The organism is Rheinheimera faecalis (genome assembly GCF_021290965.1).
GTDB classification, from domain to species: domain Bacteria; phylum Pseudomonadota; class Gammaproteobacteria; order Enterobacterales; family Alteromonadaceae; genus Pararheinheimera; species Pararheinheimera faecalis.
The window spans coordinates 1-57,671 of sequence record NZ_JAJOYT010000012.1; the positions used below are offsets into that span (position 1 = coordinate 1).

53 protein-coding genes and 1 riboswitch (1 of these 54 running past the window's edge) are annotated in these 57,671 nt (G+C 46.8%); of the genes, 35 read left to right on the forward strand and 18 right to left on the reverse strand.

Annotated features, from left to right (window positions below):
• Window positions 1–194 precede the first annotated feature (194 nt).
• The 6 genes from LSG34_RS16815 to LSG34_RS16840 all read right to left on the reverse strand — a co-directional run bounded on the left by LSG34_RS16815 (window position 195) and on the right by LSG34_RS16840 (window position 9,302).
• Window positions 195–2,657: a TonB-dependent receptor gene (locus tag LSG34_RS16815; protein ID WP_233010266.1), complete on the reverse strand. Its 2,463-nt coding sequence runs from the start codon at window positions 2,655–2,657 to the stop codon at window positions 195–197.
• 448 nt (window positions 2,658–3,105) lie between these two features.
• A complete protein-coding gene (locus tag LSG34_RS16820; protein WP_233010267.1) occupies window positions 3,106–6,159 on the reverse strand; it encodes a multidrug efflux RND transporter permease subunit in 3,054 nt (1,017 codons plus the stop codon).
• Between the two features lie 2 nt (window positions 6,160–6,161).
• Window positions 6,162–7,271: an efflux RND transporter periplasmic adaptor subunit gene (locus tag LSG34_RS16825; protein WP_233010268.1), complete on the reverse strand. Its 1,110-nt coding sequence runs from the start codon at window positions 7,269–7,271 to the stop codon at window positions 6,162–6,164.
• 235 nt (window positions 7,272–7,506) lie between these two features.
• A complete protein-coding gene (locus LSG34_RS16830; RefSeq protein WP_233010269.1) occupies window positions 7,507–7,986 on the reverse strand; it encodes a DUF1097 domain-containing protein in 480 nt (159 codons plus the stop codon).
• Window positions 7,987–8,026: 40 nt separating this feature from the next.
• Complete coding sequence (locus LSG34_RS16835; protein WP_233010270.1) at window positions 8,027–8,539, reverse strand: DoxX family protein; 513 nt, start codon at window positions 8,537–8,539, stop codon at window positions 8,027–8,029.
• A 25-nt stretch (window positions 8,540–8,564) separates the two neighbouring features.
• Window positions 8,565–9,302 (reverse strand): SDR family oxidoreductase, encoded by a 738-nt coding sequence (locus tag LSG34_RS16840; RefSeq protein WP_233010271.1) that lies wholly within the window; start codon window positions 9,300–9,302, stop codon window positions 8,565–8,567.
• 136 nt (window positions 9,303–9,438) lie between these two features.
• Between LSG34_RS16840 and LSG34_RS16845 the strand changes: the two genes are divergently transcribed.
• The 3 genes from LSG34_RS16845 (at window position 9,439) to LSG34_RS16855 (ending at window position 11,432) form a co-directional block, all read left to right on the forward strand.
• Window positions 9,439–10,347 (forward strand): LysR family transcriptional regulator, encoded by a 909-nt coding sequence (locus tag LSG34_RS16845; protein ID WP_233010272.1) that lies wholly within the window; start codon window positions 9,439–9,441, stop codon window positions 10,345–10,347.
• Between the two features lie 62 nt (window positions 10,348–10,409).
• Window positions 10,410–10,919 carry a hypothetical protein gene (locus LSG34_RS16850; RefSeq protein WP_233010273.1) on the forward strand — a complete coding sequence of 170 codons (510 nt, stop codon included), beginning with the start codon at window positions 10,410–10,412 and terminating at the stop codon, window positions 10,917–10,919.
• A 36-nt stretch (window positions 10,920–10,955) separates the two neighbouring features.
• The gene (locus LSG34_RS16855) at window positions 10,956–11,432 is read left to right on the forward strand and encodes a PaaI family thioesterase (RefSeq protein ID WP_233010274.1); all 477 of its coding nucleotides are present in this window, start codon (window positions 10,956–10,958) and stop codon (window positions 11,430–11,432) included.
• An 87-nt stretch (window positions 11,433–11,519) separates the two neighbouring features.
• Here LSG34_RS16855 and LSG34_RS16860 read toward each other — a convergent pair whose 3' ends face one another.
• Complete coding sequence (locus tag LSG34_RS16860; RefSeq protein WP_233010275.1) at window positions 11,520–12,533, reverse strand: aldo/keto reductase; 1,014 nt, start codon at window positions 12,531–12,533, stop codon at window positions 11,520–11,522.
• Window positions 12,534–12,726: 193 nt separating this feature from the next.
• Here LSG34_RS16860 and gmk point away from each other — a divergent pair, with 193 nt between their 5' ends.
• The 8 genes from gmk (at window position 12,727) to LSG34_RS16900 (ending at window position 20,579) form a co-directional block, all read left to right on the forward strand.
• On the forward strand, window positions 12,727–13,359 hold the full coding sequence (gene gmk / locus LSG34_RS16865; protein ID WP_233010276.1) for a guanylate kinase: 633 nt from the start codon (window positions 12,727–12,729) through the stop codon (window positions 13,357–13,359).
• 48 nt (window positions 13,360–13,407) lie between these two features.
• On the forward strand, window positions 13,408–13,683 hold the full coding sequence (gene rpoZ / locus LSG34_RS16870) for a DNA-directed RNA polymerase subunit omega (RefSeq protein ID WP_127684924.1): 276 nt from the start codon (window positions 13,408–13,410) through the stop codon (window positions 13,681–13,683).
• A gap of 108 nt (window positions 13,684–13,791) precedes the next feature.
• Entirely contained in the window at window positions 13,792–15,915 is a 2,124-nt protein-coding gene (gene spoT / locus LSG34_RS16875; RefSeq protein WP_233010277.1) for a bifunctional GTP diphosphokinase/guanosine-3',5'-bis pyrophosphate 3'-pyrophosphohydrolase, read from the forward strand.
• A 5-nt stretch (window positions 15,916–15,920) separates the two neighbouring features.
• Window positions 15,921–16,313 (forward strand): RidA family protein, encoded by a 393-nt coding sequence (locus LSG34_RS16880; RefSeq protein WP_233010278.1) that lies wholly within the window; start codon window positions 15,921–15,923, stop codon window positions 16,311–16,313.
• 39 nt (window positions 16,314–16,352) lie between these two features.
• Window positions 16,353–17,150 carry a substrate-binding periplasmic protein gene (locus LSG34_RS16885; RefSeq protein ID WP_233010279.1) on the forward strand — a complete coding sequence of 266 codons (798 nt, stop codon included), beginning with the start codon at window positions 16,353–16,355 and terminating at the stop codon, window positions 17,148–17,150.
• A gap of 99 nt (window positions 17,151–17,249) precedes the next feature.
• The gene (gene recG, locus LSG34_RS16890; protein WP_233010280.1) at window positions 17,250–19,331 is read left to right on the forward strand and encodes an ATP-dependent DNA helicase RecG; all 2,082 of its coding nucleotides are present in this window, start codon (window positions 17,250–17,252) and stop codon (window positions 19,329–19,331) included.
• 144 nt (window positions 19,332–19,475) lie between these two features.
• On the forward strand, window positions 19,476–20,153 hold the full coding sequence (locus LSG34_RS16895) for a hypothetical protein (RefSeq protein ID WP_233010281.1): 678 nt from the start codon (window positions 19,476–19,478) through the stop codon (window positions 20,151–20,153).
• Between the two features lie 12 nt (window positions 20,154–20,165).
• Window positions 20,166–20,579, forward strand: a complete 414-nt coding sequence (locus tag LSG34_RS16900; RefSeq protein WP_233010282.1) for a VOC family protein — start codon at window positions 20,166–20,168, stop codon at window positions 20,577–20,579.
• 110 nt (window positions 20,580–20,689) lie between these two features.
• Here the strand turns inward: LSG34_RS16900 and rarD are convergent, their stop codons facing one another.
• Complete coding sequence (rarD, locus tag LSG34_RS16905; protein WP_233010283.1) at window positions 20,690–21,595, reverse strand: EamA family transporter RarD; 906 nt, start codon at window positions 21,593–21,595, stop codon at window positions 20,690–20,692.
• A 237-nt stretch (window positions 21,596–21,832) separates the two neighbouring features.
• Between rarD and LSG34_RS16910 the strand changes: the two genes are divergently transcribed.
• Together LSG34_RS16910 and LSG34_RS16915 are read left to right on the forward strand one after the other, a co-directional pair.
• Window positions 21,833–22,591 (forward strand): flagellar motor protein, encoded by a 759-nt coding sequence (locus LSG34_RS16910; protein ID WP_233010284.1) that lies wholly within the window; start codon window positions 21,833–21,835, stop codon window positions 22,589–22,591.
• Window positions 22,572–23,468: a MotB family protein gene (locus LSG34_RS16915; RefSeq protein ID WP_233010285.1), complete on the forward strand. Its 897-nt coding sequence runs from the start codon at window positions 22,572–22,574 to the stop codon at window positions 23,466–23,468. The genes LSG34_RS16910 and LSG34_RS16915 overlap by 20 nt, the downstream gene beginning before the upstream one ends.
• 20 nt (window positions 23,469–23,488) lie before the next feature.
• On the opposite strand, the gene LSG34_RS16920 is transcribed toward LSG34_RS16915, so the two are convergent.
• Window positions 23,489–23,941: a thioesterase family protein gene (locus LSG34_RS16920; RefSeq protein WP_233010286.1), complete on the reverse strand. Its 453-nt coding sequence runs from the start codon at window positions 23,939–23,941 to the stop codon at window positions 23,489–23,491.
• Window positions 23,942–24,055: 114 nt separating this feature from the next.
• Here LSG34_RS16920 and recQ point away from each other — a divergent pair, with 114 nt between their 5' ends.
• The gene (gene recQ / locus LSG34_RS16925; RefSeq protein ID WP_233010287.1) at window positions 24,056–25,867 is read left to right on the forward strand and encodes a DNA helicase RecQ; all 1,812 of its coding nucleotides are present in this window, start codon (window positions 24,056–24,058) and stop codon (window positions 25,865–25,867) included.
• Here the strand turns inward: recQ and LSG34_RS16930 are convergent.
• Window positions 25,849–26,166 carry a c-type cytochrome gene (locus tag LSG34_RS16930; protein WP_233010288.1) on the reverse strand — a complete coding sequence of 106 codons (318 nt, stop codon included), beginning with the start codon at window positions 26,164–26,166 and terminating at the stop codon, window positions 25,849–25,851. The two genes, recQ and LSG34_RS16930, sit on opposite strands and share 19 nt — an antisense overlap.
• Window positions 26,167–26,345: 179 nt before the next feature.
• On the opposite strand from LSG34_RS16930, the gene LSG34_RS16935 reads away from it, so the two are divergent.
• From LSG34_RS16935 to LSG34_RS16950, 4 genes are all read left to right on the forward strand, one after another.
• A complete protein-coding gene (locus LSG34_RS16935) occupies window positions 26,346–27,794 on the forward strand; it encodes a protein adenylyltransferase SelO (protein WP_233010289.1) in 1,449 nt (482 codons plus the stop codon).
• 81 nt (window positions 27,795–27,875) lie between these two features.
• Entirely contained in the window at window positions 27,876–28,187 is a 312-nt protein-coding gene (locus LSG34_RS16940) for a DUF3630 family protein (protein WP_233010290.1), read from the forward strand.
• Entirely contained in the window at window positions 28,184–31,066 is a 2,883-nt protein-coding gene (locus tag LSG34_RS16945) for an EAL domain-containing protein (protein ID WP_233010291.1), read from the forward strand. The genes LSG34_RS16940 and LSG34_RS16945 overlap by 4 nt, the downstream gene beginning before the upstream one ends.
• Window positions 31,067–31,191: 125 nt before the next feature.
• Window positions 31,192–31,779, forward strand: a complete 588-nt coding sequence (locus LSG34_RS16950; RefSeq protein ID WP_233010292.1) for a YkgJ family cysteine cluster protein — start codon at window positions 31,192–31,194, stop codon at window positions 31,777–31,779.
• 3 nt (window positions 31,780–31,782) lie between these two features.
• Here LSG34_RS16950 and LSG34_RS16955 read toward each other — a convergent pair whose 3' ends face one another.
• From LSG34_RS16955 to LSG34_RS16970, 4 genes are all read right to left on the reverse strand, one after another.
• The gene (locus LSG34_RS16955; protein ID WP_233010293.1) at window positions 31,783–32,577 is read right to left on the reverse strand and encodes a hypothetical protein; all 795 of its coding nucleotides are present in this window, start codon (window positions 32,575–32,577) and stop codon (window positions 31,783–31,785) included.
• 111 nt (window positions 32,578–32,688) lie between these two features.
• Window positions 32,689–33,078 carry a hypothetical protein gene (locus LSG34_RS16960; RefSeq protein ID WP_233010294.1) on the reverse strand — a complete coding sequence of 130 codons (390 nt, stop codon included), beginning with the start codon at window positions 33,076–33,078 and terminating at the stop codon, window positions 32,689–32,691.
• A gap of 308 nt (window positions 33,079–33,386) precedes the next feature.
• Window positions 33,387–34,790, reverse strand: coding sequence for a sigma-54-dependent transcriptional regulator (locus LSG34_RS16965; protein ID WP_233010295.1), 1,404 nt, complete (start codon window positions 34,788–34,790; stop codon window positions 33,387–33,389).
• Window positions 34,783–36,678, reverse strand: a complete 1,896-nt coding sequence (locus LSG34_RS16970; RefSeq protein ID WP_233010296.1) for a sensor histidine kinase — start codon at window positions 36,676–36,678, stop codon at window positions 34,783–34,785. Before LSG34_RS16970 ends, LSG34_RS16965 begins: the two co-directional genes overlap by 8 nt.
• A 303-nt stretch (window positions 36,679–36,981) precedes the next feature.
• Here LSG34_RS16970 and LSG34_RS16975 point away from each other — a divergent pair, with 303 nt between their 5' ends.
• From LSG34_RS16975 to LSG34_RS16995, 5 genes are all read left to right on the forward strand, one after another.
• Window positions 36,982–38,406 (forward strand): cytochrome ubiquinol oxidase subunit I, encoded by a 1,425-nt coding sequence (locus LSG34_RS16975; RefSeq protein ID WP_233010297.1) that lies wholly within the window; start codon window positions 36,982–36,984, stop codon window positions 38,404–38,406.
• Entirely contained in the window at window positions 38,406–39,449 is a 1,044-nt protein-coding gene (gene cydB, locus LSG34_RS16980; RefSeq protein WP_233010298.1) for a cytochrome d ubiquinol oxidase subunit II, read from the forward strand. Before LSG34_RS16975 ends, cydB begins: the two co-directional genes overlap by 1 nt.
• A 304-nt stretch (window positions 39,450–39,753) precedes the next feature.
• Window positions 39,754–40,071 carry a hypothetical protein gene (locus tag LSG34_RS16985; RefSeq protein ID WP_233010299.1) on the forward strand — a complete coding sequence of 106 codons (318 nt, stop codon included), beginning with the start codon at window positions 39,754–39,756 and terminating at the stop codon, window positions 40,069–40,071.
• A gap of 105 nt (window positions 40,072–40,176) precedes the next feature.
• A complete protein-coding gene (locus LSG34_RS16990) occupies window positions 40,177–40,737 on the forward strand; it encodes a CBS domain-containing protein (RefSeq protein WP_233010300.1) in 561 nt (186 codons plus the stop codon).
• A 349-nt stretch (window positions 40,738–41,086) separates the two neighbouring features.
• The gene (locus LSG34_RS16995) at window positions 41,087–42,760 is read left to right on the forward strand and encodes a serine hydrolase domain-containing protein (protein ID WP_233010301.1); all 1,674 of its coding nucleotides are present in this window, start codon (window positions 41,087–41,089) and stop codon (window positions 42,758–42,760) included.
• Window positions 42,761–42,910: 150 nt separating this feature from the next.
• Here the strand turns inward: LSG34_RS16995 and LSG34_RS17000 are convergent, their stop codons facing one another.
• Window positions 42,911–44,494, reverse strand: coding sequence for a winged helix-turn-helix domain-containing protein (locus tag LSG34_RS17000; protein WP_233010302.1), 1,584 nt, complete (start codon window positions 44,492–44,494; stop codon window positions 42,911–42,913).
• A gap of 279 nt (window positions 44,495–44,773) precedes the next feature.
• Here LSG34_RS17000 and LSG34_RS17005 point away from each other — a divergent pair, with 279 nt between their 5' ends.
• The 3 genes from LSG34_RS17005 (at window position 44,774) to LSG34_RS17015 (ending at window position 46,418) form a co-directional block, all read left to right on the forward strand.
• Window positions 44,774–45,046, forward strand: coding sequence for a hypothetical protein (locus tag LSG34_RS17005; protein ID WP_233010303.1), 273 nt, complete (start codon window positions 44,774–44,776; stop codon window positions 45,044–45,046).
• A gap of 128 nt (window positions 45,047–45,174) precedes the next feature.
• Window positions 45,175–45,612, forward strand: coding sequence for a chlorhexidine efflux transporter (locus LSG34_RS17010; RefSeq protein WP_233010304.1), 438 nt, complete (start codon window positions 45,175–45,177; stop codon window positions 45,610–45,612).
• A gap of 98 nt (window positions 45,613–45,710) precedes the next feature.
• Window positions 45,711–46,418: an AraC family transcriptional regulator gene (locus LSG34_RS17015; RefSeq protein WP_233010305.1), complete on the forward strand. Its 708-nt coding sequence runs from the start codon at window positions 45,711–45,713 to the stop codon at window positions 46,416–46,418.
• Between the two features lie 10 nt (window positions 46,419–46,428).
• Here LSG34_RS17015 and LSG34_RS17020 read toward each other — a convergent pair whose 3' ends face one another.
• Both LSG34_RS17020 and LSG34_RS17025 read right to left on the reverse strand, forming a co-directional pair.
• Complete coding sequence (locus LSG34_RS17020) at window positions 46,429–47,277, reverse strand: SMP-30/gluconolactonase/LRE family protein (protein ID WP_233010306.1); 849 nt, start codon at window positions 47,275–47,277, stop codon at window positions 46,429–46,431.
• Window positions 47,278–47,296: 19 nt separating this feature from the next.
• Entirely contained in the window at window positions 47,297–48,808 is a 1,512-nt protein-coding gene (locus LSG34_RS17025; protein WP_233010307.1) for an FAD-binding oxidoreductase, read from the reverse strand.
• Between the two features lie 221 nt (window positions 48,809–49,029).
• On the opposite strand from LSG34_RS17025, the gene LSG34_RS17030 reads away from it, so the two are divergent.
• The 8 genes from LSG34_RS17030 (at window position 49,030) to LSG34_RS17065 (ending at window position 56,476) form a co-directional block, all read left to right on the forward strand.
• Entirely contained in the window at window positions 49,030–49,353 is a 324-nt protein-coding gene (locus LSG34_RS17030) for a type II toxin-antitoxin system RelE/ParE family toxin (RefSeq protein ID WP_233010308.1), read from the forward strand.
• Complete coding sequence (locus tag LSG34_RS17035; RefSeq protein WP_127019675.1) at window positions 49,350–49,625, forward strand: helix-turn-helix domain-containing protein; 276 nt, start codon at window positions 49,350–49,352, stop codon at window positions 49,623–49,625. Before LSG34_RS17030 ends, LSG34_RS17035 begins: the two co-directional genes overlap by 4 nt.
• Window positions 49,626–49,940: 315 nt before the next feature.
• Window positions 49,941–50,056, forward strand: a riboswitch (TPP riboswitch).
• A gap of 115 nt (window positions 50,057–50,171) precedes the next feature.
• Window positions 50,172–52,109 carry a phosphomethylpyrimidine synthase ThiC gene (gene thiC / locus LSG34_RS17040; protein ID WP_233010309.1) on the forward strand — a complete coding sequence of 646 codons (1,938 nt, stop codon included), beginning with the start codon at window positions 50,172–50,174 and terminating at the stop codon, window positions 52,107–52,109.
• Entirely contained in the window at window positions 52,106–53,188 is a 1,083-nt protein-coding gene (locus LSG34_RS17045) for an FAD-dependent oxidoreductase (RefSeq protein ID WP_233010310.1), read from the forward strand. Before thiC ends, LSG34_RS17045 begins: the two co-directional genes overlap by 4 nt.
• Entirely contained in the window at window positions 53,181–53,393 is a 213-nt protein-coding gene (gene thiS, locus LSG34_RS17050; protein WP_233010311.1) for a sulfur carrier protein ThiS, read from the forward strand. The genes LSG34_RS17045 and thiS overlap by 8 nt, the downstream gene beginning before the upstream one ends.
• A gap of 2 nt (window positions 53,394–53,395) precedes the next feature.
• Window positions 53,396–54,190, forward strand: coding sequence for a thiazole synthase (locus LSG34_RS17055; RefSeq protein WP_233010312.1), 795 nt, complete (start codon window positions 53,396–53,398; stop codon window positions 54,188–54,190).
• On the forward strand, window positions 54,187–55,740 hold the full coding sequence (gene thiE, locus LSG34_RS17060) for a thiamine phosphate synthase (RefSeq protein WP_233010313.1): 1,554 nt from the start codon (window positions 54,187–54,189) through the stop codon (window positions 55,738–55,740). Before LSG34_RS17055 ends, thiE begins: the two co-directional genes overlap by 4 nt.
• The gene (locus LSG34_RS17065; protein WP_233010314.1) at window positions 55,730–56,476 is read left to right on the forward strand and encodes a HesA/MoeB/ThiF family protein; all 747 of its coding nucleotides are present in this window, start codon (window positions 55,730–55,732) and stop codon (window positions 56,474–56,476) included. The genes thiE and LSG34_RS17065 overlap by 11 nt, the downstream gene beginning before the upstream one ends.
• A gap of 72 nt (window positions 56,477–56,548) precedes the next feature.
• Here the strand turns inward: LSG34_RS17065 and LSG34_RS17070 are convergent, their stop codons facing one another.
• Entirely contained in the window at window positions 56,549–57,334 is a 786-nt protein-coding gene (locus LSG34_RS17070) for an SDR family NAD(P)-dependent oxidoreductase (RefSeq protein ID WP_233010315.1), read from the reverse strand.
• A gap of 216 nt (window positions 57,335–57,550) precedes the next feature.
• On the opposite strand from LSG34_RS17070, the gene LSG34_RS17075 reads away from it, so the two are divergent.
• On the forward strand, window positions 57,551–57,671 hold the 5' portion of the coding sequence (locus tag LSG34_RS17075; RefSeq protein ID WP_233010316.1) for a GlxA family transcriptional regulator. 839 nt of this gene lie beyond the right edge of the window; 121 of the gene's 960 nt are visible here — the first part of the coding sequence; the start codon lies at window positions 57,551–57,553; its stop codon lies beyond the right edge, outside the window.

The window sequence follows — 57,671 nt, forward strand, 5'->3', positions numbered from 1 at the left end:
AAGTACCAGCCGAAGCTGGTACTGATACCCCCAATTACCGGGAGGACCCAGACTCGCACAAGTCCGGGAGACAAGGGTAAAACTTCATGTTCGCTTCGAGTCTGGATCTGCAGCTTTGTTGATATTGCCAACAGATCCCACAATCAATTTGAATCAAAAACGGGCGACCCTAAAGGTCGCCGCTACAGCATCAATTATTCAAAAGCTACGTTAAAACGCACACCAAAAGTACGTGGTGATTGCCACATAAAGTTAGGTACTGCGTCACCGTGAGTACGGCCTTGATCGCTCTTAATATCGCGGTCAGTGACGTTATTCACGAAAGCTTCTGTGGACCAGCTGCCTTCTGAAGGTTCGAACGACAGGCTTAAATCCACTTTGGTATAGGCATCCTGACGATCGATATCAGCAGCGTATGGCAGATTTTTGAAACCTGCTGGTCTGTCACCACGGTTAGCCGGGTCAAACCATACTTCGCTGGTGTAACCCACACGAATTCTTGGCTTTAACGTAGCACCGCTTTCCAGACCAACAAAATGTTCGTAATTCACAGAAGCTGAGAATTCCGGAGCCATGACTAAATGATTACCGCTGAAATCCAGCAGGTTAGGCAAAGCAGGGTTACCTGCTGACGGGTTAAAGGCTAAACCATCACGGCCATATTTAGAATCTGTGGTCAGGAAGTCATCGTAAGTTGCATCCAGTACAGACATAGAACCACTTAACTCGCCATTTTCAATCACTAACCAACGGGCTTCTAATTCCAGACCATTGATAGTGGCTTTACCGGCGTTGGTTTTACGCAGTAAGTCAGCACCTGTGTTGGTGACTACGTTACTGGTGACCTGTAAGTCGGTGTATTCAGTACTGAACAGCGCAGCAAATAACTGCAAAGTACCGTCCATGAATAAACCTTTCATACCCAATTCGATACTGGTGTTTTCTTCCGGCGCTACATAAGCAGCAGTACCTGCAGCTTCGTTATTGTTAGCAGCAATAATGGCATCCAGAGCTTCTTGCGTGAATGGGCCAGTACCAGTGTATTTATTACCATCCTGAATAGTACCGGACTTAAAGCCAGTGGCGTAGGAGGTGTAGAACATCACGTCATCCGTCATATCCCATTCAACACGAGCCATACCTGTGGTTTTGCTCCACTCCGGGCTAGTATCGTTGTAGGTATCGACCCAACATTGGCCAGGTTGCACCAGGTTCTTGTTCGGGCCCAGACCATTCAGGATACCTTCCGGATCCATGTAGCCGACATGATCCTGATTAGGGTCCATCACTTCAGTACGTTTTACGTCAGGACACATGATGTTACGACCACCTTTGTCCCAACGTTTATCGTTGGTGTAACGTAAGCCGGCACTCAGGCGCCAGTCGTCAGTCAGTTTATAAGTAGACTGAGCATAGATACTGTTCGACTCTAAACCACGGTCAGGCTGACGGTAAGTAGACCATAAGTTTTTGTTTGGCGTAGTGCCTCCTTCGTAATCAACGTCAGGGTGCACTATGTCAAAAATAGTCTTGTTGTTTTCTTTGAAGTAGAAGTAACCCACCATCCACTGTAAACGTTCAGCATCATCATTCTTGAACTGTAATTCGTGTTGCGTGGCTTCGTGATCACATTCGACACAGCCGCCCCATTCGTATTTTTCCAGGCTCCAGGTTCTGTCCCATACCGAAACACGGGATGTATCTGTGTAGCCACCTATGTACGCCAGTTGCAAACCTGAGTCGAAGTTATAGTTTGCTCTGGTACGGAAGCTGTCGCTGGTTGCATCGTTAAAACCAGGTTCCTGTACATAAGAGCTGCGGTCCGAACCACCGGTAATAGTCGGGATATTACCCGTACCATTGTCAGTAAAGTTCTCGTAGGAGAAAGTTAAATCAAACTTGTCTGACGGCTGGTAAAAAGCACTGAAACGCGCAGCAGCCAGATCGGTAGAACCGTATTTTTCGCCCATGGCTGAACCTGGCAGGAAATCAACCACACCTTCAGATTGGTCCATCGCAGCTGCAACACGCACAGCTAAAGTGTCGCTTAATGGAATATTGACCATAGCGCGGGTAGCGCGGCGGTCGTAGTTGCCTAAAGTGATTTCAGCATTGGCATCAAAACCATCCAGACGGGCTTTGGCAGTGTGTAAGTTCACTACACCACCAGTGGCATTACGGCCAAATAAAGTCCCTTGTGGACCACGTAAAATTTCAGCACCTTCTAAGTCAAACATCAAAGCTGAAGCGCCTTGAGAGCGGGCTGAATACACACCATCAATGTGGAAAGCGACTGCTGGGTCACCACTTTCGGTTTGATCAGAAGAACCAATACCACGCACATACACCATAGGCGTATTTTGAGTACCGTTTTGCGCAATTTGTAAGCTAGGAACTATGCCCTGTAAATCATCCAGCTGAGCCACATGGTTTTCGTCCAGAGTTTTCTGGTCAAAAGCTGTTACCGCCAGTGGTGTTTCACGTAAGGTAGTGACCCTTTTGGTCGCGCTGATCTGAATCACTTCAATAGCACGGCCTTCATCATCTTTGCCATCGCTGGTTTTTGCAGTTTCAGCGACTTGTGCAGCTACACCAAAAGCGCTACAGAGCGCCAATGTGGTCAGTAAGTAAGACGGTTTTAATTTTAAGACTTTCACTTTGATTCCCCTATCCTGTCTGGATGTTTTTGTCAGCATGACAGCGCTAACACCTGTTGATTCTTTTTATTTGGTATCGGTTCAAGCTATAGGAAATCCAAGGCATCTCCTTTCGGGATTGCTATTTGAATTGATTTCTTCCGCTTGTTTTTCATACCAAGGCTAAGCCTGGACGATAAATTAGCCTCAGATAAATGATTGCGCAACCATTATTTAGATCTTTTTTGTGAAAATAAGCTGAGATCCGGATCTTTCACGATAGGATACGACTAAAGGATAAGCTGAATTAATGGGCAGTTTTTGTATTTGTTTTAATCAGAATAATAAATGAAATGCAGTAATTGTAAAAATGATAGCGCTACCAACTGTTGTTTTTCAATAAGTAAGTGGATTGGGGGTCAGAGTAAAATTAAGCACGCGGCTTTCATTTTACTCTGACCCCTATTCGTTATTTCTTCTGTAGGAAGGCTTCATCTAATGCGAGGAAGACAACAGGAGTTGTCAGCAGTGTTAAGACCTGACTAAAAGCCAGCCCCCCCACCACTGCCACACCTAAAGGTACACGTAGCTCTGCGCCTGTACCAAAGCCCATCATTAAAGGCACAGCCCCTAAGATAGCGGCTAAGGTCGTCATCATAATAGGACGGAACCGAACCAGACAGGCCTGATGTATCGCGTCTTTTGCTGACAAACCATGTTCACGCTGAGCTTGCAACGCAAAGTCGACCATCAGAATACCGTTTTTCTTCACTATACCTATCAGCAGGATAATGCCGATAAGCGCCATGATAGAGAAATCCAGTTGCCAGGCCCACAGCAATAAAATGGCACCAATAGCAGCAGAAGGCAGAGTAGACAAAATCGTCAGAGGGTGGACAAAACTCTCGTACAACACACCTAAAATGATATAAACCGCCAATAAAGCCGTGAAAATCAGCAGAGGTTGAGTAGCCAAAGAATCCTGAAACGCCTGAGCTGCGCCCTGAAAAGAACCAACCACTGAGGCTGGCATCTGTAATTCTATACGGGCTTGCTCCAGAGCATTCACTGCATCACCCAAAGCCACGCCGGCCGACAGGTTAAACGACAAATTCGCCGCTGGTTGCATGCCATTGTGCGCAATAACCACAGGACCACTGGTGGCAGGCATTACTTTCGCAAAAGCCAATAAAGGCACCATTTCACCTGTAGTGGGTGAACGTAAGTGGAAATAGTTTAAGCTTTCCGCTGTACCACGTTGCGCCGGATCCAGCTCCAGTATCACGTTGTACTGGTTGGTTTCTGTCTGGTATTCGTTAATTTGGCGCTGACCAAAAGCATCGTACAAAGCCTGATCCAAATCAGCAGCGGCAAAACCTAAACGCGCCGCTTCCTGCCGGTCCAGCTCCAGCTTGATAATATTGGCGTCCCACTGCAAGTCGTTGGATAAATCGGTAAACATAGGGTTTTGCCGCACTTTTGCCGTTAACGCCTGAGTCCAGGTTGCCAGTTCTTCACTGCTTAAGGCTTTGAGTACATAACTGTATTGAGCCCGACCAGGCCCAGCCCCCAGGTTAATATCCTGAGCGGCGCGCAAAAACACCTGAAAACCTGGTATTTGGGCAAATTGCGGCCGTAAACGGTCGATAATTTCACTGGCGCTGGCATCGCGATCATCAGGGTCATTTAACACCACCCAAACACGGCCTGAACCTGTGGAGTTATTGCCTCCCACCAAGTGGTTAAAGCCTGTGATATCCGGATCCTTTTTCAGAATAGCTTCCATTTGTTTGTGTTTGGCTATCATATCTTCATAAGAAATATCAGAAGCGGCCTGAGTGATACCTATAACAAAACCCGTGTCCTGCAGTGGAAAAAAGCCTTTGGGTATTGCCATAAAGCTGGCGACACTGCCTGCCACCGTCAGAAAAAACACCCCAAGCATAATGCGCTGATGATCCAAAGCCCAGGTCAGTACTTTGTCATAACGTTTGACTAAGCGGTCAAAAAAGCCCGGCTTGTTTGGATCATGAGCGGGCGCTTTATCCATAAAAATCGAAGCCAAAGTCGGAGCCAGCGTTAAACACACCACCACTGAAATCAAAATGGCGGCGGTGGCAGTTAACGAAAACTCTAAAAACAGCTTGCCGATAATGCCCCCCATAAACAGTAGCGGAATAAAAGCAGCCACTAAAGAAACGCTGATAGAGACCACAGTAAAACCAATTTCCTGAGCACCTTTCAGCACTGCCACCCTTTTGGTTTCGCCAGCTTCTAAGTGGCGGTGTATGTTTTCAATCACCACTATGGCGTCATCGACAATAAAACCAACAGCTATGACAATAGCCACCAGTGTCAGGTTATTCAGACTAAAGCCTGCCAGATACATAAAAGCGCAGGTGCCAATCAAAGACACACCAAGTACAGCGGAGACTATTAACGTAGCGGACCACTGGCGTAAAAACGCCGCCATCACAGCGATAACCAGTATCACAGCGATAGCCAAAGTCAGCTCTACTTCATGCAAGGAAGAGCGGATAGTCCGGGTTCTATCGTTAAAGACCTCTACTTTTACGTCGGCAGGTAAAGCAGCTGTCAGTTGAGGTAAAGCGGCACTGATACGATCCGCTGTGGCTACTATATTGGCACCAGGCTGGCGGCGAATGATCAAGGCCACACCAGATTCGCCATTCGGCCAAATTTGTACAAAATCGTTTTCTGCACCGAGTTTTACACTAGCCACATCGCGCAAATACACAGGAGCGCCATTGTTGTAACTGACGATTAGATCAGCATATTCATCGGCAGAAAAAATCTGGTCATTCACTGTCAGAGTCGACACTCTGTTGTCACCAAACAAGGCACCTTTAGGTAAATTGACACTGGAGCGTTGCACTGCGGCACGAATATCCGCCAGGGTTAAACCTGCAGCAGCTAAGACTTCAGGTTTGGCCTGAATCCGAATGGCTGGTTTTTGTTGGCCACCAATAAATACCTCACCCACACCGTTAATTTGGGTCATTTGACGCGCCAGTACGGTTTCGGCTAAGTCGCTGATTTCAGTGCGGGATAAAGTTTCAGAGGTGACCCCAATAATTAAAATAGGACTATCAGCCGGATTGACCTTACGCCAGGTCGGTAAATTGGGCATATCAGGCAAACGACCTGCCGCCTGATTCAGTGCCGCCTGCACTTCCTGCGCTGCAGTATCGATATCTTTTTCCAGCACAAATTGCAGCGTAATTTCTACAGATCCCAGGGCGCTGCTTGAGGTCATTTCGGTAATACCAGGAACCGAACTTAATGCCACTTCCAAAGGTGTAGCAACGGAAGATGCCATAGTTTCGGCACTGGCCCCCGGCAAACGGGCATTCACCTGAATGGTAGGGAAATCCGCTTCTGGTAAAGGTGCAATAGATAAACGCGGAAAAGCCAGAATACCCAATAACACCAAGGCAAAAGTAAGTAACACTGTGCCAATAGGGTGATCCATACACCAGGCAAAAATACTGCGGCTTTTCATTTTTATTGCTCCGCAGCTGCAGTTTGAGGCCCGTCAGTCAGAATTTTCAGTTCAGCACCTTTACGCAAACGGCTCTGGCCATCCACTATTATCTGCTGACCTGCAGTGAGACCTGTCACTACCACCTGGTTTTTTTCCTGCAATACCACTTCTACAGCAGCAGTCGCCGCTTTACCTTGCTCGTCAAACCAGACAAAAGCGCCTTCAGGCCCTTGTTGCAGAGCTTTAGCCGGAATAGTTAAAGCCTTGTCTAACACTTTGCTTTGCAGAGCAATGACCACAGACTGGCTTGGCCATAAAGCCGCGTCCGGATTGGCAAAATCGGCTTTGACTCTGATAGTCCCAGTCGCTGAAGCCACTCTGTTATCCACTACTGTCAGTTGGCCTTGTGCTAAAGGATCGGCACCTTCTTTTAAATAAGCCAGCACAGGCACTGTCTGCTTTTGGCGGATTTGCTGCGCCAACAGCTGTAACTCTGGTAAACGTGACTGCGGCAGCGAGATTTCGATACTGATAGGGTCCAGCTGCACTACAGAAAACAAGCTGCTGGCATCGCTGGTTCTGACATAGTTGCCTGCATCCACATTACGTATACCCACCTGACCTGATATTGGCGACACAATTTGGGTATAAGACAACTCCACCTGCTGCGCGTTAATAGTGGCCTGTACGCTGCGCAGTTGTGCTTCTAATTGTTGCACTTTGGCTTGTTGCTGATCGGCCATCTGCGCCGACACTGCCTGATCTTTACGTAAGTTTTGGTAACGTTTTAAATCAAGTTTGGCCACGTCAAGCTGTGCCTGAACAACTGCAAGCTGAGCTTTGGCTTGTTCATAGGCGGCTTTAATATTGCGATCGTCAATCACCGCCAACAGATCACCAGCTTTCACCAACTGACCCTCTTCCACCAGAATACGTTGCAATATGCCATCGACCTGAGGGCGAATTTCAACACTTTGCTGTGCTTTCACTTGCCCTATGGCCCGGATCCACACAGGCACGCTCTGCTGTTGCACTAAAGCCGTTTTGACCGGCACAGCAGGGCCTTGTTGCGCCACCACAGCACAGCTCAGCCAAAGGCTGGATACCACAGCTAGCTTTACCAATTTCATGCAAAAAACTCCGTTTAATTTTGTAGTAAAAACAGCCTGTAGCCACCACTTAGCATACCGAATAGCAGCTAAAGTGACAGCACTGTTTCTTTTGCTGATTCAATATTTTGTAGCATTCTGACAAGCTAAACGATTTGGGTTCTCTAAAGGATCAGTCAATGCGTTCAGGCGCAAAAAAAAGCAGACCAGAGGAGGCCCCCCTGATCTGCATTATCAACGACCAGCCCGCGCCCTTTTAATGCGCTGCCACTGTTTTGTGTTGCAGCAGTCTCAGGCTGGTCGCGGCCACTATTCCAACAGTTGCAGCCAAAGCTAAAGTGAAAAATGTCTCGAAGTTTGGTGGCTGGTGCGACGCAAAAAAACTAACCAAGCCTAAAAATAACCCCAATAAATTGTTAATGACTGGCATATAACGCAAAGACAACACCACAAGAGCCACCACAAAAACCACCAGGCTCAAAGTCCCCTCTCCTGTCAGTGGTGTTAAAACACTGGTCAGTTGACCTGCGGCTATACCAATGGCTATTCCTATCCAGACCGTTAGCAAGTTAATCACACCATCTTTGGTTGTCATACCGCGGGTAAAAAACGCTATCCAGCCGATAAACATAGCCCAGACTGGCACTTGCAACACCAGCGCACATAAAGTGGCAGCTGTAGTGGCTATAGTCGCTTCCCGCACTACAGCTATTAATTTCTGATTTAAACTCGTCATGCTTCACCTCCTGATTATTAATCATTGAATAGTGCTGGGATCAAATTGAAACCCTGAGTTTACGATCTACAGAAAAACTGCCACTGCCACGCACTGCGATATACAAAGCCAGAAAAGCCATCAGCGCCGGATATTCAATACCCCGATCAATCCAGGGCCAGGTAGGGCCTAGCGCATAACAAATTCCGATCATTTGAATAGTGATGGCCAAAGCAACAAGACGTGAGCAGAGGCCGATAGCGAGCATCAATGCGCCGAGGGTTTCGAGCAGCATAACCAGAAAGGCTAACTGCGGAGCGAAAGGTAATCCCATCACATTTTGGATCAAATGGGTGGAGCCAGCCATAGGGTCAGCCATGGAACCATGGGAGATCCCCAATGCCTTGGGCAGGCCGTGAGTGAAGATCACAATACCGAAAACAAAACGCAGTAACGCATAAAAAACGGGTTCAAGTTTGCTGTAAAAGCCACCCAACGAAGGAAAAATCAAGCCTTCCCGAACGCCAGCCTTGTCGTCAACAAAGGCCGCTGTGTTGGTTTTAAATAGAGTCATTCGTTTTGCTCCTGAAGCTGTTGCTTTACACCATGCCGCCATTGACGCGGATCACTTGCGAGTTAATCCAGCCACCATCAGGGCCAGCTAACATAGACACCACAGCTGCAATATCTTCAGGCGTACCTAAGCGCTCCAGCGGAGCCAGTTTCGCCATCTGTTGGATTAATTCGTCCGACTTACCCTTTAAAAACAGCTCTGTAGCCACAGGACCAGGAGCTACTGCATTCACAGTAATCTGTAAACCACGTAACTCGTTAGCCAGCACATGAACCAAACCCTCAACAGCGGCTTTGGTGGCGATATAAGGACCGTAACTTGGCAAGGCTTTTCCTATCACGCTGGTCGATAACGCAATAATGCGACCGCCCTGGTTGATATGACGGGCTGCACTACCCAGCACACAAAAAGCACCGGTTAAGTTAGTACGAATCAGCTGTTCAAATTGGTCTGTGCTGCAATCTGCTATCGACACATTCGTCATAATGCCAGCGCTATTCACCACAACATCCACCCGGCCAAAATGTGATTTCGCAGTAGTAAATAACTGCTCTACCGCTGCAGCATCAGCCACGTCGGCCTGCACCGCTATGGCATGACCACCGGCTTGCTGAATTTGAGCCACCACCTGCTCAGCTTTTTCCTGTCCTGCGGCATAATTCACTACCACAGCAAAACCATCCTCTGCTAAACGCAAAGCAATGGCTTTACCTATGCCCCTTGAGGCGCCTGTGACTAGTGCAGTTTTGATTGAGGTCTTCATAGCTGTTCTCCCGGTTAAGTCACCCTTGCGGTGTCTGAATGAGAGTTACTTTAAATTTGCAGGATAACTGGATAAATACCCTAAAATTGATAACATAATTCAACCAGAGCGAACAATACCCCTAAAAGGCCGGAGAATGGACAAGTTCGATAGCTTAAAGCTGTACTGTAAAATCGTCGAACTGGGCAGTTTTACTCAGGCCGCAGGTGTATTACAAATCCCACGCGCTACCGCAACTTACGCTATGCAGCAGTTAGAGCAGCGTCTGAATAGCCGCCTGTTAGAACGCACCACCCGTCAGGTCAAACCTACTTTGGATGGCCAGGCTTTTTATCAGCGCTGTGTTCGCATTTTGTCTGAGTTAGACGACGCCGAAGCCAGCCTGAATACTGTGGCAGCCAACCCGGCCGGCTTATTACGTTTGGGCTTGCATGGGGTGCATGCAGCGCAAATCATTATTCCGGCTTTGCCGCAATTCAGAGCACTGTATCCGCAGCTGGATATTGCCATCAGCACAGGTGACAGACTGGTGGATTTGGTGCGCGAAAGTATTGATCTGGTGGTCCGGATAGGTGTGCCCAAAGACTCCACTTTAGTTGGCAAAAAGCTGGCTGCTTTGCCACAAGTGGTATGCGCTAGTCCGGCTTATCTGCAACAGCATGGTGTGCCTATGCAGCCGGAACAACTGAGTCAGCATCAGGCTGTGGGCTTTTTCTCCAGCGATCACAATATCAGCTACCCCTTTAGCTTTTTGATAGAAGGTGCAGAGCAGGATTTTCCGGCTAAAGGCTGGTTATCTGTTAATGACGCCGAATCTTACACTGCAGCTGCTTTAGCGGGCTGTGGCATTATTCAGGTCCCCAACTTTCGGATCAAACGCTATTTGGAGTCTGGCGATTTAGTGCAAATTCTAAGTCATCTGCAAAGTCCTGCTTTGCCTGTGCATGTGCTTTATCCGCAACATAACCAATTGTCGCCACGGGTAAAGGTCTTTGTTGAATGGGTCAGCGCCTTATATAAACAGAAATTTTCCACCGAAAAATAAGCAGCAAAGCAGACAAAACCACCTATAGTTATTTAACCATTTATTAACAGGCGGAGTTCAGGATGAAACCGCTTTTGTATTTGTTGTTTTTCTGCAGTTTTACCCTGTTGGCTCAAAACCAATGGCCAGAAGCTGATTGCGTCAAAGCAGCCAAAAAACTACAGCAGCTGGAACAAAAGATCAGCTCTGGTTACAGCTTAAAAGAAGCAGAACAGCTAAGCCTGGATCAGCGCCAGCTGGAAAAACAGCTGGACCTGTTTTGCCAAAAACCAGTCTTGGCCTCTGATCCGAAAAAACCAAAAATCAAAAAAACAGCCAAAACTAAAAATTCCCCGGATGCCTTGGCTGACATTGCCAAAGGCCCAGAGCTTTATGTCAGCTCGGTCTCAGTTAAAGCACCTTATCAGGGTAAAAAACTACAGGCATGGTTGGAGTATTACTCCGAACCTAAACAATGTTTTGGTGTACGGGACAGCAGACAAATGGTCTGGTGTGTCGAACAACGCCAGCAAGCCAAAGCGAATTTTGAGCGACAATGGCAGCAAAAATTCGCACTATCGCAACCAGAATGATAAGCTCCGACCAGTTGAATTCTGGAGCCTCTTTTTATGAACGCCTTAACTAAAGCCAACTTACAACTCTGGTGGTTTGGATTTCGTTATATTCCACTGATTGGTTTTTGTAAGCCAAAAATTCTGGAATTAACAGATGCACGCACTGTGATCCGGATGCCACACCATCGCCATACCAAAAACCATTTGGGCAGTGTTTATTTTGGTGCTCTGGCCATAGGTGCAGATTTAGCCGGTGCTTTTTTAGTCTTTTACAAAGCGCGGCAGAAAAAGCTGAATATCCACTTTGCCTTTAAAGACGTGCAAGGCGAGTTTTTAAAACGCCCTGAAGCTGCAGTGCATTTCATCAGCAACGACGGCGCTTTAATAGACCAGATGATCCAACAATCGCTGGATACAGGAGAGCGTATTAATCAATCAGTGACTATTGATGTCACCTGCCCTTCTTTGCATGGCGACGAGCTGATGGCGAAATTCACTTTAACTTTGTCAGTGAAAGCCAAAAGCCGCTGATAGATCTTTGCTCTAGCGCATAAAGTAAAAATCCACAGTTGCTCTGTGGATTTTTAGCTTTAAAGAGTGTCTTTTACTGACCCCGAATTAGTCCTTAATGGGCAGTGGCGCATCTGGATGCACCAGGCCTGCGTGACGCAGCTCACGCCAGAAGTCAGCAGGTACACTCTCTTTTAACGCCGTACTGTCTTCAATAATACGACCTGGTTTACTGGCTCCTGGTATTACAGCGGCCACTGCAGGATTTGCCAAAGCAAACTGTAAACCAGCGGCTTTCATACTTATGCCGTATCTGTCCGCCAGTGCTTTGATCTTCGCCACTTTGTTTAAGATGGCTGTTGAGGCAGGTGCATATTCAAAGTTCGGGCCTCCGACTAAAGCACCTGAGCTGTATGGACCACCTACGACTATACCCAAACCACGTTCTGTGACTTTTGGCATCACCCGCTGCAAAGCCCTTTCATGGTCCAGCAGGGTGTAACGTCCAGCCAGTAAAAAACCATCAGGACGAGGTTCCTCCAGATCCAGCAGCAGTTCTATAGGCTCGACTTTATTGACGCCTAAACCCCAGGCTTTAATCACCCCTTCATCACGCAGTTTATCCAGCACTTTAAAAGCACCTTTGCGGGCGCTTTCAAACATACTGAGCCATTCATCACCAAAAAAATCCTGTGCTACATCATGCACCCAGACAATTTCAATATGATCGGTTTTCAGCCGCTTCAGACTGTCCTCAATAGAGCGCATTGTGGCATCTGCTGAATAGTCGTTGACGATTTTATTGGGGCGGCCGTATTTAAAGACTTCGCCTTTTTCACCTAAATCACGGGCACTGACATCTTCAATTTCATCCAGCACCAGCCGGCCCACTTTGGTGCTAATCACATAGTCCTGCCGCGGCTTGTCTGCCAGCGCATCGCCCATACGGATTTCTGCCAGACCTGCGCCATAAAAAGGCGCGTTATCAAAATAACGTATGCCGTCATTCCAGGCCGCATCCACAGTAGCTCGCGCTTCCTGCTCAGGAATATCGCGGAACATATTGCCCAGCGGCGCCGTGCCAAAACCAAGTTTGCCTGGAAGAATATCTTTGAGTGCCATTTTTTGCTCCTTCATCTTCAAAGAGACGCCATCTCTTTGAACAATTAAAATTCAATACAGGCAGTATGCCAGCACAACTATGACCTATTGATGATACTCGTTGAACACTATCACAGCGAAAAAACCTATCAGCTGTTGGCAGCACAGCAGCGATGCGGCTAAAATCGCCTTTTGATTGTAGAAGGTGGCAGGCATGCAGGACTTATTAGGTAACTTATTTATTATTTCAGCGCCAAGCGGAGCGGGAAAATCCACGCTGATCAATGCGCTGTTAAAGCAACATGCCGATATGCAGCTGAGTGTATCTCACACCACCCGCTCACCACGCCCGGGCGAAAGTAATGGCGTGCAGTATCATTTCACTGATGTTCCGACTTTTAAACAACTGATTGCACAAGACCAGTTTATTGAATGGGCTGAAGTTTTTGGTAATTATTACGGCACATCCAAAGCCGCTTTGGCCGATAAACTAGCTCAGGGTATAGATGTGTTTTTAGATATAGACTGGCAAGGTGCCCGCCAGATTAAACAGCAACTGCCTTTTGTCACCAGCATTTTTATTCTGCCGCCAAGCGTTGAAGCTTTAGAGCAACGCCTGAATCAACGGGGTCAGGACAGCGCAGAAGTCATTGCAGGCCGTATGGCCAAGGCGCAGGACGAAATCAGTCATGCCGGTGAATACGATTATTGGGTAGTGAATGATGATCTGGAGCTGGCGTTGCAGCAGTTTTCCGGCATTATCCAGACTCAGCGCTTAAAACAGCAGAAGCAGGCGATACGGCAACAGAAGTTAATTTCTGGCCTGTTGGCGAACGAAACGAAATAGAGTAGACTATGCGGTCTTTATTCAGACCCAGATTAACCGGAGTGGCAGATGGCTCGCGTAACAGTTGAAGATGCAGTAAATAAAATTGGTAACCGCTTTGATTTAATTCTGGTGGCCTCACGTCGTGCCCGTCAGTTAGCTGTTGAAGGCAAAGAGCCAATGGTTGATCCTGAAAACGACAAGCCTACAGTAGTAGCTTTGCGTGAAATCGAAAAAGGTTTTATCACCAACGGTATTCTGGACCAGCAAGAACGTCGTGAACAGTTACAGCAAGAAGCATCAGAAATGGCTGCAGTAGCTGCAATTATCGGTTCTGACGAATAATCTGAGCCTGTACCCCCTGCCAACGGTATCCGGCCGTTGGCAATAGCTTGAAATCCACGTATATTCAAAGGAACACGCCAAAGCGTTGTGCGTATTGGGGAGTTTCGGATGTATCTGTTTGAAGGCCTGAAAAATCAAATCAGTGCTTACCTGCCACCTGAGCAGGTCGTTCTGGTGCAACAGGCTTATGTTGTCGCCCGCGACGCGCACGCGCCACAAATTCGCTCCAGCGGCGAACCTTATATTACTCATCCTGTAGCAGTGACCAGTATCCTCGCCGAAATGCGGATGGATTACGAAACCTTAATGGCTGCGTTACTGCATGACGTGATTGAAGACACACCGGTCAGCAAAGAAGATTTAACCCGCATGTTTGGTGAAACTGTGGCCGAACTGGTGCAGGGTGTCAGTAAACTCGATAAAGTTAAATTTAAAGATATCAAAGAGTTCGAAGTTACCAACCTGCAAAAAATGTTTATGGCAATGACGCAGGATATCCGCGTTATTTTAATTAAACTGGCCGACCGCACTCATAATATGCGCACCATAGGTGCACTCAAACCAGAAAAACGCCGTCGTATTGCCCGTGAAACTTTAGAACTCTATGCTCCTATCGCCAACCGTTTGGGTATTCATAATATTAAAAACGAGCTGGAAAACTGGGGCTTCCGCGCTTTATACCCCATGCGTTATCGCGCTTTAGAAACAGCAGTCAAACAGGCTCGTGGTAACCGCAAAGAAATTATTGAACGTATTCAGTCAGAAATAGAACAGCGTATTAAAGCTGCCGGTATTGAAGCTGAAGTCGCAGGCCGTGAAAAACATCTGTATAGCATCTATCGTAAGATGAAAAGCAAAGAGCTGATGTTTAACGATGTGATGGATATTTACGGTTTCCGTGTGCTGATTAACAGCATCGACAACTGCTATCGCGTCTTGGGTGTAGTACATAACCTGTTTAAGCCTATTGAAAGCCGCTTTAAAGACTATATCGCCATTCCAAAACAAAACGGTTATCAGTCCTTACACACCTCCCTGATTGGTCCACACGGTATTCCGGTGGAAATTCAGATGCGTACCCGTGAAATGGATGAAATGGCCGACAAAGGGATAGCAGCCCACTGGTCGTACAAAGGTGCAGGCGAAAACAAAAATACCACGGCGCAAATCCGTGCCCAGCGCTGGATGCAAAGTTTACTTGAGCTGCAACAAAGCTCAGGCAATACCTACGAATTTGTTGAAAACGTCAAATCTGAGCTTTATCCGGATGAGCTGTACGTATTCAGCCCTAAAGGTCAGATTGTGGAGTTACCTATTGGTGCCAATGCGGTCGATTTTGCCTACACAGTGCATACCGACATAGGCAACAGATGTGTCGGCGCAAGGGTGGATCGTAAACCTTACCCACTGAACAAACCTTTAGAAACCGGCCAGACGGTAGAAATCATTACCAGCCCTGGTGGTAAACCTAACGCCAACTGGCTAAACCATGTAGTCACCAGCCGCGCTATTTTAGGCATTCGTAACTATCTGAAAAAACAGCAATTGAGTGAAGCTGTAGGTTTAGGCCGACGTTTACTGACTTCAGCTTTGGGTGACGTCAAACTGGAAAATATTCCGCCAGAACGTATCGAACAGGTACTGCAAAGCACCACGCAAAAATCGCTGGATGAACTGCTGGTTGAAATTGGCTTAGGCAATCAACTGCCTATAGCTGTGGCCCGTCGTTTAATGGGTGGTTTTGATTCTGGTGAAGAAGCTTTGCCTGCAGAAAATCCGGCGAATCAGAAAACCAAAGCTTTTATTATTGGCTCTGAAGGTATGTTACTCACCTTCGCCAAATGTTGCCGCCCTATTCCAGGTGATGAAATTGCCGCCAACGCGACACCAGGCAAAGGCCTGAACGTGCACCGTGTTGAATGCCGTAATATTCGTGGCTGGGAAAAAGAGCCGGGTAAATACTTCCCGGTGAAGTGGGACAAAACCGGTGATAAACAGTTTTTATGTGATATCAGGGTCTTTATTGTCAACCAACCAGGTGTATTGGCAAAACTGACCACTGTGATAGCCTCACAGGATTCCAACATTCAGGACTTGTCGACCGACGACAGAGACACAGGCGAATATGTGATTAAAATCACCTTGTCTGTGCGTGACCGTATTAATTTAGCCAACGTCATGCGCAAAATCCGTGTCTTGCCTGAAGTACTTAAAGTTTACAGAAGGAAATAGTTGTTATGTCAAAAGTGATCATCAGTACAGATAAAGCCCCTGCCGCTATTGGTACTTACAGCCAGGCCGTCAAAATTGGCACTACTGTGTATTTATCTGGCCAGATCCCTTTAGTTCCAGAGACTATGCAGATGGTGTCTGAAAATTTTGCTGAACAAACTCAGCAGGTATTTGAAAACCTGGCTGCAGTTTGCCACGCAGCAGGCGGCAGCTTAAATGATATGGTCAAAGTGAATATTTTCCTGACTGATCTGTCCAACTTCGCTACCGTAAATGAAATTATGAGCAAACACTTCAGTGCACCTTATCCGGCTCGTGCTGCTGTACAGGTCAGTGCTTTACCCCGTGGCGCTCAGATTGAAATTGATGGCGTGATGGAAGTGCCATCGACGAACTAACGGGGATAACTGCGGCTTCAGTCTGGTAAGGCGAACTGAGTGAATAAAATCCTGTGTTGTTTTTTGCTGTTGGCTTTTCCACGCCTGACAGCGGCTGCAGAGACACCAGTCCTCACCTGGTGTCTGGATCATTTTTCACGTTTTCATGCCTATGAAACAGGTAAAGCCCCGTACGGACCTTCAGTTGATTTAATGCGGGAACTGGCTAAACGTGCCGGTTTTCAGTTGCAATTCAGTCCTAAAACGCCTTCCGCCCGCTGCTTTCGCCAAATGCAGACAGGCGAAGCCGATTTAATGAGTAATCTGAACTTTACCGAAGAGCGGGCAGAATATATGTACCTGCTGCCCTACAACGAACGTATTCCTGAATCCCTGTATTTAAAAGGGGATGATCCACGTCAAATCCGTAGCTTTAATCAGCTGGCCTCTTTAACTCTGGCTACTGTGCGCAATTACGCTTATCACCCCAGCCTGATGCAATTGATTAAAACCTCCAGGCGTCATGTTGAAATTGACAGCATAGAAACAGGCTTTGAAATGTTACAACGTGGCAGAGTAGATGCGTTAGTAGCGCCCACTCAAAGCTCTTTGGATGTGATAGCTGACCATAAAGACCTGCATTTTCAATTTCAAAGAGCTCCAGTTGATTTTTCCGTGGTGGAAAAACGTTTTATCAACATAGGTTTATCGAAAAAGAGTTCGCATCTGGCGTTAAAAGACCGTATCGAGCAAGCTATAGAATCTATGGTGCAGGATGGTACGGTAAAAAAACTCTATGCTTTTGACCCACTCAAACATGGCCCTACCTACCTGTCTGACTCCCCCTCTGAACAGTAAAAGCAGCCCTGACACAGAGCTAAAACAGTACTGTGGCTATGCCTCTTGGCTATCACAGGTTAAACTGCTTGTTATCAGTCACTTAGTTTGGTCTTTCTCTTGACAGTAACAGCACTGGATAGCCTATCCGTCAGCCAGCTAAAAGGCGTTGGCGCCAAAGTCAGTGAGCTGCTGCATAAACTGGGTATTCAGAGTGTGCAGGATTTACTGTTCCACTTGCCTTTGCGTTACGAAGACCGCACCCGTCTTTACCCCATAGCCGATTTATGGCCACAACAAACAGCGACAGTGCAAGGCGAAGTGATCAGCAGCGAAATTACCTTTGGTAAAAGACGCAGTTGGCTGGTGTCCATTCGAGATGGGTCAGGTCATTTAACCCTGCGCTTTTTCCATTTTAATGCAGCACAAAAAAATGCCGTCATCCCAGGTGTCACCTTAAGAGTGTTTGGTGAAGTAAAACGGGGCATGCGGGGTTTTGAAATGATGCACCCCGAATACAAAGTATTAAAAGACGATCAGGACCAGGATGTCGCTGAGACGCTGACCCCTGTGTACCCAAGCACCGAAGGTTTAAAACAAAACAGCTGGCGCAATTTAACAGATGCGGCTTTGCAGATACTGCAGCGCAGCAGCCCGACTGAATACTTAGCGCCAGTGCTGGGTCAGAACAGCTGGTCTTTGTCCGATGCGTTATTTTACCTGCACAGGCCACCACCAGATGCCTCCTTGCAACTGCTGGAACTAGGCCAACATCCGGCGCAGCAAAGGCTGATTTTTGAAGAATTAGTGGCGCAGCAGCTGTCGATGCTGCAATTACGCCAGCAATGCCGGGGGCAACAAGGCCGCAGTTTTGTAGTGGATGAAACACAAAATCAGCAGTTTTTAGCGGCTTTACCTTTTGCGCCAACTGGAGCTCAGCAGCGGGTCATTAACGAAATTCGCCATGATTTAGCGCAGACCGAACCTATGTTACGTTTAGTGCAAGGGGACGTAGGCTCTGGTAAAACGTTGGTCGCTGCTTTATCGGCTTTAACTGTATTGAGTCGTGGTGCTCAGGTTGCGCTGATGGCGCCAACAGAGCTGTTGGCAGAACAACATGCCAATACCTTTAAAGCCTGGCTGGAGCCTCTGGGTTATCAAATTGCCTGGCTGGCTGGTAAAGCCTCTGCTAAACAAAAGCAGCTGCAACTGGCGGCCATTCAAAGTGGCGAAGCAAAAATGGTGATCGGCACTCATGCGTTGTTTCAGCAGCAAGTGCAGTTTCAGCAACTGGCGTTGGTCATTATCGATGAGCAGCACAGATTTGGCGTACATCAACGCTTAGAGCTACGGGAAAAAGGCGCGGATACTGGCTTCTACCCACATCAACTGGTGATGACAGCCACACCTATACCCCGCACTTTAGCCATGACAGCTTATGCCGATTTAGATACTTCTGTGATAGACGAACTACCACCAGGTCGTACTCCTGTGACTACTGTGGTATTGCCAGATAGCCGGCGTGGTGAAGTGACAGAGCGGGTGCGGCAAGTGGTGCAGAATCAAGGCAGGCAAGCCTATTGGGTTTGTACTTTGATTGAAGAGTCAGAGCAGCTGCAATGCCAGGCCGCAGAAATGACAGCGGTCGAGCTAACAGCAGCTTTACCGGATTTACGGATAGGTTTGGTGCATGGCCGTTTAAAAGCCGCTGAAAAACAGCAGGTGATGGCGGATTTTAAAGCCGGTGAGCTGGATTTATTGGTCGCTACTACTGTGATTGAAGTAGGGGTTGATGTACCCAACGCCAGCTTAATGATCATCGAAAACCCGGAACGTTTAGGCTTAGCTCAATTGCACCAGTTACGAGGCCGTGTCGGTCGTGGCAGTGCAGTCTCCCATTGTGTACTGCTGTATCACGCGCCTTTATCGCCCACAGCTCAGGCCCGCTTGTCTGTGCTTAGAGAAAGCAATGATGGTTTTGTCATAGCACAACGTGATTTGGAAATTCGTGGCCCAGGAGAACTGCTGGGCACCAAACAAACAGGCCAGGTGAGTTACCGCATCGCCGATTTAAGCCGGGACGCACAGCTTATTCCGGCAGCTCAACAGGCCGCTGCATTGTTATGGCAACAATACAACCAAAACTGCCCTCCTCTGATCCGCCGCTGGTTAGGCTTTAAAGAGATCTACGCTCAAGCCTGACAATTTTATGACAATTTCCTACTTTCAATTACAGAAACACTAAACCTCTGTCGCTTATATTCATCGAACTCAAAAAATCAGGTTCAGTACTTCTGATGCAAGGATGCAGCTTCTGAATTAAACCTCACAGCAGGAAATAAAATAATGCGACTATTCAGCGCAATTGCAGTTTTCACTGCAGCCGCAATTTCCAACAGCCATGCCGGACAACTTCAAAGCATTAAAGCATTCCAGACGCTGACGCCCTATCAGGTTGTGTCTACAGAACCAAGACAATGGAACACTGATCTGAGTTTTGGTCAGTGGCATACCGCAAGTCCACAGCAAACTCCAACCTCAGGTTTTGGCTTAGCTATCTTAGGGTTTCCCACCAATCAGCAAACTCAAAGTTATCAGTTCTCCGTAACAGACGGACAGCAATGGCAGTATCTGGAATGCATTGGACGCAACCACTTAACAAAAATAACGCAATGGCCCATAAAGTCGAATACAGGCCAAAAGCCGGCTCTGGCTTGTGGCATTAAAGGTGCTACAGACAACACTTTTTATTTGAACCCTGAATGGGATCAGCAGTTTGTTGGACATAGTGAGTTGTCAGATCGCACTATCAAGATCCGTTCATTACATCAAATAAACAGAACGGCTTACCCCACCCTTGAACCTGCCGGTTATCTATTAACCGACGAACAAGGTGCGATAGCTCAGGTAGAAGTGTTAAACAAAGGTCGCGTCTGGCTCAGACCAAATTTATCAGCACAAACGCAGCTTGAGTTAGCAGCTCGTATCACAGCTCTGCTATTGTTTAACCCAAAGAACTCATAACGTGAACCAACTATGTTTCGTATTTTGCAGTTAGACCATGTAGTGCTTAGAGTGAAAAACCTGCAGCTGATGCTGGATTTTTATCAGCAAGTATTGGGCTGCACTCTGGAACGACAGGAAACTGACTTAGGTTTGTATCAGTTAAGAGCAGGTAATAGCCTGATTGACTTAGTGCCGGTCGAACAACCGCTCGGACAACAAGGAGGCGAAGCACCTGGCCTTGAGGGGCATAATATGGACCATTTGTGTTTGCGTATTGAGCCTTTTGACCCAGAAGCTTTGCAGCAGCATTTTCAGAACAAAGGCGTAACATCAGGGCCAGTGGAATCGCGTTATGGCGCCGAAGGTAAGGGTCCGTCGATTTATATTCAGGATCCTGAAGGCAATACAGTCGAAATTAAAGGCCCGCCCACCCTTCTTACTTAAACCCGCAGCGTTGTTGACTACTCTCTGTCGCCCCAGTCGCATAAGACCACTATGCTCTTGGGGTCGCCATCGCTTGTCGCCTAGCTGCTGCTTTAATTAATTTGGGTAATTTAAAGGATCTGAACTGCTGGTTTTTTCCGTAAAGCCAGCCAGGCATCGAGTGAATAGACAATGAGCGCCAGCCAGATAAAACCAAAAGTCACCAGCTTGGCTGTGGTCAGCGTTTCGTTGTACAACCAGACGCCAAATACAAACATAAAACTTGGGCCTATGTACTGAAAAAAGCCCATAGTCGACAGCTGCAAACGTTTAGCAGCTGCGATAAACAGCAATAAAGGCACAGTAGTAACAAAACCCGCCGCCATCAGCCATAAGTTTAAACTCCAGCTGTTTTGACTCAAATCAACTGCACTGCTGTCGGCAAACTGCCACCAGTAGTACAAAGCCAAAGGTAATAACAGTAAGGATTCAATAAAGAGTCCGGTAATGGCATCTATCGCCAGCTTTTTGCGGAATAAACCATAAAGTGCAAAGGTACTGGCCAAAGTCAAAGCTATCCATGGCACTGAACCAAAAGTGACCAGTTGGATCACCACACCAGTAACAGCAAGCGACAATGCAACCCACTGAAATTTACGCAAACGCTCACCGAGGAAAAACATCCCCAACAGCACATTCAGCAAAGGGTTAATGTAATAACCCAGGCTGGCATCCAGCATATGATGGTTATTCACAGCCCAGATAAATAAACCCCAATTACCACCTAAAATCAGTGAAGTGCCTAACAAAGCCAGCACCAGCTTAGGCTGGGCTAAAATCTGCTGTACTTTGCTCCATTGCTGCATCGCAAACACAATCAGCACCAGCAACACAAAAGACCAGACCACGCGGTGGATCAGAATTTCCTGCGCTGGTACAAAGTCGATTTGTTTAAAATAAAGCGGAGCTATACCCCACAAGGTATAAGCGCCAGCGGCAAAGGCACCACCCAGTTTTTGCGCCGGACTTAAGGTCATGATTATCCCCTTGAACAGCCAGAATACTCTGGTTTAAGAACGCGCATTGTACGTGACGCCAGCAACAAAGGTAAGGCAACTCAAGCCAGCTCTTTCACTCTTGGCCGCAAACTGATCAAAACAGGCTGAAACCTATCCATAAAACAGCGGGGAGCTAAAAATAAAAGTCAGGATCAGCATTGCACCCAAGGAAGCAGAACCGCTATTCTGGGGTAAAGAGATCCATAGGGTAAAGCAATGAGTTTTATCGGTATTATTGTTGCGCTGATCTGTATTGTAGGCGGGAACTTGCTGGAAGGTGGACATCCGGGGGCCCTGCTCAATCTGCCTGCTTTTTTAATTGTGATTGGTGCTACCTTTGGTGCTGCCCTGACTCAATTCCCTTTTCACGTCGTGATTGAAGCCGGTAAACGTTTTATCTGGCTTATTATTCCACTGCGGCTGGATATGCAAGAACGAAGCTTACTGCTGCAGGACATGGCATCCCAAGCCCGCAAGGGCGGCTTTCTGGCCCTTGAAGAAAAACTGGATACCTTAGACGACCCTTTCCTTAAACGCGGTATAGGTATGCTGGTCGACGGTTTTGATAAGGATTACATTCTCGAAACCCTTGAACAGGAAATCGAGATGGAACAGGAAGAAATTGAGCATACAGTAAAGTTTTACGAAGCCATGGGCGGTTATGCCCCGACTATGGGCATAGTAGGTGCTGTACTGGGCTTAATTCACGCTATGGGGTTATTGGATAAGCCTGACGAATTGGGTGGCGGTATAGCTGTTGCTTTTGTTGCGACCATTTATGGTGTCGCTTTTGCCAACCTGATGTTTTTGCCTTTTGGTAACCGCTACAAATTATTCGCCAGTCAGATCCGTAACTACAAAATCATGACGCTGACCGGCATTATCATCATTGCCGATGGCTTATCCCCTCAACAACTTCAAATTCGCTTAGCGGCGTTTACAGGTCAGCACCAAGATGAAAAAGAAAAAGCCTGAACCGCCTGAGAACCATGAACGCTGGCTGGTTTCGTACGCCGACTACATGACACTGCTGTTTGCGCTTTTTGTAGTGCTTTATTCTTTCGCTATGGCCAAACAGTCTGAATACAATGCAATGGTCAAAGCCTTTATGGACTCTATGGGCAAAGTGGGTTTAATCAGCCGCCCTGTGGGAAATCCTGTATTAGAAGGCGGTACCGGCATTTTAGAGGTCGAACAAAAGTCACTGGTTGAGAAAAAAGAAGAGAATAAACAAGACCTTTCGGAGACAACCAAAGAAAGTCTGATCCCTGAAGCGGCGATAGATCTGAACGCTGGCAATGCTGAAATCAATGCCCCTGAAGATCTGCAAAAAAATCAGTCTGCGGCCATGGTCAGTAAACGTAAAGATCAAAAAGAAATGCTGGGAAAACTGCAGAAACAGTTTCAGAACAAAAGGGTTGAAGTAGAACAACTAGGGCAGCAGCTACTGATCCGCATCACGGATACCACTTTGTTTCCGGCCGGTTCTGCCTTCCTGCAGCCACGGCTTGCCCCACTGATAGATGAAATAGCCACTGTATTAAAAGATATCCCCGGCACCATAGTGGTTACAGGTCATACCGACAATCTGCAGGAGTTTGACAGCCTGTATAAAAATAACTGGGAGCTGTCCTCACTGCGGGCAGTGGCTATAGTGCAGGAAATGTTGAAAAACAAAGGGCTTCAGCCAAATCGCATCATTGCGCAAGGCCGGGCCGATACTAAGCCTTTGGTGGATAACAATAGCCCTGAAAACAGGGCCAAAAACCGCCGTATTGAAATCGTAGTGACTCAGGGCGAAGCTGAAGAAGTCAAAGCTGTCACTGTAGAGCAAACAGCAAAACCTGGCTAACCTGATGGTGGGATAAGTCTTTATCCCACCAGATAAGTACCAGTGCCTAAAGCGATATGAGTGCCCTGTTCGTTGTGTAACTCCATCCGGCAAACACAAACCTTATTGCCAGTGCGGATCACTTGAGCTGTAGCAATAAACTGCTGGCCACGGCCTGGTCTTAAGTAATCGGTACGAATATCTATAGTGCTCATTTTTCCCAGCTTTTCCGCCAGTTCGGCGTCAGCTATATCACCCAGTCTGGTTAAAGCACTGGACACTGCCATTAATCCGCCCACCACGTCCAGCACTGAAGCTATGACGCCACCATGTAAAATTTGCTGCACCGGATTACCCACCAACTGGCCCGCCCAATCAAAACGTACTTCGGCTTGCTGCTCGTCAAAACGGGTGACTTTTAAACCTAACAAACGATTAAAAGGCATTTGGTCAAAAGTATCGGCGATAAAAGGTAATAATTGATCGGCGTGCATAAGGTTCTCAACTTCACTGGTAAGAGCAGTATGCAATCTACTCCAGCACAGTCAATGACACAATGCCCAAGACAGCATCTGTAGTTTTGATTACAATGCGCCAGATTTTTCATAATGCAGCCTTGTCCTTTGCCACAACTATTGTTCGACACCTTAAAACAAGCTTTTGGTTACAGCCAGTTCCGTCATGGACAACTGGAGGTGATCCAGGCTTGCCTGAGCGGTCAGGACACTTTTGTACTGATGCCAACAGGGGGCGGCAAATCGCTGTGTTATCAGTTACCTGCGTTGTTATTGCCTTATGTCACTGTGGTGGTTTCACCTCTAATGTCGCTGATGAAAGATCAGGTCGACGCTTTGCAGGCCAATGGTATAGCGGCTGAATTTATTAACAGCAGCCAAAGCAGAGAAGAAATTCAGGATGTGATCCGGCGTTTACGTAATCAGCAACTCAAGCTGTTGTATCTGGCGCCTGAGCGTTTATTACAACCGGACTTTATGTCGCGCCTTGCGGAAGTGGGTGTCAGTTTATTTGCGATTGACGAAGCGCATTGTATTTCTCAGTGGGGCCATGATTTCAGACCCCATTACACTGAACTGGCGCAGCTCAAGCAGTATTTCTCACACGTGCCTATGATGGCGCTCACGGCCACAGCAGACCCGGCCACGCAAAAGGACATCAGCCGCCAGCTGAATTTGCAGCAGCCTTATGTCTCTGTGGGCAGTTTTGACCGGCCTAACATCCGTTACACAGTACAAGAAAAATTCCGTCCACTGGAACAGGTGGTCAATTACCTGAAACAACAGGAACAACAAAGTGGCATTATTTATTGTGCCTCACGCCGTAAGGTCGACGAGCTGACCGAGCAACTGGCTGGTAAAGGTTTTCAGGTGGCGGCTTATCATGCAGGTTTAACCAATGAGCAGCGTAATTCAGTACAGGAAGCCTTTAAAAAAGACCAAATTCAGCTGATTATCGCCACTGTGGCTTTTGGTATGGGCGTGAATAAATCCAATATACGTTTTGTGATCCATTTTGAATTGCCGCGCACCATTGAAGCTTATTATCAGGAAACAGGCCGGGCTGGCCGTGACGGTGTGCCAGCCGAAGCTTTGATGCTGGTTGACCCTGCCGATATAGCCCGGATGCGCAGCTGGATCGAAAAAGACGAAAACAACAGCAGAACCGAAGTGGCTTTGCAGCGTTTTAACCAGATGGCTGCTTTTGCTCAGGCTCAAACCTGCCGGCGTTTAGTGCTGCTGAATTATTTTGGCGAATCCAGCCAGAAACCTTGTGGCAACTGCGATATTTGTATCGACCCACCCAAGCAATTTGATGGCACTGAATTGGCCAGAAAAGCGCTGTCCTGCGTCTATCGTGTCAATCAAAGTTTTGGTATGAACCATGTCATTGATGTACTACGTGGCAGTCAGACCAGCCGTATTCATGAGCTGGGCCACGACAAGCTGTCTACTTATGCGATAGGAAAAGATGAATCCCACGATTATTGGCTGAGCATTTTGCGCCAGTTAGTGCATTGTGGTTTATTGCAACAAGATATCAGCCAGCATTCGGTGCTTAAGCTGCAAGAAGCAGCACGGGCTGTATTACGCGCAGAGCAAAGTTTGCAACTGGCAGTGCCACGTCTGGTGCAAACCAAAGCCAGTAGCAGTAAAACCACAGCACCACAAAACTACGACCGTAAACTGTTTGCCCGCTTAAAAGTGTTACGTAAAGCCATAGCGGAACGCGATGACGTACCACCTTTTGTGGTGTTCTCAGACGCAACGCTAATAGAAATGGCGCAGGCGTGCCCAACCAACAGCGTGGAGTTTTTAGCCATCAGTGGTGTAGGCCAAACTAAACTAGGCCGTTATGGCGCTGATTTCCTTGATTTAATCAGCGATTATTTAGCAGGCGACTGAGCCGGCAAAGCAGAAAAATACGCAGCTAAATCCAGAATATCCGCGTCAGACAAGCCAGCAGCCATAGGCGACATCACCGCATGTTTACGTCCGCCATCACGATAAGCTTTAATGGATGTTTCCAGATACTTCTGTTTTTGCCCTGCTAAGTTAGGGTAATCCGGTAATACCGAAATCCCTTCAGCACCGTGACAAGCCGAGCAGACCGCAGCTTTGGTTTTTCCTGCTACTGCATCCTGAGCTAAAACTGGTGCAGACAACCCTACTAAAACTAATACTATCAAAGGCATAAATCGCATTATTGTTATTCTCCCTGAAAGTGGACTTTGATTTATTTTTACTATGTTTTTTCCATTAAAGACCTAAGTACTTGTTTATACAAGCTGGAAGATTAAATTCAGCCAAAGCCACAACAAAAAGCGCTTGAGCTAAGCAGGTACAGCAAGGACAATGGGCCATTGCCGTTTTGGGGTTTGTTATGCCATTTCTTTTAAGTTCCACCTATGCCTCGGGTTTACCTGACTTAGTCAGTGTTGTAGCCGTGACTCCTTTTGCAGAGCCTAAACTCTTAGCTTACAGCGCTGATACTGCGGCTTTATTGCAAATCCCTGCGGCATTTTTTCAGCAGGATGATGCTGCAGACTACTTAAGTGGTAAAAAGCTGTTTGACGGCAGCAAGCCGATAGCACAAAAGTATGCCGGTCATCAGTTTGGTCAATACAATCCTGAGCTGGGCGATGGCCGGGGTTTGCTATTGGGGGATGTCAAAGGTGCTGACGGCAAAAATTACGACCTGCATTTAAAAGGTGCTGGCCGGACCCCTTATTCACGTTTTGGTGATGGCCGGGCTGTATTACGATCCAGCATTCGCGAATTTTTAGCCTCAGAAGCCATGTATCATTTAGGTATTCCCACCAGCAGAGCTTTAAGTCTGGTCGGCAGCAACGAGCCTGTACAACGAGAAACCATAGAACAAGGTGCCATGGTGATCCGGGTCTGTCCCAGCCATATTCGCTTTGGCCACTTTGAACACTGTTTTTACACTGGGGATAAAAACCAGTTGCAGCGTCTGGTCGACTTTACGCTGCAGCAGCATTTCCCGGATTGCCTGAACGCAGAAAACTCTGCATTGGCGATGTTGCAACAAGTGGTAGTGCGCACAGCGGAGCTAATAAGCCAGTGGCAGGCTGTAGGTTTTAATCATGGAGTGATGAATACCGACAATATGTCGATTTTAGGTCTTAGTTTTGATTATGGCCCTTACGCCTTTTTGGATGACTATCAACCGGGCTACATCTGCAATCACTCGGATCACAGTGGCCGTTATGCCTTTGACGAGCAACCTGGTATAGGTTTATGGAACCTCAATGCTTTGGCTCATGCGTTATCGCCTTTGATTGCAGTAGAGGATTTACGTGCTGCGCTTGGTTTGTATGAACCGACACTGGTCAGCCATTACATGGCATTGATGGGTAAAAAACTGGGTCTTGCAACCATAGAGCCCACAGATCGCGCTTTAATAGGCCAATGGCTGGCGTTATTGCAACAACAAAAGCAGGATTACACTTTGAGTTTCCGCCGTCTGGCTGATTTTTCGGACGATGCGACAGGGTCGTCCATTCGCGATCATATGCTGGACCTTGTGGCTTTTGACCAGTGGGCAGAATTATATCGCGCGCGCCTGGCGAAGGAATCCGCTACAACAGCTGAACGTAAAACCCAAATGAACAGCGTCAACCCTTTATATATTCTGCGTAATTACCTGGCTCAGCAAGCTATTGAAGCGGCAGAACAAGGAGATACGGCCCCATTACATGAACTGATGTTGGTCTTACAAAGACCTTACCAGTTGCAGCCAGGTAAAGAGACCTTTGCCGCACCACCACCGGATTGGGGTAAAGGTATGGATATTTCCTGTAGCAGTTAACGGAAGTTTTATGAATAACGAAACAACTAACAGTTTTATTGTACCGACTGATGAGACGCAGCTGTTGCTTGCGGAAATACGATGAGCAACAGCGCTATCAATAGTTTTATTGTACAAATTGAAGATAAACAGCTGTTACTTACCTCTTTATGGCCAATGCGTTTTGAGCAAGTGCAGCAATGTAAGTCGTGGTTTGTACAAAGTGCAGTCAAAGCTGGCACTTTGGCCTATGGTGCCGACAGGGTGGAGCTGGGATTAAGCTTTGCCAATGAATCATTTACTTTTTGTTACGAAGACTACAGCGAAAGTTTTTGGGTCACAGCTGACAGTGCAGGCGGCGCTATGATACTGTCAGATTTAGCAAAAGAATTCAGTAGCTTGGAGATTAGATGACGATAAAACTGCAGCATGGAATAAAGCTATGGTGGCTTATGCTGCTGATGTTTTGTCATAGTGCTTTTGCCTTCCATGCTCAGGTCAATAGCTTTGATAAACAGCTCAGTCGTCTCGAGCTGGGGCCTAATTTGTATTTTCAACAGACTCATAAAGCCTTGCCACTGGAAGAGCTGATTTTTGATCCTGAAAGGCACCATGCTTTTCGTTTGGTCGCCGAATACAAAAAGTCACTGCAAAGTGCCGACCAATCGCTCTGGTTATTTAGCCGCCTGCATTACACGGGGCAGACTCCAATTCAGACCGTCGTACATTACGACTTTCCGCTGGCCGACGTCGTTCAGGTCTATAGCTACAACAGGGCAAAAAATGATTTGCAGTTGTTAAGCAGCACAGGAGCTTCAGTCCCCTTTTATCAACGCGCCCTCGCCTACCGCAGCTTTGCTTTTCCACTGAATTTTGAACCAGGCCAGGAACTGGACTTGTTTATTAAAGTGCAGGATGCCGCCATTGCCCCGGTGCAGCTGACTTTATGGCAAAACAACAACTTTGTGCTGGATCAGTTGTATAAAAATATTCTGGACGGTTTGTTGTGTGGTGTTTTATTGCTGATGGCGATTTACAACCTGTTCCTGTATTTCTCGTTGCAACAGCGGCTGTATTTGTATTATTCAGGCTTTTTTATTAACTGCGCTTTGGTGCTGGCCATTTTAAACGGCCTGGCTTTTGCAATGCTCTGGCCTGATTATCCCGAAATTAATCAGGCTATTTTGTATGTGGCAACCGGAGCAACCTTTACCTGCCTGACACTCTTTAGCTGGCATGTACGGGCACAACAAGGTGGTATTCTGGGTCGTTTTGGCTTTTATCTGTGTTTAGTCAGCGCCTTGTTATTACTGTTCAGTCCACTTTATGCCAATAACCAATTGCGGTTTTGGGGACTGTTAGTGGTCACGGCTTTGTGTCTGGGCGTAAACACATTGTTTGCGCTGGTTCACGCCATCAAAGGTGATCGTACCGCTAAGACTTTCGCTTTGGGCTGGTCTTTTTTCTTTGGTTGCATAGTGCTGCTGGCCTTATCGCAAATTGGTTATGTGCCTACAGCTCAGGCCTGGCAATATCTGTTGTTGATGGCCGTGATGGGCAGTATGGCACTGATGAGTTTTAGTTTGCTGCAAAATATCAGAGGCACCCAGCAACAAAGTATCGATCACCAACGTTTGGCCAATGCGCATTTACAGCAGTACTACGACATCTATCACAATGCAGTTGAAGGTATGTTTACCAGCACCTTGCAAGGCCAGCTGATCACCGCCAATCAGGCACTGCTGAACATGCTGGGTTATCAGAACCTGCAACAAATGCAGCTGGATGTGGCAAAAACCGGCATGGCGCGTTATTACGCCAATCCGGAAGACAGAGCCCAGATGCTGAAACAACTGCAGCTGGGTGATAACAAGAACTTTGAGATCCGTGGTTTGCGTGCTGACGGCTCAGCATTCTGGGCTTTAATGTCAGCACGGCTGGCTGAAGGTGACGGTACACAAAGCGCTTATGTGCATGGCTCTATAGTGGATATCACAGCGCACAAACAAAATACCGAGCAGCTGGCTTATTTAGCAACACATGACCCGCTGACTTCGTTGTACAACCGGCATTATTTTATTGAACAACTGGAACAGACGCTGCGTTTTGATCACCAAGCCACCTTGCTTTATCTGGATATCGATCAGTTTAAACTGATCAATACCACCTGCGATCACAGAGCAGGTGATGCCTTGTTATGCCAAATCAGTAACCAGATGCAAAGGGTACTGAATAACAGAGGTATTTTAGCCAGATTAGAAAGTGATGAGTTTGTGGTGCTATTGCCCCACTTAACCAGCAATGAAGCCTTTGCTATTGCTCATCAGTTGCTGGATACAGTCAAAGAATTCCGCTTTATCTGGCAGGACAGCGTATTCAGCATCAGTGTCAGTATTGGTCTGGCAGAAAACTCAGACGGTAATCAAAACACTGAACATTGGTTAAAGCAGGCAGACTCAGCCTGTTTTGTCGCCAAAGAAAAAGGTCGTAACCGCATTCATATGTTTAATGCCGACGACGAAGAATTGCAGCGCCATCAGTCTGAAATTCAGTGGTTAAAAACCTTAAGGCAGGCGTTGGAACAAGATAACTTTGTGCTTTTTATGCAGCCCATTACCGCGATTCAACAGGATCAGCCAGGTTTGCATTACGAGCTGCTGCTGCGTTTATCTTTACCAGACCAGGGCTTAATAGCACCCGGCAACTTCTTAAGTTCTGCAGAGCGTTATGGCCTGATGCCACAAATAGATCGCTGGGTGATCCGCAACTACTTCCGCTGGCTGGCGCAACAACCAGCCCATCTGGCGGAGCTGAGTTTAGCCAATATCAATTTATCCGGCGCCTCGTTAACCGACCCACTATTCAAAGCTTATGTCAGTTCATTGTTCCGTGAGTATCGCATTCCTTTTTCTAAGGTGTGTTTTGAAATCACCGAAAGTATGGCGATTTTAAATGTGCACCAGACGCTGGATTTTATTTCCCACTTCAGACAGCTGGGTTGTAAGTTTGCTTTAGACGACTTCGGTAGTGGTTTTTCATCTTATGGTTACCTGAAAAACTTCCCGGTCGACTTTGTCAAAATTGATGGCAGTTTTGTCCGCGACTTGCTGATCGATCCTTTTGACTGCGCCATAGTGCAATCTATTCACGATATTGCCCGCGCTATGAAAATCCAAACCGTAGCCGAATATGTTGAAAACATGGAGATTTGTCACAAGCTGACCGAAATGGGAATCGACTTTGCTCAAGGTTATGGTCTGGCCAAACCCCGCCCTTTATATCAGCAGGAATAGCAGTTTATTCGCTGCTGTTTTTGCCACAAAAACTATATTTGTTTGCCCCTATTGCTGAGTTTCAATTGCTGTCATTACAATAGCGCCCCGCCCCACTGGGGTAATGCTGTTTGTTCGGAGAACCTATGCAGCAGCTGCGCGACACCGCCTCCCGGTTAATGATCCTGAACGACGAAATTGCCCAGACTTATAGTCGTTATCAAAACGATCGTAAGCTGTTTTGCCGCAGTGGTTGTGGTGAATGTTGCCTGCATCCGGGCATTGAAGCTTCGGTGCTGGAAATGCTGCCTTTGGCTTTGCATTTGTATGATGCTGGCCTTGCAGAAAGCACATTGGAAGCTTTGCAACAGCATACTCAGGATGGCTGCTTTTTTTATCAGGCCTCTTCAGAAGATCGTAAAAGTGGCCAATGTGGCGTGTACCCCTACCGCCCTGCCGTGTGCCGTATGTTTGGTGCAGCGGGTTATCGTGGCCGCGAAGGCGAAGTGTTGCTGTCGATTTGCAAAGTGATACGGGCAGATGAACCTGAAGCAGTGATAGCGACACAACAAAGTCTGAGCAGTGAAACTCCGCCTATGATGCGTAACCACAAAGCTCAAATCGCCCAGTTGGATTACGAACTCAGCAAAGAAAATATGCCGATTAAACAAGCCACAGCAGCAGCTCTGGAAAAAGTGCTGACCAAAGCTTATTACGCTTCTTTTGCTGAATAACCTTTAGTTTTTCAGCGGAACTGCAGCAGGTTCCTTCACCACAGTTTTCCCGGCTACAGCTGGTTTATCTGCTTTAGCTTCAGATTTTTTATCTAACTCTTTATCCGGCTCTTTATCCAAAACAGGAATTAAAGCGGCCACATTGGCATGGGGGATCAGCTTGACCTGATCCTGATGGTAAATCCATAAGTAGCTGACGGTGCGGGTAATAATCTGCACTTCATTCAACTGTCGGATTTCTTTGCCACCAGGTTGAATGGGATAAATCAGGCTGAGCTGAAATTGTCCGGTTTGGTGGGTTTTAATGTCCTGACTTATGCGGGATACCTGAGCCGTGCCAGCAATCCAAAGATAAATCACTAAAAGAAGCAGCAACAACAGCCAATTAGGGAACCACATAGAGGAACGACTGTGCTTGTCTGCCCATGCGGCATATTTAGCATATTTTCTTTTGCACCTACGTTCAAACCAAATCAACCCAACCATAGAACCAACAGATAAAAATAATGCCAATACAGTTCTGGGGTGGGTGATAGCTGCTAATAAAAAGTCTGTTAGTTCCAGATAAGGTAAGGCATCAAATTGAAATTTATTCAGCAATGAAATAGTAAAAATAAGCCCCATCACACTGGCGATTAAATAACCAAAGGTTAAAGTTAAACTTGGATGTTTCAGGAAGAACCGGCTTATTGTTTTCAGATCAGCATCCATTTTCTGATCCAATTGCAGGGAATAACGTGGCTCGGCCACTTCGGCAGGCAAGTCAGTAGCGTCCGTTGTCCGTTTTAACTCATCCATGGCAAAGCCTTTTTCACATCATCATTACATGACTTTAAAGCAGCCTGTATCACAGAGCAATAACAAATTACCGCTAAGCTTTTGCTCTGTATTGGTTTTCTAAAAGGTGGATCAGAGGCGCTGCAAAAATTGTTTGGCGTAGCTTAGCGCAGTATCGGTATGGCTAAAATGTTGCGGTTTATGCGAATGCTGGTATTTCATCTCCAGCAACTGTTGTTGAATGGGGTTTAAACCAATAAAACAACGCAGCACGCAGCCGTGTTGATCTTCCCAGGAGCTAAAGTCCGTCATCATACTGATAGCATCAGGTGTTGCCAGCTCCCAGCCCTGCATATCCATGACACGAGCCCATTTTTTACCGGCAAAGCCTTGTACCTGTGCTTTCAGATCGTCAATAAGTTGCTCTGAACCCTCTTTGTTCCAGGCGCCCTGAATTTCACACAATAACACTTCGCCTTGAGGGGTGACGCTGAACTTACCATGGGCAATAAAATCTGTCATAGCTGGTACTCCTGGTGGCTAACTATTTGAGTATAGGCAACTGCAGAGCGTGTTGACGTTTCAGGGTTATTTTTGCAGCAGTCTGGCCGGTTTTTATGCAAGACAGCACGAGTGCAGTGTAGTTATTCTACATAAACGAGTGCTAACGCAGCAGAAAGGCCGGCCAGGCGCTGCCCTTCGGGTTCGTCTGGCGGCGCCCTGAGCTTTGTCACTCGTCGCTCATTTAGAATAACTAAACTTCGCTCCTCCTTTCGCGCTCAAAGCACCGCCAGAAAGAACAAAATTTAATCTCGAAACGTCAACACGCTCTAATCATCCCCCAAATCAGTCAGGCCATATCTTTCAATTTTTTTCAGTAAGCCCTGACGGGAAATACCCAAAACACGTGAGGCCTGGCTCTTGTTACCTTTATATTGGGTCATAGCTTGCTGAATTAAACGGATCTCCAAAGCTTTCACCTGTTCATCCAGACTACTTAAATCCGATCCAAGCACCAATTCAGTATCTGTATCCATGCTCTGATGTTCCAGATGCAGCAATTGAATATCTGCGACACGGATCACACCTTGCTGTGCTATAGCAGCGACGCTTTCCAGCGTATTCTTTAATTCGCGCACATTGCCAGGCCAGTGCTTTTGCAAAAACCAACTGATTGCGGCAGATTCCAACTGCAGTTTCTGACCATACTGCGCACTGAGCTGCTCCAGAAAAAACTGGATCAGTAATGGAATATCCTCGCGTCGTTCGTCCAAAGCCACAGTTTCGATAGTGACGCCTTTGATACGGTAATACAGATCTTCGCGAAATTTACCCTGCTTGACTAAATCCGGCAGATTAGCGTTGGTCGCAGACACTAAGCGGATATCAATTTTTTGCTGCTCGCGTCCACCGACAGGATAAAAGGTGCCTTCCTGCAGCACCCGCAATAACTTCACCTGCATCGCCAGTGGCATTTCGCCAATTTCGTCGAGGAACAAGGTGCCACCATCGGCCAGTTTTAATAAGCCCTGCCGGTCTTTATCTGCGCCGGTAAAAGCCCCTTTGACATAACCAAACAGCTCACTTTCTAATAAATCAGCCGGAATAGCACCACAGTGTACTGACACAAAAGCCTTTTCTGCGCGAGGGCTTAATTCATGCAAAGCCCGTGAAATCACCTCTTTGCCTGTACCGGAGGGCCCTGTCACCAATACCCGTACTTCGGTCGGAGCTATACGTTGTACTAAGGTACGAACTGTTTCCATATGCCGCGAATGACCAGCTAACTTCGGCAAAAAGCTATGTTGCTGCAAACCTTGCTTTAACTGCCATACTTCTTTTTCAAGCTGATGTTTAGTGATAGCGCGTTTCACCACTACAGCCAGTAATTCCGGATCTATCGGCTTGGCAATAAAGTCCCATGCCCCTTGTGCTATGGCTTGCAACGCCAGTTCACGCTCAGCATGGCCAGTTAAAATAATCACAGGCCGAGAGGAAAACTCTGGCACAGCAGCCAAGGTTTGAGCCGGGTCAAAGGCTGGCGGTAAAGCCAGGTCGAGCAAAATTAAATCTGCATCAAATTGCTGTAATTTAGTGCGGGTTTCGTCCAGATTTGCAGCTCCGGCCACCTGATAACCCTGTTGCTGTAAAAAACGTTCGGCCAACAAGCGAAAAGCAGGTTCATCATCAACAATTAAAATGCGCGCCGGGTTTGGCGTTGTTGCACTAAACATCTGGGGTATCCTTCGGAAAAAAAAGTTCAAAACTGACAGGCCAGCCCAAATCAGTACGGAAGCTGATCTGGCCCTGGTGGGCATCCATAATACGTTTCACTATGGCTAAGCCTAAACCGCTGCCGCCACTGCGTTTGCTGATAAAAGGCCGGAATAGTTGTTCAGTGGTTAAGCTGAGATCCAAAGCAGGACCATTGTTATGCACCCGTACCTGGATAACATCCCCTATTAATGTCACGTCGACGCTCAAGGTTGCATCGGCCTGATTACGTAAAAAGGCATTGGCATTATCAAACAGATTTAAGAACACTTGCTGCACTCTGTGCTGGTCGGCGTGCAGCATCAGACCAGAGGGAACCTTCAGCTCCAGCTTGACCTGCTGCCAGTCAAACTGCTGCAACAAACTTTGCAGCAAAGGCTCCAGCTCAATCTGGCTGTATTGCAACTGCAAGCGGCCTGAGTACACCAGCATATCGGAAATCAGCCGATCGGCTCTTTTCAGTTGCTGCTGAATATGGCCACGCAATTCAGCATCAACACCAGCGGATGCCATAGAAATAATATTCAAAGGGTTACGCAACTCATGCGCCATCGAAGCCGCCAAAGCCCCCATTTCGACCAGATGTTGCTGCGACAGTTGTTGTTTTTCGGCTTCGGCCAGTTGTAGTGACTGCGCCAATAGCTCACAGCTACTGCCAAGCAAAGAACCAAACACCTGCGCCATTAAACGAATGCCAGGCGTCATATCATCCCAGCCCAATAATTCCACCTGCCACTGGCCTTGCTGGGTATAACAGCGAATCTGCAGCTGACGAGCATCAGCTACCCCATCTGTTACACGGCCTGCTGAAGCTGTTGGCAATTGCACCTGTACTTTTTGCTTCAGCGCAGCAGATAAGAGTTCAGCTGCTGTTTCACTTAACACAGTCCAGTTCTGACACTGTGCCAATTGCTGACGCCAGGTGTTGATCAAGGCCTGATCCAAAGTTGCACCAGGGTAAATTAAACGTTCGGCCAGCTTAGCGACAGGCCGGTAACAGGCTGCGGTAAGTATTAACACCAGACTGGAGTAAAGCCATAGCTGCCAGCCTGGTACATTGGCTAATGCCTGCATACCCAACTGACCAAAGATGGAGCTGACCAAAGCCATCAGCAACAGCAATAACAAGGACATCACCAGCCAGAGCAAAGCTCTGTTCGCCAGAGCATTCACAGCCAGCATCTGGTAACGCACCACGCCATAGACCAGTAATACCGGATAGCTTGGCAACAACAACATAGGATAAGGAAACCAGTCCAGACCAAAAGAAGGAAAAACCACAGGAGTCGCCAGTAATAAACCCCAACCCCCTGCTAAAAACATCGCGACAATAGAGCGTTTTTTATTGCCCTGATGATAACGCCAGCCATACCACAACACAGCGTGGGCCAGAATACCCAAAGTGACTGTATACAGCAGATTTAAAAAGCCGTAGGAATGAAATACAAAAACCTGACCCAAGGCTGAGCTTTGTAGCACATCACCAGCATCCAGACTCCAGCTCAGCAACACCACCATAGCGGTCAGAAAATACAGCCAGCCGATATGACGTCTGGCCCAGCTTAACCAGGAGGCGCGAACCTTATCCTGTTCAACAAACCTCAAGGCAAAATGCAGGAAAAAAGTAGGCATCAAAGGATTAGCCAATAACAGGCTGCGGCCTAATTGCATCTGATCATGCAACACAAAAACATGACCCAGACACCAAAGCGCCATCATGGCACCAAAGCCCGCCAGGCCTGCAAGTGTGCGCTGATAACGCGAATGCCACCAGAGCCAGCCCGACATCAGCGCAGCGCAAGCGCTGGTGACTAACATCATCAGCTCAAAAGCTAAAATCAAATCCACAGCTTACCGTCAACTTTGTTGTCATCACTTTGGCTTTAAATCGTAAACCAAGTTTACACCCACTGCAAATTTATAATTTTATTGATTTAGAATCATAAAGTTACAAATAAATATAATTATGGCCTGATTCTGGCAATACAGGGATACGCAGCGTTTTTGCTGTCTAACTTGTCAACAAAGAGAACATTATGCCAGACCTGTCTATTCTTGCTGCCGAACTGCTGACCATGTTGCTGTTGTTGTCTGTGGCGCTTGCGCCATCTGTGCTAAGCCGAGTCAAAGCACCTAAATAACGAGGTTTGTATGGAACTTGATGTCAGTATCCTCTCGCGTATCCAGTTTGCTTTTACCGTAAGCTTCCATATTATTTTTCCATCCATCACCATAGGTTTAGCCACGCTGATTGCGATTTGGGAAGGCTTATGGCTGAAAACTGGTAACCCACAGTACCTGCAACTGGCCAAGTTCTGGATCAAACCTTTTGCTATTACCTTTGGTATGGGGGTGGTGTCCGGCATAGTGCTGTCATACGAATTTGGCACCAACTTCTCTAAATTTTCTGAAATCGCAGGGGCTGTGCTTGGACCTCTGATGGCGTACGAAGTGCTGACTGCATTTTTCCTCGAAGCTGGCTTTTTAGGTGTGATGCTATTTGGTTGGCAACGTGTCAGCGCAAAAATGCACTTTTTCGCCACAGTCACAGTAGCTATAGGGACCTGGATCTCCGCTTTCTGGATTATCGCTGCCAACTCCTGGATGCAAACCCCACAAGGTCATCAGATTGTCGACGGTAAGTTTGAAGTCGTCAACTGGCTTGAAGTCATTTTTAATCCCTCTATGCCCTACCGTTTAGTGCATATGCTGCTGGCTGCTTTTATCACTGCCACTTTTGTGGTGATGGCCACTCATGCCTGGTATTTACGTAAGGGCCAGCATAAAGAATTTGGCCGTAAAGGTTTGTCGATGATGTTGTGGTTTGCATTAGTGCTGACCCCACTGCAAGCCTGGGTGGGTGACTTACATGGTTTAAATGTGAAAGAACATCAACCGGTGAAACTGGCAGCGATGGAAGGGATCTGGGCAGAAAAAGAAGCTAATGTGCCGCTGCTGCTGTTTGCTTTGCCCGATATGAAAGCCGAAGAAAACCACTATGAAGTTGCAGTGCCAGGTGTGGCCAGTCTGATTTTAACCCACGACTGGCAGGGCGAACTGCAAGGTTTAAAATCAGTTCCTGCAGAGGACAGACCTAATGTGCCTATGGTGTTCTTTAGCTTCCGCATTATGGTCGGTCTTGGCCTGCTGATGATAGGTGTTGCAGTGTTGGGTGCTTACCTGCGCTGGCGTGGCACTTTGTATCAAAGCAACTGGTTCCTCTGGCCAGTCAGCTTTATGGCTCCAACAGGTGTTATTGCTGTGTTAGCCGGCTGGTATGTGGTGGAAATTGGTCGTCAGCCCTGGATTATTTATGGCTTGGTTCGCACCAGTGAGATCGTCAGCCCCTTACCTGCTGAACGCGTACTGTTTTCACTGACCTTGTTTGTCTTGACCTACAGCCTGCTGTTTGGGGTTTATCTGTACTTTATGCGCAAACTGATCAAAAAAGGTCCGGCCCCTATCGAACATCTGGAACAACAACGTATTGGTGTCAAAGCTTCAGGTTACGCCTTGTCCTTTACCAAAGCTTTAGCAACTGACGCTGATGCAACTTCAACAAAAGGAGCCAACTAATGGAGCTGGAACTGAGTTTAGACCTGTTTTATTTGCTGCTGCTTGGCTTTGCCATTCTGATGTACGTGCTGTTGGATGGTTTTGACCTGGGTATGGGCATTCTGTACCCATGGTTTAATACAGACGCAGAACACGACCATTTAATGCGTTCTATTGCGCACGTCTGGGATGGCAATGAAACCTGGCTGGTGTTTGGTGGCGTGATTTTATTTGGTGCTTTCCCGGCAGCTTATGCATCTATCGCCTCGACTTTTTATCTGCCGATTATGCTAATGCTGATAGGTTTGATTTTCCGCGGTGTAGCTTTTGAATACCGTTTTAAATCAGATACTTCAAAGAGATATTGGAATACTGCCTTTGCTGTTGGCTCTAGTCTGGCCGCTTTTTGTCAGGGCCTGATGCTGGGCACTTTGGTACAGGGTGTACCAGCTGATTTTATTAATCAGTCCAGTTTCAGCTGGCTAAGTCCTTTTAGCTTGTTTTGTGGTTTAGCTGTAATGGCCGGTTATGCACTGCTGGCCTGCTGTTATCTGGTGATGAAAAGCCGTGGTGAGCTGCAACAAAAAGCAGCGCGTTATGGCCAACGTTTATTACTGATTGTGATGTTATCCATGCTGCTGGTCAGCTTATGGACAGTCTGGATTGAGCCGGAAATCCGTGCTCGTTGGTTTGGCGGCTGGCATGCTTTATGGTTAATCCCACTGCCTCTGTTGTCGGTGCTTGCCGCCCGTTTATTATTCCGCGACTTAGGCCGGGTCAACCGCAGCCATAAAGCGGAAACCGCTGTGCATGAACGCCACGAAGAACGGCCATTCTGGCTGGCGTCTGGATTATTCCTGCTGGCCTTTGTTGGTTTACTGGTCAGTGTATTCCCTTACCTGTTACCACGCCAATTGACCTATATGGAGGCCGCAGCACCAGATAGCAGTTTGATCTTTATGTTGCCTGGCATCTTCATTTTTGTACCGCTGATTTGCGCCTATACACTCTGGGGCTACAAAATTTTCGCCGGTAAAGTGGAAGATTATCAGGAGGGCTATTGATGAAATTTTTTGGAAAAGAATTGTCTCAAACCCAATGGTTTGTCGTTTTATACCTGTCTGGTTTTTTAACTTTAACTTTCATTGCATGGCTATTAAAACAAGGAATGAAGTTTTTATAGAGCCTTTAAAAATCAAGCATTTTCACCTAACAAATAACAGGCTTTTATTGATCTGACACAAATAAAGTGTCAATCAATGGGTCTGTTATTTTCATTTTTTTCATTTTTTTATTTGCATTTTAAAAAACACTGCTGCTATAGTCAGGACAAGACCGAGCTGTTTTGGTCCTTACCGGGTGCGAAAGATGAAGTATTTAAGTTTTATCGCAGTGTTGTTTTACCTAAGTTTGCTGTTTCCTACGGCAGGCCATTCTGCATCCAGCAGTTGGGTAGATTTACAACAAGCGAATAAAAACTTCACTGTTGCCCTGGTTGCTTCAGCTACACACTCCACTGTCGACTCGACAGAAACTTCAAGTGATGATGAGAAAAGCCCTGTCTGCTGGAATAGTTTTGAATTCCCAGCGGCACAGAACGGCGCTTATCAACAAACACAAAGCCAATTCAGTACAGTGCAACAAAGCTGTTATGCAGCACGCGCACCACCAGTACACCTCTCTTAAATCATTGAAATTGTCAGAGTTTCCGGCTTCTTAGTCACTATCTGACGACATCCATTGTATTGATTTCAGTTTCGCTGCCTCTGAGCGGACTGACGAGAGGTTTCTATGAAAAAGTTAAATTTATTCAACGTTGATGTAATAGACCATTTAGTTCAGCCAGCAGAATTTGCCGAAGCAAATGTCAACTCAGCAGCGCTGGATTTTGTGTCTGACTTTAAGACCACCAGCCCAATGATGATTGATGCTAATACCTGTGCAGTCGAAGCAGAGGATATGATGAATCATGAACATACCAAATTAAAACTGGTAATAGACGCCAATCAGGAATTGATTGGTTTAATCAGCTACGAACAGTTGTCTATCCAGAATGTACTACAACGTTTAGGCAAAGGCGTGAATCGTACTGACCTGACCGTAGCCGATTTAATGCGTCCACGTTCTGAAATCAAAGCTTTGGCTTATGAACAAATCAAACACTGCACTATCGGTGATGTGCTGAACACATTGCAACACAATGGTGAGCAGCACTGTTTAGTGATAGATACCGACTCTCACCACATCCGCGGTGTGATATCAGCAAGCGATATCGCCAGCCGTTTGCATATTCCGGTTCATATTGAAAAAGCTCCGACTTTTTTAAATATTTTTGACCGTATGTATGCCTGATCGACCTTTGACGGGTCGTTAACGCGGCCTGCTAAAGCATGTTTTCTCCTGGTTTTCCCCGTTTCGTAGTCATTCCCGCGGAACGGGGTTTTTGAAAGCCGCCACAGAGTATAGGTACCTCCAAGACCTCCCCTCTGCCTGGTTTCCTGGTTTATGGCGGCGTTTTCCTCCTTCAATAGCATAAGTACCTCCAAGACCTGCCTCCCAAAACAACTCCTATAAACAACTGAATATAAAGATAAAAAGACACCTTCATCAAATCTTCAGCAAATCTTTATGCTTTCTTTTTAAGCCAATAAAGCATTGCCTGTTATGTTCCTGGTCACCGTTATTTGATGGGTAAAAAAAGATGAAGAGAACACTGCTAGTCGCTATAAAAATTCTGCTTTCTTTGGGCCTGCTTTTTGCTGCAACTCATCACCTGACAGCACAGGCATTGGCTGCAGAATCAAAACCAATTCACACTGATAGTCAGCAAAAGCTCTCAGGAAAAATCATTTTCTCAACCACAGCCAAAGCTATAGAGTCATACCAAGCCACTGAGCTCATCCAGAGATTTGAGCTTAATAGCACAAAAAGCCTGTATTTTAATGCTGTACTAGACCAGCCGCTTACAGCCTATTTGCAGGAATTAGCACCTGAATTATCTGCTGAAGAAGTTAACAAAATCGGCAATTACCAATTTACCTTTTATGTCGATGGTTCAGTGGTTTACACCGAAAACTTAAATCTGGCGGCAGGCTTATCCACTGAAAAGTCCAGCCACAAAGTGTTGATGAAGCCGTTTTTTAGTGAAGCCAGCGAAGACTCCTGGGGGCGCTTTTTATGGATGCGCTTTATGCATTTCGGTGGAGAACAAGCCATGACGGAAGGCGTTCATACGCTGAAAATAGAAATCAGACCCTACGTCAAAACAGCTGATATAAAAATTGGTAACCTGATTGCTACAGGTGAAATTTCAGTGCAGGTGGTAAAACCCAAGGCGACTGAGCAGCAAATAGCTATTCAACCCATTCAGGCCACCCATGACTGGATTATTTCGAAAGACAGCTACAACAAAGATTTGATTAGAGCAATGAACAAAAAAATTGCTGAAAAAGACTTCAAAGATATTAGCAGTGTGGTTGTGATTAAAGATGGAGCTTTGTTATTGGAAGAATACTTTAATGGCAGTGAACGTGCATCCTTGCATGACCCTCGCTCTGTGGGTAAAAGCTTTGCTTCCACTATGCTGGGCATAGCCATAGCCGAAGGTTTTATTCAAAGCGAAAGGCAAAGTCTGAGTGAGTTTTACCCGCTAAAGAACTACCAAAACTACTCAACCCAAAAAGCCAATGTCAGCCTGAAAGACCTGATGACAATGACTTCGGGTTTTGCCGGAGATGATTCGGATTCAGCCTCCCAAGGCAATGAAGAAAACATGTATCCAACACCAGACTGGGTGAAATTCACGCTGGATTTACCTATGCAAAATCCAACATCCTCCGCCAAAGAATGGAGCTACTTTACGGCTGGTGTGGTGATTTTAGGTGATGTTTTACACCAAAAAATACCTGATGGCCTGGAAGCATATGCTGATAAAAAGTTGTTTGCACCGCTGGGTATCACTGAATACCAATGGCAATACACCCCACAAAAAGTAGCTAATACAGCCGGAGGCATCCGCTTAAGAGCATTGGATTTTGCCAAATATGGCCAGCTGTATAAAAATGGCGGAAGCTGGGGCAAGCAACAAATTATTCCTGCAGACTGGGTAAAAGCGAGTTTAGCTGAGCAGGTGGCACGGACAGAGCAAAAGGATGGTGGCCATTATGGCTATTTATTCTGGAACGATAGGATTCAGTCGGGCCAGCAGTCTTTTGAAGTGGCTTATGCCAGCGGCAATGGCGGCAATAAAATCTTTATTTTCAAAGACATTCCGTTGGTTATTGTGATCACAGCCAAAGCCTATAACAAAGCTTATGGCCACCCCCAGGTCGCGCAGATGATTAGTGACTATCTTTTGCCGGCTATTCTGCACTAACCCCTTCGTACTTGAAGCTGCAGCTTTGTTGACTGCGCGCTCTCGCCCCAGTCACATAGGTAAACTATGTGACTGGGGTCTCGTGTGCTTGTCGCCTCCCTGCAACTCCAATTACTTTGGGTATAGATCAGCAAAGCAGCTATTTCTGACTTATGTTTCCGGCGGCGGATAAGCTGCCAGAAACTCCTGATGCATCTTTTCTCTGCGTTGATTTATATCGTCAATCAGTTGATAAAACTCTGTCCGCTCTTTCAGTGCAGTAAACAAGGGCGACAGAGCTAAATATTCACTATTCAGGTAACCCGACTGGACAGCTTTTTGCAAATAACCCAGCGCAGCGTTCTGGTCTTTGACAGCCCATAAAGCAATCAAAGATGCCTCAATATAGTTAATAGGCCAACTGTCACCACGCTCTACTGTCTCTTCAATGTCGCTTAACCTTTTAATAGCCTCTTGCGCTGTCAGTTGGTTATTTAAAATCTGCATCAGGCTATTCGGATAAGAGGTACCAGGGCTCACTTCTGCTGCGGCTTTAAACCAAGGCAAAGCCTTTTCTTTTCCCTCTAACAGCCAGACCAACTCAGCATAATAAGCAAACACCTCGTGGCGCTTAATGTCCCGCTTCAGTACTTTTTCAAACTCACTTTTCGCTTCAGTCAAACGGCCCTGAAAATATAAAAAGCGCGGATAAGCTTCGTTGATAAAGACGTTGTCCGGATAAAGCACAAACAACTCCTGATAGTTAAGTTGTGCTTTTGAGCTGAAGTTCAGCAGTTCAAAAATTCGGCTGATTTGCAAATCGGCCATGTGATTATTCGGCTGCAGCTGTTTAGCTTTTACCGTTAAATCATAGGCTTGAATAAGCTCACCTTTGGTTTCTAATAAATGCGCTGCCGAACCCATGCTGGCATAGTTTTTCGCATCAAGCTGAGTTGATAACATATAGGCTGCTAAAGCCCGATCGAGATGACCAAGACAATCCCAGGCATAGGCAACTGCAGCCTGAGCTTTACTTTTATCACTGTCACTGCCATTGAGTGCGAGCGCTTGCAGAGCATATTGTTTGGCTTCCATTGCAAGCTCAGCTGGCTGATTGTATCTGCAAACCGATTTACTCAGCGCTAAACTTAAGCCAATAAGCGCAGCCTGATTGTTTGGCTCAAGTTTGAGTGCTTCGCTGAATAACTCTATGGATCTGTTGGTATTGTCGCCCTGCCCTGTGCTGGAGTAATAATTTCCACGCTCGATCAGTAACTCAACCGGATTGCTGGCCTGAACTTCAGTATTGGTAGCGGCGATATCTGAAACTGGTGTTTCTTTATTCAGCATCCAATAAAGCGCTGCAGTAATGCTCAATAGCGCAACTACAACTGGCACTCTGAGCGATAACCTTTTTGGCGTTATGGCTGACGGCTCTATGGGCTTTACCAATAAACGATAGCCACGGCCACGCACCGACTCAATATAGGTAGGCTGTTTCGGATCATCGTCCAACGCCTTTCTCAATAAGGTAATACGCTGGGTAATAGTCTCGCTGCTTACAATAGTATTTTTCCAGACAGCTGCTGTTATTTGCTCAACAGTGCAGACTTTTCCGGCATGCTCAATCAAATACATCAGCAGTTCAAAGGAGAGCTTGGGCAGTTCAATCTCTTGTCTGTCTGAACCCTGCACGCGGTACACTTTGTACTCGTCGGGCTCTACAACTAAATCCAGTAATTCCACTTGCCGCATCTGCTGTCCAAATTTGCTGTCTAAACGAGTAGTGAGAAATTTTTGTAACTCTGAGCTGCACTATAAGCTTTCCGCTACACAGATTAAACGAGTCTGGTACTAATAGTGTTTAGCTGCTGTTATCCGGCCGAATAACATCTGAAAAAATACATGTACAATCAATTGGTTAACAAAAAATCACAGTAAAATAAAACCCACAAGACCGAATTTACTAAAGCTTTCCCGATCACAGCAGATACATAAGCATCAGGTTTAACTGCTTTTGATAAGGAGATACAAATGAACGAAGCCAGCCGCTTACAAAGAATGCGTGAACTTGGAGTACGTCTCCAGGAGCTGCGTTTGCTGCCTTCGCATTCTGTAAACTCTTATGCCGGAGCAGCTATTAACTTCTTGTTCCAGAACTACAAAATTGAAAAACCAGCAGGTGCACCTTTGGATGTGACCTTACGTGCTTTAGCTACAGGTCTGGCATTAAGACACAATATGCAAACCCGGCCGGACCCGGACAAAGTGATCGACTTTTTCTGTCGTCATTATCAGGTGCATTAACCAACCCCTGCTCCGACTAAAGCTGCTGAAAAGCAGCTTTTTGCGTTATATTTGCGGCTTTTGACCAACATCAGCTTTGGATCAATCCTCTACACTGCTGCTTATATTTTATTAACTGAGTCATTCTGATGCGAAGCAACCTGGATTGGTTTCGTCATGCTTTTGCTTATGAATGTGGCGCTATTGTTCTGAGAACTTTATGCACTCTGGCTGTGGCGGATACAGCTCTTGGCAGCGCTTCTGCTTTTTCGTTATTCAGCTCATTTACTGTGTTTTTGCTGACCTTAACTCACACCAAAGTTTTTGATTATTGGTTATGGCGATCGACTGGCTCTTTAGCTAAAACAGGCAAAGTGCGGCTTTTGCATTGTGTCAGTTATGAATTAGCCGGCGCAGCACTTAGTATTCCTTTAACCTTATGGCTGCTGGATTTTAATCTGACTCAGGCTTTATGGCGGGAAGCCTTGATGTTTATCGTGTTTTTGTTGTACACCTACCTGTATAACTATGGTTATGACTATTTTTTTCCGGTAACCCATGCCAAAACTTATTCTCAAAATAATTGATGTTGCAGCGCGGCGACAAGTGAATGAGTCCCCATGAGCATAGTTAACCTATGCGATTGGGGCGAGAGCATGCAGTCAACAAAGCGGCAGCTTCAAGTATGATGAGAATATCGATTCGCGCTTATAACCCTGAACCTCAAAGCCACAGCCATGATCACCATCAATTGGTGTTGCCTTTGGCTGGCCGGTTAAATCTACTGATCAATCAGCAACAATTTCAGGTGGGTACTGCAGAATGTCTGGTGATCACTGCAGGCACAGAACATGGCTTTTCTGCCGCTGAACAATGCCGGTTTTTAGTCGTAGATTTAACGCATTTACCTGCACATTTGCTGCATTTAACTCAACCTGTGTTTCAGTTGTCTGCTCGGATGCAGCCTTATTTATTGGTGTTAGAACAGCTGTTAGTGCAACAAAATCAGCAACTATTGCCAGCAGCTCAGCAGTTTTTTCTACAGTTACTGGAAGCAGAGCAGCCAGCACCAGCAGTGGACAAAAGAATACGTCAGGCACTTCTCTACATGCAGGACCATTTGGCAGAAGAGTTAGATTTAGTGATGCTGGCCAGCAAAGCCAGTTTGAGTTTAAGTCAGTTTAAACAACTGTTTCGCCAGCAGTTAGGCCAGAGCCCAGGTCAGTATTTAACGACTTTACGCATGCAGCACAGTCGAACTTTATTGCTGTTTTCCAACTTATCAGTGCAGCAAATAGCACTGGAATGCGGCTACCAATCGGCTTCTGCCTTTAGTGCACGTTTTTCGCAGTTTTTTGGGCAAAGCCCACAGCAGTTCAGAGGACAGCAGTAAAGAGATTCTGCTAAAGCTTAATCAGCTCTATAGCACCACGTTTTTGCATAGTGACATAAAGTAAGCTTGGGTCTTTTTGTGAAAAAGTGACATTGGTTGGAAACTCACCTTTTAGCAGGTATTCCTTTAGCAACTTGCCATCCGGGCTGACTTTGGCAACCACACCTTTACCATAACGGGCTATATATAAATTGCCTTTTGCATCGGTACGCATGCCGTCTAAACCAAAATCCGGGAATTGGATCAGCAATCTTTTATTGCTGGCCTGAAGCTTTTTATCCAGATCGTAAACCCAGACCTTACGCTGCGCGCTTTCGTTGACATACAACCGGGTTTGGTCCGGGCTGATTTCCACGCCGTTGGTCGTTCCCATGTCTTTTTCAACCAGACTGGAGCTGCCGTCTGTATCAATGCGCCACAACTGACCTTTACGGTTTTTCCAATCCGGATCACTGGCAAAAATAACGCCATTAGCCGCTATGGTTAAATCGTTGGGCTGAAACATTAAAGGCTGATGGGCATGCAGTTGCAGCTGTTTACCGTCATAACGCCAGATATTATGGCCGGTATAATCCGCTATATACATCAGGCCTTTCTGGTCAAAACGAATACCGTTGCCGATGCTGCCTTTGGGCAAGGTCAGGGCCAAACTCACCTCTCCTTGGGGACTCACTTTGCCAATAGTGCCTTCGACACCATAATTCACCGCATACAAATAGCCGTTTTTATCTGTAGCAGGGCCTTCAATGCTTGCATGAAAAACACCGTCAGGCACAAAATCGCTGCTGTCGGGTTGTGTGCTGGCTTGCGCGATCAAACCCGATATGGATACTAATAAAATCAGTAACTTACACTTCATCAGTTTTATCCTTTATATCTTAAGTTGGCTGTATGCCTTGGGCAAACCGCAATAGCAGCTCCGGGTCGTAACGGCCTTTAAGCTGCTGTAGTTTTTCATAGTGATTGCCATAATAAGCTTCAGGCCAGTTTTTAATCAAAGCATCGGTGTAATTTAGATAGGCACCACCGGTACTGTAAGGTTGCATCACAGTACGCATATGATTGACCCAAAGCGCAGCGCCCCGCATTAACTTTTCATCAGCGCCGACAGGGCGGCTCACCAGATACTGAGCACTAAAAAGCGCATCTCTGTGAGCAAAAGCGGTGTGATCTGCAGGCACAGAGCTGATAGCCCCACCCATCAGAGTCAGTAAAATACCACCGGATAATCCTTGTTGCTGACGCTGCTGCACCTGCCCCAATAAAGCTTCTAATCCGGCTCTGCTGATGGCTTTATTAAAAAAGTCTGAGCTGCCCGCCATAGCCACACGTTTAAGTTTGGCTTGCTCTGATTGATGTGGCAATTTGCACTCTGGCATCTCCAAACCAGCACAATCCGTCAGCATATACTCGCGGTAATTATGCAGCACCACATCCTGCTCTACAGGTTGCACAGGCAAACGTCTTAACCAATTCACCCATTGCTGCTGCAACAATTTAATCTGACCTAAACTGGTCACCCGTATTTGTAATTGCGGTTCATGACCTGGCATAGCTCGCCACCATAAAGCAGCCTGAGACCATAAAGCCTCAGGTAACTGACGGCTCCAGTGTTGCCATAAATTCAGCACAGGCAAAGCGTCTTTTAACGCAAAATAAGCATGACAACTTAAGATATCTGTAGTGGCAAAAGTCTGAAATTTCAGGCGGGTGACTATACCAAACTGACCGCCACCGCCCCCTCTTAAAGCCCAGAATAGATCAGCGTTTTGCTGCTCATTACAACGCAGTACATCACCATCCACAGTCACCAGTTCTGCTTCCAGCAAGGCGTCGCAAGTTAAGCCATACAAACGGTCGGCAATACCAAAACCTCCGCCCTGAGTTAAACCGGCAATACCTACTCCAACACAGCTGCCACCCGGAATAGAGCGGCCTTTTTTACTCAACTGATCATAAATATCACCCAGCTTAGCCCCAGCTCCTATCCAGGCCGTGTCGTCTTCAGCTTCATGCTGAATATCAGCCATTAAAGCCAAATCCAGCAAAATTCCTTTGGTGCTCGAATAACCGGCATAGTTATGACCACCACTGCGACCTGTGATGGGCAATTGAAACCAGCGGGCAAAAGCTAAAATTTGCTGCACATCGGAAGTGTTAGCACAACGGGCTATAACGGCAGGAATAATGCTGTCGTAACGGGAGTTGGCGGCTTTATAAAAACGACTAAAACCGGCATCTGCAGGAAACAACAATTGGCCAGAAAAGTTCGCTTTTAGCTGCTGCCAGTCGCTGGTTTCAGGCAAAGTGTTGGCCGGGCTAAACTGGCAGCCGGCTACAGTGGCTAAAGCAGCAGCACTGCTTAAAGTTAAAAAATGACGTCTGTCCAAAAGCAAGTCTTTTCAAAATGGGAACCGCAGGCAAATTAGCATAAATTGGCGGGATCTTCTTGTGGCAATACCGAAATAAGACCTTTCATCACTACCAGTAGTGAATCGACTCTATGTTTTCGTATTGCAGCTAAACTCAGTACATGGACACTTGACGTACAAATTGTGGACAATAACGACAACGAAAGTTATCATAAAAGATAACAAGGTAGGGATTACCTATGAATTGGAAAATTGATTTTTATGCTGGTGTAGAAGAACAGGTCCTCGACATGCCAGCCAAAACTCAGGCAAGGATGATTAAGCTATTAGAGTTAATGGAAAAACATGGAGCAAATCTAGGCCCTCCGCATACCGAGTCTATGGGTAATGGCTTATTTGAAATACGAGCTAAAGCTCAGGAAGGGATTGGGCGCGGGTTATTTTGTTACTTAAAAGGCAAGCATATCTATGTGTTGCATGCCTTCGTAAAAAAGTCTCAAAAAACACCTAAAAATGAGCTGGAACTTGCTCGCGAACGACAAAAAGAGGTTCAACATTTATGAGTCTGCAAAAACTAAAACAACGTGCTTTAGATAATCCTGAAGTGAAAGCTGAATACGAGCAGTTGGAGGCTGAATTTAACTTTATCGATCAACTCCTCTCCATGCGCACTAAAGCCGGGCTCACGCAAGAACAGGTTGCACAAAGGATGCAGACACAAAAGAGCAATATCAGCCGCTTAGAAAAAGGTAACTCCAACCCCAGCTGGTCTACGCTGGTGAAATATGCCCACGCCTGTGGTTTTGAGCTTTCGATTAAGTCGCATAAGATCTGAGTTTTCCCAGAACATATTACATTGCCCGGCGCAATCAGCATCAGATTGCCACGTATCATCCCCAAAGGTTAAGTGATTGATTGGTGATACTAAGCTACGAGTTCCTCTATCCATAAACTAAACCGTGGAACACGGCGTAAAACTGGACCCAGATCGGGTCGGGATAAACCCGACCCCTACAATGTTTTATCAATTTTTAGGGAAACTTTAAGCCGGTGATAACCACAAATTAGCTTGCAGAAACCACAAGTCCGAAACAACGCACCTACCAATTTTCCCTTGCCGCCTGAAAAAAAGCTGTTTATGCTGGCTGCACTTAGCTTGTCGGAGTGCTGCACAAACCTTGTTTGTCAGCTGAGACCGCCCTTGGGCGGAATCCGTGGAACCTGAACAGGATAATACCTGCGGAGGGAAACAAGAGCGCACACAGCGGCGGTGATCCGTCTGCCTGTTGGCGCACTCATTCGGCTCATCTTTTGATGGCTGTCCACGCTTTTCCCAAGCTCTGTTGAAAATTAACTATTTAATTATTTCATCGGAGTTTATATGTCAGAAAATCAAAACCGTCGCGCCACCCGCGCTGCCGCCGAACAATTTATTCAGCAGTTTCAAGGCCAGCCTTATCCCGCCAGCCGCAAGGTCTATATTCAAGGCGACTTACCCGGCGTGAAAGTCGGTATGCGTGAAATTGAACTGCAACCGAGTTTAATTGGCGGTACCAAAGACCAGCCTTTGTTTGCGCCTAATACGCCGGTGCGGGTGTACGACACTTCAGGCCCTTATTCCTGCCCTGACGCTCAAATTGATATCCGTAAAGGTTTGCCAACCCTCCGTATTGACTGGATCAAAGAGCGTGGCGACACTGAACTGGTGACCGACTTTGGTTCTGTCTACAGCAAAGAGCAGTGGCTGGATGAAAGCCTGCAAAGCTTAAGATTCGAGGCTTTAACAGAAAGACGCAAAGCCAAAGCTGGTGTAGCTGTCACTCAACTGGCCTACGCCCGTCGTGGCATTATTACGCCGGAAATGGAATACGTAGCCATTCGGGAAAACTTAAGCCGCGCTAATCTGGCTGCGGCCACTGAAGCCAGAACCCAGCATCCGGGCCAGAGTTTTGGTGCCAACTTACCCACACAAATTACTGCTGAATTTGTCCGGCAGGAAATAGCGGCAGGCCGCGCTATTTTGCCCGCCAATATCAATCACCCTGAAATTGAACCTATGATTATTGGCCGTAACTTTCTGGTGAAGGTGAACGCCAATATCGGCAATTCAGCGGTCAGTTCGTCCATCGAAGAAGAAGTGGAAAAACTGCTGTGGGCCACCCGTTGGGGCGCAGATACAGTGATGGATTTATCCACTGGCCGTTATATTCATCAAACCCGCGAATGGATTATTCGCAACAGCCCTGTACCTATTGGCACTGTGCCTTTGTATCAGGCGCTGGAAAAAGTCGGCGGCATAGCTGAAGACTTAAGCTGGGAATTATTCCGCGACACCTTAATTGAGCAGGCGGAGCAAGGGGTGGATTATTTTACTATTCACGCCGGAGTGCGCTTAGCTTATGTGCCTATGACGGCCAAACGCCTGACCGGCATAGTCTCGCGTGGCGGTTCTATTATGGCCAAATGGTGTCTGGCGCATCATCAGGAAAACTTTTTATATCAACACTTTGACGATATCTGCGACATTATGCGCGCTTACGATATCAGCTTTAGTTTGGGTGATGGTCTGCGCCCTGGCTCTATAGCCGATGCCAATGACGAAGCTCAGTTTGCCGAGCTGAAAACCTTAGGTGAACTGACACACCGCGCCTGGGCTAAAGATGTGCAGGTGATGGTGGAAGGCCCCGGCCATGTGCCTATGCAGCTTATTCGTGAAAATATGCAGTTGCAGCTGGAATACTGTGCTGAAGCGCCTTTTTATACTTTAGGCCCACTAACCACAGATATAGCACCGGGTTACGATCATCTGACGTCAGCTATTGGTGCTGCTCAGATTGGCTGGTATGGCTGCGCTATGCTTTGTTATGTCACACCCAAGGAGCATTTGGGTTTACCTGATAAAAACGATGTCAAAGAAGGCATGATTGCCTACAAAATTGCCGCCCACGCCGCCGATTTAGCCAAAGGCCATCCGGGTGCGCAAATACGGGATGATGCCCTATCCAAAGCCCGTTTTGAGTTCCGTTGGCAGGATCAGTTTAATTTAAGTTTAGACCCTGAACGCGCCCGCTCTTATCACGATCAAACGCTGCCACAGGAATCCGGCAAAGTAGCGCACTTTTGTTCTATGTGTGGCCCTAAGTTCTGTTCGATGAAAATCAGTCAGGATGTGCGCGACTATGCCGCCAGTATTGAAGTGAAACAGCTGGATACTGAGGTACAGCAAGCAGAAATGCAGAAAAAAGCGCAGCAATTCCGTCAATCTGGTGCAGAGCTTTATCACGGCTCTGATTCACAGTTGGAGGAACCACAGCTATGAACCCGACGCTGCTGATCCTCGGCGGCGGTTTAATGGGACGTTTATGCGCTTTGGCTTTGTCCGAACCAGGACTTTGGCCAAAGCCAGCCCGTATTCGCCTGCTGGAAAAGGGTAGTTTTAACCCTGACCAAGAGCTGTATCAACCCAGTGCAGCTTTTGCTGCTGCCGCTATGTTATCGCCTTTGGCGGAATCTGTGCTTTTAGAGCAGGATTTAGTTGAGCTGGGCTATCGCAGTATGCAGCTGTGGCAACAGCTGCAACAGCAACTGCCAGATTTTGGCCTGCAACACCAAGGGGCTTTGCTGCTGGCTCACCCACAGCAACAGCACCTGTTATTGCATTTGGTCAGTCAAATTAAAACCCAACCACACTATCAGCCCAAATGGCTCACTAAAACTGAACTGACAGAACTTGAGCCTTCGTTAGCCACTCGTTTTCAGCATTGTTGTTATTTGCCGGGCGAAGGACAGCTAGATAATCAGGCTTTTTTACAACATTCCCTGCAGCTATTGCAGCAAAGAGGTGTGTCGCTGGAAGCTCATTCAGCCGTTGAATTTAGAGGCAACCACCTCTGGTGTAACGGTCAGTTACAGCAAGCTGATTTGGTGATTGATTGCCGTGGTTTAGGTGCGTCCACTGAATTACCTCAATTAAGGGCTGTGCGGGGAGAAGTGCTAAGAGTTAAAGCGCCAGCAGTACAACTTAGCCGCCCTGTGCGGTTATTCCATCCGCGTTATGCGCTTTATATAGCCCCCAAAGGCGACGGTATTTTTGTGGTAGGCGCTACAGAGCTGGAGTCGGCTGATCAATCCGGTCCTTCGGTGCGTTCGACGCTGGAACTGCTTTCGGCTTTGTATTCAGTAGACCCTGCTTTTGCTGATGCGGAAATTTTAACTGTACAGGCTTCGGCCCGCCCCGCTTTGCCAGATAACAGACCTGCAATTTCAGATGAACCCGGCCTTATTCGGGTCAATGGCTTATACCGTCACGGTTATTTATTAGGCCCGGCTTTGGCTGAACAAGTGGCCCAGCTGGCTTTGCTGCAGCTCAGTGAAGCTAAGGAGCTGTGTTATGGCTGAACATATGAAAACAGAGCTAAGCATCTGGCTGAATGGTAAAACCGAAATCTTAAACTCCAGTCAATTAAACGATCTGTTGCCACGCTTTCATGCCCCTTTTGCTGTGGCTTTAAATGGCCGTTTTATTGCTGCAGCCCAGTATCCAGACACTCTGCTAAAAGCCGGTGATCAGCTTGATATTGTCAGCCCTATAGCCGGAGGTTAAGCATGCAAACCGAATTTAACATTTACGGCCAAACCCTTAGCAGCAGGCTGATTTTAGGCAGCGCTTTGTATCCAAACCCAGCGATGATGCAGCAGGCATTACAACACAGTGGCTGCGAGGCTGTAACTTTAAGCTTGCGTCGGCAAGCGCCTGAACAGCAAGGCGGCGAGCAGTTCTGGCAACTGATCCGCGACTTAAAACTCAGGCTATTACCCAATACTGCAGGTTGCTATTCGGTGCAACAAGCTGTGACTTTGGCACAAATGTCGCGGGAAATTTTCCAGACCAACTGGATAAAACTAGAGCTGATAGGTGATGACTACAACCTTCAGCCCGACCCCATTTTATTGTTACAAGCGGCCGAACAACTGCTGGCGGATGGTTTTGAGGTCTTGCCTTATTGCACAGACGATTTGGTGCTGTGCAAAAGACTGTATGAACTCGGCTGCAAAGTGTTGATGCCCTGGGCAGCGCCTATAGGTTCGGGCTTAGGTGTATTAAACCCTTATGCACTGCGGACTTTACGAGAGCGTTTACCGGACGCCACTTTAATAGTGGATGCAGGTTTAGGTTTACCCAGTCACGCCTGTCAGGTGATGGAAATGGGCTTTGATGGCGTATTACTAAATTCCGCTGTGGCTTTGGCCAAAGACCCTCTATTGATGGCTAAGGCTTTTTCTCAGGCTGTATCCGCTGGCCGCTCAGCATTTTTAGCGGGCGCTATGCCGAAACAGGATTTCGCCAGCCCTTCGACACCAGTGCTTGGTATGCCGTTTTGGTTGCAGGAGGCTCCATGATTCAAGCAACTCATGCAGCAAATCAGGCAACAATGCAGACAACAATACTGTGGAGTATTGCAGGTTCAGACAATAGCGCAGGCGCTGGTATTCAGGCCGACTTAAAAACCATCCAGAGTTTTTCCAAGCCAGAGCAGCCCTTGCACTTATGCACTTTAGTTACAGCTATTACCGCCCAGCATAGTTCTGGTGTTGATGCGTGCATGACTGTCTCTGTGGATTTGCTGCAACAGCAGGCAATTGCTTTACTCAAAGATGCGAAGCCTTCAGTGATTAAAATTGGTTTGCTGGTCAATTCTGCCCAGGTGCTTTGGCTGACGGATTTAGTCAGGCAACTCAGACAACAGCAACCTGACTTACTGGTGATTTACGACCCTGTTGCTATCAGCAGTTCAGGCTCAACAATGGCAGAGCCCGATTTATATCAGGCGGTGATGCAGCATTTATTGCCACAACTTGATCTGCTGACACCCAACTTGCCAGAGCTGGAGGCTTTAACCCAAAGCTCAGATCCTGAGCTGGCAGTGCAGCTGCTGTTCAAAGCCGACGTAAAAGCCGTTCTGGTAAAAGGAGGCCATGCGGAGACGACAGTGTGCACCGATCAGCTTTTTATTAGCGCTGATTTTCGCTACTGCGGTTATCCGGCTTATACCCATCAGATCCGCCTTCGCAGCCCACGCCAACAACATGCTTTTAACCATGGCACAGGTTGTTGTTTTAGCAGTGCTTTGGCGGCGGCTTTGGCTTTAGGTTATGCGTTGGAAGATGCTTTTGTGGTGGCCAAAACTTATATCAATCAGGGATTAAGTCAGCCAGTTGTGCTTACAGAACACACAGGCACTTTAGGTCATCACGGTTTTCCTGCCAAGCCGGAGTTTTTACCAGAGTTGCTCACTGAACATCTGCAGCCACAGACCCAGGCCTTTGCGCCTCTAAAAGCAGCTTTGGGTTTGTATGTGATAGTGCCTTCAGTCACAGAGTTACAAAGAGCCTTAGCGGCCGGAGTCAAAACCCTACAGCTACGGATAAAAAACACAGATCAGCAGCTGCTACGCCAACAGATCAAAGAGGCAATTCAGCTTTGTCAGCACCCTGATATTCAGCTGTTTATCAACGATCATTGGCAACTAGCTTTGGAGCTTGGCGCTTATGGTGTGCATTTAGGTCAGGAAGACATTGATCAAGCCAACTTAGCAGCTTTGCAACAAGCCGGACTTCGGCTGGGTGTATCCAGCCATGGTTTTTATAAACTCTTAAGAGCGCAGCAACTCAAGCCGAGTTATCTGGCGATAGGCGCAGTTTTTGCCACCCAAACCAAAGAAATGGGCGGCAAATTACAGGGTCTGCAGAAGCTTTATCGTTATCCTGCCTTATTCCCAAAGATTCCGTTGGTAGCTATTGGTGGCATTAATGCAACCAATGCCAAAGCTGTGTTAGCGACTGGTATCAGGCACTTAGCTGTAGTACAGGGATTTGCTCAAGCAACAGATCCCAAACTTTGGGTGCAACAGATGCAACAGTTAATCAGCGAGGCGCTTCATGCTCACTGATTTAGAATTTATCCGTTATAGCCGCCAATTGATGTTACCCGGTTTTGGCGAAGCAGCTCAGCTGAAACTAAAACAAACGAAAGTGCTGCTCATTGGCTGTGGTGGTTTAGGCAATGCCGCCAGTCAGTATCTGGTGTCGTCCGGTATAGGCCAACTGACCTTGGTTGACGGCGATAAAGTGGAGTTGTCCAACCTGCAACGGCAAGTTTTATTCCGCGACAGCGACAGAGGTTTTAATAAAGCCCAAATAGCAGCGCGCCAGCTTAAACAGCTCAATCCTTATGTACAGATCAAAGCCGTAGAACAGCATTTTAGCGCCGACAATGCTGCAACTTTATTGGCAAATACTGACTGGGTATTAGACTGCACTGATAACTTCAAAAGCCGAAAGCTTATCAATCAGCTCTGTCAGCACCATCAAATCAGCCTGATAAGCGCTGCCGCTATAGCCCAACAAGGCCAACTGGTGCTCTGGCCTTTTGCACATAACCAAAGCCCCTGCTACAGCTGTTTATTCCCGGATTTAACAGATCAATCCGGCAATTGCAGCAGCTTAGGCGTATTGGCACCTTTGCCTGGGATTATAGGTTCTATGCAAGCTATGTTACTGATCCAACAAATTATTCATCCGGACCATCAGGCAAAATTCTGGCAGTTTGAGGGGATAGGATTCAGGTTATCTGCTTATGATATGCCAGCGCAAAGTTGCCATTGCCGGGTTGAAAAAACAGACTGAAATACTATTTGTTAGGCAGCTCAAAACCACAGCGTTAAGGCTGTGGTTTTCACAAACTTCCTTACCAATCAATTATTTAGTTAGATAACGTGGGCCTGGTTTGGTATGGCCAAAACGTTGTGATAACTCTTTGCGGGCCGCTTCGAATGCATCCCACTCAGCACCATCTTGTAATGGCGGAATAGTGATCACTTCACCTGCATCCAGACCTGCCAAAGCAGCGTCCACCATATCTGCGGTGCTCATGACAATTTCAGTAGGTAAATGCTCATGCGGTAGGCCTGCCACATCCCAAAAATCTGTGGCAGTCGCACCTGGCAATACCGCCTGAATTCGAACGCCCTGCGAGGCCAGTTCATGCAGCAGCGACTGAGTCAGTGCCAGCACATAAGCTTTGGTTGCACCATAAACACCATTCAGAATTTCCGGCCCTACAGCGACTATAGAAGCAATATTAATTAAGGTGCCGCTACCTTGTTTGATGAATGCTGGTACTGCGGCATAGGTCAGGCGGGTTAAGGCGGTGACATTGATATCAATCATGCTGACCATGTCTTTGATATCGCTTTGCAGTAAAGGCGCTACAGCACCAAAACCTGCGTTATTGACCAGTAGATCAATACCACCTTTAGCCAACACGGCTTCCACTTGAGCTGATTCTGCCGGGTTCGCTAAATCAGCCTGGATCAGTTGCACATTGCGACCTGTTGCGCTGCGTATTGAAGCAGCTACAGCGTCTAAACGCTCTTTATTACGAGCCACCAGGATCAGGTCATAACCACGACGGGCTAAGCGATCCGCATATACAGCACCTATGCCAGATGAAGCGCCAGTGATCAAAGCAGTTTTAGTGTTCATAGTATATTCCTTGAATAAGTGTTGAAGACGGGTTCATTGTGGCAGAACGTAAAATAAGATAAATGACACAAAAAACGCATTTAAGGACATTTCTGACATTAGGATGAAACAGGAAAAAATAAACTTAATACAGCTGGACAAAGCTTTGAAAAGTACAAATAATGCGCAATATAAATTTATACATTTCTACGAATTACCCACCTTTTAGGACATCAGATGAATAAGCGTATCGGGCTCATTGTGTATGATGATTTTCAGATCCTGGACTTAGCCGCCCTGACCGTCTTTGAGTTCGCCAATACAATGCAACAGAAAATCCACTACCAGTTTGCGTCTT

Coding starts and splice junctions, on each gene's coding strand:
- rarD (WP_233010283.1), bottom strand. CDS start 21,595: ATGACCTTAAGTCCGGCGCAAAAACTGGGTGGTGCCTTTGCCGCTGGC.
- LSG34_RS16880 (WP_233010278.1), top strand. CDS start 15,921: ATGTCAAAAGTGATCATCAGTACAGATAAAGCCCCTGCCGCTATTGGT.
- LSG34_RS16850 (WP_233010273.1), top strand. CDS start 10,410: ATGAAACCGCTTTTGTATTTGTTGTTTTTCTGCAGTTTTACCCTGTTG.
- LSG34_RS16855 (WP_233010274.1), top strand. CDS start 10,956: ATGAACGCCTTAACTAAAGCCAACTTACAACTCTGGTGGTTTGGATTT.
- LSG34_RS16990 (WP_233010300.1), top strand. CDS start 40,177: ATGAAAAAGTTAAATTTATTCAACGTTGATGTAATAGACCATTTAGTT.
- LSG34_RS16830 (WP_233010269.1), bottom strand. CDS start 7,986: ATGACGAGTTTAAATCAGAAATTAATAGCTGTAGTGCGGGAAGCGACT.
- LSG34_RS17030 (WP_233010308.1), top strand. CDS start 49,030: ATGAATTGGAAAATTGATTTTTATGCTGGTGTAGAAGAACAGGTCCTC.
- LSG34_RS17065 (WP_233010314.1), top strand. CDS start 55,730: ATGCTCACTGATTTAGAATTTATCCGTTATAGCCGCCAATTGATGTTA.
- recQ (WP_233010287.1), top strand. CDS start 24,056: ATGCAGCCTTGTCCTTTGCCACAACTATTGTTCGACACCTTAAAACAA.
- LSG34_RS16825 (WP_233010268.1), bottom strand. CDS start 7,271: ATGAAATTGGTAAAGCTAGCTGTGGTATCCAGCCTTTGGCTGAGCTGT.
- LSG34_RS17010 (WP_233010304.1), top strand. CDS start 45,175: ATGCGAAGCAACCTGGATTGGTTTCGTCATGCTTTTGCTTATGAATGT.
- LSG34_RS17070 (WP_233010315.1), bottom strand. CDS start 57,334: ATGAACACTAAAACTGCTTTGATCACTGGCGCTTCATCTGGCATAGGT.
- LSG34_RS17020 (WP_233010306.1), bottom strand. CDS start 47,277: ATGAAGTGTAAGTTACTGATTTTATTAGTATCCATATCGGGTTTGATC.
- LSG34_RS16965 (WP_233010295.1), bottom strand. CDS start 34,790: ATGTTTAGTGCAACAACGCCAAACCCGGCGCGCATTTTAATTGTTGAT.
- thiE (WP_233010313.1), top strand. CDS start 54,187: ATGATTCAAGCAACTCATGCAGCAAATCAGGCAACAATGCAGACAACA.
- LSG34_RS16840 (WP_233010271.1), bottom strand. CDS start 9,302: ATGAAGACCTCAATCAAAACTGCACTAGTCACAGGCGCCTCAAGGGGC.
- LSG34_RS16960 (WP_233010294.1), bottom strand. CDS start 33,078: ATGACAGATTTTATTGCCCATGGTAAGTTCAGCGTCACCCCTCAAGGC.
- LSG34_RS16945 (WP_233010291.1), top strand. CDS start 28,184: ATGACGATAAAACTGCAGCATGGAATAAAGCTATGGTGGCTTATGCTG.
- LSG34_RS17015 (WP_233010305.1), top strand. CDS start 45,711: ATGATGAGAATATCGATTCGCGCTTATAACCCTGAACCTCAAAGCCAC.
- LSG34_RS16975 (WP_233010297.1), top strand. CDS start 36,982: ATGGAACTTGATGTCAGTATCCTCTCGCGTATCCAGTTTGCTTTTACC.
- LSG34_RS16955 (WP_233010293.1), bottom strand. CDS start 32,577: ATGGATGAGTTAAAACGGACAACGGACGCTACTGACTTGCCTGCCGAA.
- LSG34_RS16900 (WP_233010282.1), top strand. CDS start 20,166: ATGTTTCGTATTTTGCAGTTAGACCATGTAGTGCTTAGAGTGAAAAAC.
- LSG34_RS16995 (WP_233010301.1), top strand. CDS start 41,087: ATGAAGAGAACACTGCTAGTCGCTATAAAAATTCTGCTTTCTTTGGGC.
- LSG34_RS17055 (WP_233010312.1), top strand. CDS start 53,396: ATGCAAACCGAATTTAACATTTACGGCCAAACCCTTAGCAGCAGGCTG.
- spoT (WP_233010277.1), top strand. CDS start 13,792: ATGTATCTGTTTGAAGGCCTGAAAAATCAAATCAGTGCTTACCTGCCA.
- LSG34_RS16950 (WP_233010292.1), top strand. CDS start 31,192: ATGCAGCAGCTGCGCGACACCGCCTCCCGGTTAATGATCCTGAACGAC.
- cydB (WP_233010298.1), top strand. CDS start 38,406: ATGGAGCTGGAACTGAGTTTAGACCTGTTTTATTTGCTGCTGCTTGGC.
- gmk (WP_233010276.1), top strand. CDS start 12,727: ATGCAGGACTTATTAGGTAACTTATTTATTATTTCAGCGCCAAGCGGA.
- LSG34_RS16845 (WP_233010272.1), top strand. CDS start 9,439: ATGGACAAGTTCGATAGCTTAAAGCTGTACTGTAAAATCGTCGAACTG.
- LSG34_RS17045 (WP_233010310.1), top strand. CDS start 52,106: ATGAACCCGACGCTGCTGATCCTCGGCGGCGGTTTAATGGGACGTTTA.
- LSG34_RS16930 (WP_233010288.1), bottom strand. CDS start 26,166: ATGCGATTTATGCCTTTGATAGTATTAGTTTTAGTAGGGTTGTCTGCA.
- rpoZ (WP_127684924.1), top strand. CDS start 13,408: ATGGCTCGCGTAACAGTTGAAGATGCAGTAAATAAAATTGGTAACCGC.
- LSG34_RS16910 (WP_233010284.1), top strand. CDS start 21,833: ATGAGTTTTATCGGTATTATTGTTGCGCTGATCTGTATTGTAGGCGGG.
- LSG34_RS16940 (WP_233010290.1), top strand. CDS start 27,876: ATGAGCAACAGCGCTATCAATAGTTTTATTGTACAAATTGAAGATAAA.
- LSG34_RS16860 (WP_233010275.1), bottom strand. CDS start 12,533: ATGGCACTCAAAGATATTCTTCCAGGCAAACTTGGTTTTGGCACGGCG.
- LSG34_RS16835 (WP_233010270.1), bottom strand. CDS start 8,539: ATGACTCTATTTAAAACCAACACAGCGGCCTTTGTTGACGACAAGGCT.
- LSG34_RS16895 (WP_233010281.1), top strand. CDS start 19,476: ATGCGACTATTCAGCGCAATTGCAGTTTTCACTGCAGCCGCAATTTCC.
- LSG34_RS16920 (WP_233010286.1), bottom strand. CDS start 23,941: ATGCACGCCGATCAATTATTACCTTTTATCGCCGATACTTTTGACCAA.
- LSG34_RS16985 (WP_233010299.1), top strand. CDS start 39,754: ATGAAGTATTTAAGTTTTATCGCAGTGTTGTTTTACCTAAGTTTGCTG.
- LSG34_RS16915 (WP_233010285.1), top strand. CDS start 22,572: ATGAAAAAGAAAAAGCCTGAACCGCCTGAGAACCATGAACGCTGGCTG.
- LSG34_RS17000 (WP_233010302.1), bottom strand. CDS start 44,494: ATGCGGCAAGTGGAATTACTGGATTTAGTTGTAGAGCCCGACGAGTAC.
- thiS (WP_233010311.1), top strand. CDS start 53,181: ATGGCTGAACATATGAAAACAGAGCTAAGCATCTGGCTGAATGGTAAA.
- LSG34_RS17005 (WP_233010303.1), top strand. CDS start 44,774: ATGAACGAAGCCAGCCGCTTACAAAGAATGCGTGAACTTGGAGTACGT.
- LSG34_RS17035 (WP_127019675.1), top strand. CDS start 49,350: ATGAGTCTGCAAAAACTAAAACAACGTGCTTTAGATAATCCTGAAGTG.
- LSG34_RS16935 (WP_233010289.1), top strand. CDS start 26,346: ATGCCATTTCTTTTAAGTTCCACCTATGCCTCGGGTTTACCTGACTTA.
- LSG34_RS16820 (WP_233010267.1), bottom strand. CDS start 6,159: ATGAAAAGCCGCAGTATTTTTGCCTGGTGTATGGATCACCCTATTGGC.
- thiC (WP_233010309.1), top strand. CDS start 50,172: ATGTCAGAAAATCAAAACCGTCGCGCCACCCGCGCTGCCGCCGAACAA.